A 56,693-nucleotide genomic window follows, 5' to 3' on the forward strand; every position below is an offset into this window, starting at 1 on the left:
ACGGCTGGCTCGTGAAACCGCCGGGCCGGGGACCCCACCCGGTCCTGCTGAACATCCACGGCGGCCCGTTTGCCCAGTTCACGGGGGCACTTTTCGACGAGGCGCAGGTCTACGCCGCGGCAGGGTACGCCGTCCTGATGTGCAACCCCCGTGGGTCCGCCGGCTACGGCCAGCAGCACGGGCGCGCCATCAAGGAGCAGATGGGCACCCTGGACATGCAGGACGTACTGGCCTTCCTCGACGGCGCGCTCGGCAAGTTCGAGGAACTCGACGCCGCTGCGCTCGGCATCATGGGAGGTTCCTACGGCGGCTACCTTACCGCCTGGACCATCAGCCACGACCACCGCTTCAGGGCCGCCATCGTGGAACGCGGATTCCTCGATCCCGTAAGTTTCACCGGTTCCTCCGACATCGGCTGGTTCTTCGGCGGGGAGTACACCGGCCGTTCGGAAGAGCAGATGGCGGCGCAAAGCCCGATGGCCCGGGTGGAGCAGGTCCGCACACCGTCCCTGGTCATCCACAGCGAGGAGGACCTCCGGTGCCCGGTGGAACAGGGCCAGCGGTATTTCACCGCCCTGAAACAGCTCGGCGTGGAGGCCGCGTTCCTGGTCTTCCCCGGGGAGAACCATGAACTCTCACGGGCCGGGACGCCGCACCACCGCAAGCAGCGCTTCGACCAGATCCTCCAGTGGTGGTCCCGCCACCTTCCGACGGCGGCAAACCCCGCCCCCGCGGCGCGGGGCTGAGAAGGAGCGGCCGGAGCGTCACGGGCCCGGGAGGAACCCAAGTTCCTTCCGGGCGAGGCTGATGTCGGGCTGCGCCCAGCGTGCGGAGTACTCGGCGTTGCTGCTGATGGAGCGCAGCTCGGCCCGGTCCAGATACAGGATGCCGTGCACGTGGTCGGTCTCGTGCTGGACGATCCGCGCCTGCCAGCCCGTGAATTCTCGCTGCTGCCTGGTTCCATCCGGCGCCGTGAAATCCAGCCGCACCGACTCGGGCCGGTTCACGGCGGCCTGAAGTCCGTTCACGGAGAGGCACCCCTCATAGAACGCCACGGTGGCTGCATTCGTCGGCTGGTAGGAGGGGTTGAGCATGGCGAAGAACGGCAGCGGCTCCCGTCCGCGGGCAGCGGCGACCTCGGGATCGACGTCGAACTGGTCCTCGAGCACGGCGAGCTGCAGCGGTATGCCGAGCTGGGGCGCCGCCAGGCCCACGCCGGGCGCCTTGTGCATCACGCTGCGCATCAGGTCGATCAGCTGGCCCAGTTCGGCGCCGCTCAACTGCCCGTCGAAGGGCGCGGCGAGCTGGCGCAGCACCGGATGTCCGGCCTGGACTATGGCGGGGAGGACTCCGGCAGTGAGCACCTGCTGGACGGTTTCGTGGATGCGGGCGGCGCTGAAGTCAGTGGGCTTGGCGTCAGGAGACATGGCACCACACTACTGGCGTCCGCAAGCCGTTGTAATGAATTCGTAGATGCGTCCACGCAGCAGCGCTCCGGCGTCGACTTTCAGGACGCCGTCCCGCCCGCCCGCGGATACCCGCACGGGCAGCAGGGTGCCCACTTTGTCGTCCGCGATGGCGTGCGGATCGCAGCGTGCCGGCCGGATCCCCAGCCGGAACTGCTGGCTGGCGCCGCCGGCGTGCACCGAGACGGAGCGCGGCCAGGGGGCGCTTGGGTCCTCTTCGAGCAAGGTGGTCCCGTCGATCCGGTTGATCGTCAGGGTCCCGGTTGAACCGGGATTCACGGCCCCGGGGGTGCTCCGCGGCGTGATGGCAAGTGTCAGCACGGCGCTCTGCGCGTCGGCCGCGACCTCGAGTTCCGGTTCCAGCCGCAGCCCGGCGACCGCAGCGGCCGCCTGGGCCAGACACATTTCCGCGTTGTTCCGCTCCAGCACCCTATGGGGATCAGCAGCGGGCACCGTTGTGGCGGGCACGGTTGTAACGGGGCCGCTGGACGGGGCAAAGCGGAGTTCCACGGCCGCGCCCCCGTTCGCCGGCGCCGTCCGGATTCCGCACGCGGGTGCGCGCAGTTGTGCCGGCAGGATCTTCGTCTGGCCGGGCGGGAGCTCGATGCCGCCCGGCGCCGGCTGCCACTCGATGGGGCCGGCAAAGAGCGGGCTGGCCACGGCGGCGCTGAGCACCGTCAGCGGCCCGGCGGTGTTGTTCGTCAACTGCAGGGCGATGATCTGCTGGCTGTAGTTGTCGCGGAGCTGGTTGATCCCCGCGGTGATCGGGGCCGCCGCCGCGGGTGTCAGCGTCGGCGGCCCGGACGAGCTGCCGGTCCCTGTCGAACCGCCGGTCCCTGTCGCACTGCCGGTGCCGGATCCACCGGCGCTGCAGGAGGCGGTCAGGGCGAGGGCAGCGCCGGCGGCGGCCAGTCTGGCGGCCGGTCCGGGGACCAGGGGCTGACGGTTCGCGCCGGCCGGGCGTCGCAGGAGCGGGGGGAATCGGCCCATGGGGCCAGTGTATTCCGGGCGCAGGCCCGTGCGGGCGCGGCCTTGCCGGTGCGTTCGGCTAGTCTCGTTCCATGACTTCACGGGCCCCTTTGGATTGCGTCCTCGCGCTGCTGCACGCTATCGAGGGCGGCGGCGGTGCGGCGGAGGTCGCCCCGCTCCTGGCCGGGGACTACACCCTGAACGAGGCGCCGCATCTGCTGGCTCCGGCCGGTACAACCAGGAACCGGGACGAGGCCCTGGCCGGGGCGGACGCAGCCCGGGACGTCGTCTCCGGGCAGCGGTTCGTGGTGCGGCGCACGACGTGTGAGGGCAACCGTGTGGTGGTGGAGGCCGACTGGAGCGCCACCCTGCTGATGGACCTGCCGCACTGGGACGCCGGTGACGTCATCCGGGCCAGAGTCGCGTCCGTCTTTGAGGTCCGGGACGGCCGGGTCGTCAGCCAGGACAGCTACGACTGCTACTTCACGCCCCCGCCCGCCTGAGCCGGGCTGCCGTTCGAACGGTGCCGTCGTTAGAACGGTGCCGTCGTTAGAACGGTGCCGTCGTTAGATCGGTGCGCGGCGCTCCTTGGGCATTGCTTACTGCATGGTGAACCGGCGGGCCACGAACCCGTTGACGGCGGGCACGGCGGCGGCCGCGGCGACGGCGCGGTTCCGCACGGCCCACGGCCCAGCGGTCAGGGGTCGGCCCAGTGCCATGTTGATTTCTGACTGGCGTGCCGCCCGGGCGGCCGCGGCCGTGCGGCGGGTCTCGAAGTTCCGTAGCGCCGCCCCCACGTCCGCGCCGTGCAGCGACGCGAGCACCAAAGGAGCCAGCGCGGCGGCGTCCAGCCAGCCCAGGTTCATGCCCTGCCCGCCGATCGGGCTAATCTCGTGGGCGGAGTCGCCGATCAGCACCGTCCGGCCCGTCACCATCCGGCGTACCAGCCGGGTCCGGACGCCAAACCGGCTCAGCATGCTGTTGCTCCCGGGATCGACGTCGATTCCGGTGCGTTCCCTGACCGTTTGAACGAGCCAGCCGGCGTCCCCGCCGTCTCCGGGGTCCGCGAGGCGCACCACCCAGCGCCGCAACGCCCCCGGCAGCGGGAAGGACTCCACGATCCCCGCGGATTCCAGGAACAGGGCCGCGTCCGGACCGAACCGGGTTGTGTCCGCGAAGTCGCCCATCAGGTAGCTGTCCCGGTAATCCCTGGCCCGGACGGCCGTCCCGAGCAGTTGCCGGACCGTGGACCGGACACCGTCGGCGGCAATGGCTAGGGCCGCCGTGTAGCGAACCGCCGAGCCGCCCGCTGTGGCCTCCGCGGTGACCTGGCCGCCGTCGTCGTGCAGCCCCGTGACCCGGACGCCGCGGTGCACGGCGTCCGGGTCGAGCTGCCGGACGCGTTGCTCCAGGACCGCTTCGGTGCGGGACTGGGGCAGGGCGAGGACAAACGGGAAGCCCTCTGAGACCCCGGCGAAGGACATCCGCGCGAGCGTCCGGCCGCCGCCGACGGCGATGCCGCGCCGGATCGGGACCCCTTCGGCCACCATGGCCGGGGCCACGCCGATGCCCTGCAGCGCGTCCAGCGACGGGGGATGGATGCCGATGGCCCGGGAGTGCGGTTCTGCGCCGGTCCGCTGTTCCAGGACGCGCACGCTCACGCCGTGCTGGAGCAACAGCGCGGCCATGAACAACCCCACCGGGCCGCCGCCGATCACCAGGACGTCAGCCATGAGCCCTGTCCCGGTCGAGGACCAGCAGGTTACGGAAGGGGGCGCGGCGGATGACGGTCCAGCCCGGGGGAGCGGTGGCCTGGAGTTCGGCGGCGGTGTAGCTGCGGCGGATCGAGGTGAGGCCATCCTGCCTGATGTAGGAGCCCGTGAAGGGCCAGGATCCGGCGAAGAAGAGGGCATAGGCGGCCGGGCTGCGCCGGAGGTCGTTGTGGATGACCCGGCCGTGGCACAGACCGGCGGACTCGGCCAGAAACGCCGGGAGTTCGTCCTCGGGCAGATGGTGCAGCACGTGGTTGGACACCACCAGGTCGAAGCTGCGGCCTTCGCCGGCGAGCTGGGCAGCCGTGGACTGACGGAACGTCACGCCTGCGCCCCGGTGCCGTTCGGCGGCGAAGCGGCTGGCGCGCGGATCCGGATCGATCGCCGTGATCTCCAGCTGGAGCCCATCCCGGGCGGCCCAGCGGGAGAGCATCACCGGCACGTCGCCGCCGCCGCAGCCAATGTCCAGCAACGTCGCGGGACCCTTCCGCAGGCGTGGCCTGAGCTGGCTCCGGTAGATGCCGCGCCAGCCGGAGACGGCCCGGTTCACGAGCGCGAACTGGGCATAGGTGCGGTCCAGCCGGACCGGATCACAGCCGGGCAGGTCCATCTCCTCAACGGCGTGCGCCGCACGTTCCCGCAGCGGGTGCACCGGGTCTCAGGCCAGGGCCGATTCCGGCTGGGCGGTCCCGGTCTTCGTGGACTCCGCCTCCGCCGCATCCGCGCTCAGCGTTGGCGCGTCCTCACGGCGCGGGCTGCTGAGCTTGGTGAACAGCGCCGTCTCCACCGTCAGCCCCGGCCCGAACGCCATGGAGCAGATCCGTTCCGCGCCGTCGTCCTCACCCTCCGCCGGCGGCAGATCAAGGATGTGCCTGAGCACGAAGAGGACCGTGGCGCTGCTCATGTTCCCGAAGTTGCGCAGGGTCTCACGGGCCGGGACCAGCTGCTCGTCGCTCAGCTCCAGCCTGGACTGGACCTTGTCCAGGATGCTGCGGCCGCCGGGGTGGATGGCCCAGTGCCGGATGTCGCGGTAAGGAAGGCCCCGCAGGGCACCTTCCCGGGAGAGGAGCGGTTCCAGGGCGCCGATGATGTGGTCATCGATGATGTGCGGGACGTAGTTCCCCAGGACCATCTCAAAGCCCTCATCGCCGATATTCCACGCCATGGATTCCTCGCCGACCGGGGTCAGGACGGTCTCGAAGTGGTCCAGCTGCAGGAGCGCCGGTTCGTCCGGGCGCTCCTGGGCGGTGACGATGGCAGCGGCCGCGCCGTCGGCAAACAACGCCGAGCCCATGATGGTGTCCGGGTCGTTCGAGGTCCGGACGTGCAGTGAGCAAAGCTCGGCGCAGACGACCAGGACGACGGCGTCGGGATCGGCCTCGCAGAAGGACTTGGCCGCCCGCAGGGCGGGGAACGCCGCGTAACAGCCCATGAATCCGAGGTGGTAGCGCTGAACGGCGGGATCCAGGCCGAGGGCCCGGACGATTTTGTAGTCCGGGCCGGGGTTGAAGAACCCGGTACAGGACACGGTGACGAGGTGGGTGATGTCCGGGGAAGCGATCCCTGGACAGGCGTCCAGGGCCTTCTGCGCTGCCTCGATGAAGAGTTTGGTGGCCTCGGTGGCGAAAATGTCGTTGCGGACCTTGGTGCTGGGGCTCAGCAGCAGCCCCGTGCCGGCGTTGAAAAACCGCGGGTTCTCCGCCTGGTGGTCCTTGGTCAGTTCCGCGACGGCCGTATGGCGGGTGTCGATGGCGGCGGAATCAAAGCAGGTGCTGACCAGGCGGGTGCCGAGCCTAGTGAGCCCCGGCTGGGCCGCGAAAACGTCCCGGGCCTCCGTCTGGATCAGGACAGTGGGCGGGACAGCAGTTTCCAGGGACCTCAGGTAGACCGTCATGGTTCATTCTCAGTGAGGTCGGCGCAGAAGACAATGGATTCGCCTGCGGCTGCGGGCTCGAAGCTGGTTAGATAGAGCCAGACGACGCCGGCGGAGACCGCGGACGCGGCCCCGCCCAAGAGATGGAGACACCATGAGCATGGCTACGACGTCGGACACGCAGCCGGATGCGCAGCCGGACACGCAGCCGCGTGCGCTGCATGTTGCCGACACCCACGATCTGATCCGTGTGCAGGGCGCCCGCGAGAACAACCTCAAAGACATCAGCATCGAGATCCCGAAACGACGGCTGACGGTGTTCACCGGCGTCTCCGGCTCGGGCAAGAGCTCGCTCGTTTTCGCCACCATCGCCGCTGAATCGCAGCGGATGATCAACGAGACCTACAGCGCCTTTGTACAGGGGTTCATGCCCAACCTGTCGCGGCCGGACGTGGACCACCTGGAGGGGCTGACGACGGCGATCATCGTCGACCAGGAGCGGATGGGCGCGAACCCCCGCTCCACAGTGGGCACCGCCACCGACGCGAACGCCATGCTCCGGATCCTCTTCAGCCGGCTGGGATCGCCGCACATTGGGCCCCCCACGGCGTTTTCCTTCAACGTCCCCACGCGGAAAGCCAGCGGGGTGATGAGCACCGAGAAGGGCGGCAGGGTCGAGAAAAGCGTTGTCCAAAACGCGGTCTACCTCGGCGGGATGTGTCCGCGCTGCGAGGGCATGGGCGCCGTCTCCGACTTCGACCTCACCGCGCTCTACGACGACAGCAAGTCACTCGCCGGAGGCGCCCTGACGGTCCCCGGCTACAGCATGGACGGCTGGTACGGCCGCATCTTCAGCGGCGCCGGCTTCGACATGGACAAGCCGATCGCGAAGTTCACCAAGAAGGAAATGCACGACCTCCTCTACAAGGAGCCGACCAAGATCAAGGTCGAGGGCATCAACCTGACCTACGAGGGCCTGATCCCGAAGATCCAGAAATCGATGCTCTCCAAGGACGTCGACGCGATGCAGCCGCACATCCGGGCGTTCGTGGAGCGCGCCATCACGTTCCAGGCCTGCCCCGAGTGCGACGGCACGCGGCTCAGCGCGGAGGCCAGGTCCTCAAAGATCCAGGGCAAAAACATTGCCGAGCTGTGCGAGATGCAGATCAGCGACCTGGCCGGGTGGGTCCGCGGGCTCACCGAACCCTCGGTCGCGCCGCTCCTCAAGGGCCTGCAGCACCTGCTCGACTCGTTCGCCGAAATCGGACTCGGCTACCTCTCGCTGGACCGGCCGGCGGGCACGCTGTCCGGGGGAGAGGCCCAGCGCACCAAGATGATCCGGCACCTCGGCTCGTCCCTCACGGACGTCACCTACGTCTTCGACGAGCCGACGATCGGCCTGCACCCGCATGACATCGAGCGGATGAACCGGCTCCTGCTGCAGCTGCGCGACAAAGGCAACACGGTGCTCGTCGTCGAGCACAAGCCGGAGACCATCGCCATCGCCGACCACGTCGTTGACCTTGGGCCCGGGGCCGGCACCGAGGGCGGGCGCGTCTGCTTCGAGGGAAGCGTGGAGGGCCTGCGGAGGAGTGACACCATCACCGGGCGCCACCTCGATGACCGGGCGAGGGTCAAGGAATCGGTGCGTAAACCGTCCGGGACGCTCGCGGTGTTCGGCGCCTCGACACACAACCTCAAGGACGTCGACGTCGATATCCCGCTCGGGATGCTGTGCGTGCTCACGGGCGTGGCCGGGTCGGGCAAGAGCTCGCTGATCCAGGGGTCGGTCGCCGGCCGGGACGGCGTGGTGGTGATCGATCAGGGGGCGATCAAGGGGTCCCGGCGCAGCAACCCGGCGACGTACACGGGCCTTCTCGAGCCGATCCGCAAGGCGTTCGCCAAGGCCAACGGCGTCAAGCCGGCCCTGTTCAGCTCCAACTCGGAAGGCGCCTGTCCCACCTGCAACGGCGCGGGCGTCATTTTCACCGAGCTGGGCGTGATGGCCACCGTCGAGTCCACCTGTGAGGACTGCGAGGGCCGGAGGTTCCAGGCGTCAGTTCTGGAATACCAGTTGGGCGGCCGCAACATCGCCGACGTGCTGGCCCTGTCGATGACCGAGGCCGAGGCGTTCTTTGGTGCCGGCGAGGCGAAGACGCCGGCGGCGCACAAGATCCTCCACCGGCTCGTGGACGTCGGGCTGGGCTACCTGACCCTGGGACAGCCGCTCACCACGCTGTCCGGCGGCGAGCGGCAGCGGGTCAAGCTGGCCACCCAGATGGCCGAAAAGGGTGATGTTTACGTCCTCGACGAGCCCACCACCGGCCTGCACCTGGCCGATGTCCAGAACCTGCTGGGCCTCCTCGACCGCCTTGTGGACTCCGGCAAGTCGGTCATCGTCATCGAACACCACCAGGCCGTCATGGCGCACGCCGACTGGATCATCGACCTCGGACCCGGCGCCGGCCACGACGGCGGCCGGATCGTCTTCGAGGGGACACCGGCCGAGCTGATCGCAGCCCGCAGCACCCTCACCGGCGAGCACCTGGCGGCCTACGTCGCCCGGTGACCGCGTCCCTGTGAGGTCAGCCTCGCCGTCTCCTGCCAGAACTCGTCCACGCGCGCATTCCAGTCGTCCGGGACCTCCTGGAAGGGCTGGTGGGATTCCTGCGGCATCACCTCGAAATGTGCACCCGGTATGTGACGGGCCACGGCCTCACCCAGTTCCGGCCTGGTCATGGGATCCACTCCGCCGGCCAAGACAAGCGTGGGAGCGTTGATCTGGCCCAACCGGCTTCCCGTCTCGTGGACCACGAACGCGTCCAGGAACTTCAGGAAATCCTCGGTGGACTGCTGATGCGGGAATGCGAGGGCGTCCTCGATGATCTGGCTAACCATTCCGCTGTTGTGTGCCCGTGGGGTATAGACAAGCAGGAAGAAGAACTCCAGGAAAGCACGAGCGTCTGGTGCCAGGTTGGCCTGCCAGTGGATGGACCGGGCAAGCGTCTTCATGTACTCGTCCATTCCGGGCCACGTGCTCTGCAGCACCAGGCTTCGTACCAGCTTCGGGTGCCGGAGAGTAAGCTCCTGGGCGATGATGCTGCCGCCGGAGAACCCCGCGACATGTGCTGAGGAGATGTTGAGACCCCGCAGCACTGCAGCCGCGTCGTCCGCCATCGCCTCGACCGTCGGTTGCCCCTCCGGCATGGCCGTGCGGCCCGCACCCCGGTTATCGAACGCTGTCATCCGGTAGCGGTCCGCCAGTCCGTCCAGCTGGAACTGCCAAGACTCGACAGTGTCCCCCAGCCCGCCGATCAGCAGTACATCCGGACCGTCGCCGCCCTGCTCCGTCCAGATTTCCAGTTCCCCGGCATTCACATACCGGCCCATTCCGGCCCTCCTGTCTTGCTCAGCCGCCGCTGAACGGTCCAGCCGCTGCCGGCGACGGCCCGCACGCGGCAACCCGCCTCGCAATTAATTCGTAATTTACTCTTCTGTGCGTGGGGTGCCTAGGCACGGCTGCCTGTTGTCCGTTGTCCGGCGCCGCGGGCGAATCTATACTGTGGACACCGCGAGACTGTGAACACCGCGAGCTGTTCCAGTGCCTTGGCGGCCGGAAGTATCGCCCTGCAGCGCCGACCCCGGCGAGATCAATTCCACTACTGGACCTGGGGTACGAACCCCCATGGCACGGAGGCAGCAGACCGATGAACACAGTGCATCAGGAGGAGCAGGCCGGCGACGAGGACCGCGCCCTGGCGGAGTTACGCGGGCAACTGGCGGGGTCGGTGATCGAACCGCAGGATCCGTTGTACGACGAGGCTCGGGCAGTATGGAACGGCATGATCGACGTGCGCCCGCGGGCGGTCATCCGCGCGGGAGCCGTCGGAGACATTGATCCCGTCATTCGCACGGCCCGGCGCACGGGCCTGCCGCTAGCCGTTCGCGGGGGCGGGCACAATATTGCCGGCCACGGCACTGTCGACGGCGGCCTGGTCTTGGATCTTGGCCAGTTGCGCCGCGTGGAGGTCGATGTGGAAAACCGGCTCGTGACCGTCGAACCCGGAGCGACTCTGGCAGACGTGGACCGGGCCACCACCGCGCACGGACTGGCCGTGCCGCTTGGCGTGATCAGCGCCACCGGGGTCGCCGGGCTGACCCTCGGCGGAGGGGTGGGCTGGCTGACCCGGTCCAACGGGCTGAGCCTGGACAACCTGGCCTCCGCTGATGTCATCACCGCCACCGGAGAGCACCTGCACGCCAGCGAACAGGAAAACCCCGAGCTGTTCTGGGGGTTGCGCGGCGGGGGCGGAAACTTCGGGGTGGTCTCCTCCTTCACCTTCCGGGCCCGGCCGCTGCCGGCTGCCGTACTGGGTGGAAACTTTTTCTACCGCCCGACCCGCTGGAAACGAGCGCTGAGCGCTTTCGACCGGTGGACGCAGGATCTCCCCGAGGAGATGAACCCGATCGTCTCCTTCCTGGTGTTCCCGCCCGACTTCGAGATGGGGGAGGAGCCGTGGATGATCATCGGCTTTGCGTGGGCCTCGGAGGACCACCAGCCCGGACTCGAGCTGATCGAGCAACTGCGCACCGCCGCGCCCCCGGACGAGGAGGAAGTCGCGCCGACCGCCTGGCCGGCGTGGCAGTCTGCCATGGACAGCCTCTTTCCCAAGGGCTCCCGGGGGTACTGGAAAAACCTGTCGTTTTCCCGGATGGACGACGACGCCGTCGACGTTCTGGTCGGTTTCGCCTCCGAGGTGACCTGGTTCGGGACCGGGATCGATATCCACCACATGCAAGGGGCCTTCGGGCGTGTGCCGGAGGAGGCCACCGCGTTTCCCAACCGCTCGGCGAAGTACTGGCTGAACATCTACGGCTACTGGACCGACCCGGCGGAAGACGAGCGGCTGAGCGCATTCGCCCGGAAGGCCCACGCTCTCATGCAGCCGTTCGGCGAGCACGGCCAGTACGTCAACTTCCTCGGCGCAGAAGCCGGACAAGACGTCATCGAGGCCGCGCGTGAGGCCTACGGGCCGGACACATATGACCGGCTGGTGGCACTGAAGAACCGCTTCGACCCGGACAACCTCTTCCGGCTTAACCACAACATCGTGCCGACCTCCGCCTGAGACAGCAAAGGCAGGCGCGCGCGCCAACACTCCGCAGCGGTGGAAGAGAGCCCCGGTGGGTTTCGGCACATGCTATCTTGACGCTGAAGCGAGGCCGCTGGCTGCTACACACCGGCACGTCCCGCTGATTCCAGGCAACCGATCAACGGGGGATGGTCATGACGGAGACTTCTATAGAAAGCGTCCCGGCGCTTGAGGACGGCGGGGCAATGGAACTCGTCCGCGCCCCTGCGTGGGAGGCCCAGTACAAGCTCGGCAACGACGACGGCGAGGTGGCGCATATGTTCTGCTGCCGGGACCTGGACTGGAGCAAGTCCATGTGCGGCTACGAGGACCCGGACCCGGTCATCATGCATGAGGCGACGAATGTCTGCACAATGTGTGTGGAAGCCGCTGGTGGCCCTGAAGGTCCGATTGCCTCGGCCCAATGCCCGTTCGATGACCAGCCGTGCCCTGATGACGAGACAATCGACCGGATGATCGCTGAACGAACCTCTCGGCCCTGACCGATTTCGTTCAGCCGCCGGCCGCTGCCGGCCGCCTGAATTCTTTCAAGAGCGACAACTCACTACTTGCTAAAATTGGCGGCATCCCAAAGCAAAGGAGGGCCCCGTGGGCAAGGTCGTCATGTACAGCTCGGTGTCCGTGGACGGCTTCATCGCGGACGAGAACGACCAGCCCGGACCGCTATTCGACTGGTTGTCCAGCGGTGACGTCCCGTTGGACGACAGCGGCGAGGTGAAGGTGTCGCAGACGTCCTACGACTACATCCGGCCGTACTGGGACCAGATCGGGGCGACAATCGTCGGCCGCCACGTCTTCGACATGACGGACGGCTGGGACGGGAAGCCTCCGAGCGGGGTCGACCACGTGGTCGTCGTGACGCACCGGCCGCAGCCCGAGGGCTGGGACCCCGAGGCGCCGTTTCACTTCGTCGACGGCGTCGAGGCAGCCGTGGCCAAGGCGCAGGAGCTTGCGGGTAACCGCATCGTCGAGGTCGCCGCTGGCGACGTCGGTGGCCAGGTGCTTGCCGCGGGCCTGGTCGACGAGGTGCGCATGGACGTCGCACCCGTCGTGTTCGGGTCCGGCAAGCGCTACTTCGGGTCGGTCCACGCACAGCACCTGTTGGAGGATCCCGACGTCGTGAATCAGGGCAACCGGGTGCTTCACCTGCGCTATCGGGTGCGCCGTTGACCGATACGGAACCTGGCCGGGGTGAACCGTCTAACTGACCCTTGAGAACTGAAGTCAAAGTTTTTCGCTTCTACTGCTGCCTCTCTGGTTCAACTGGCATGCACAGTTATTCGTGCACGGAGTAGCTCCGTGGCCCGCCTAACTGATGATGACTCGGCGCGCTCGGACGTGAAGGGCGGTAATCGTGGTTCGATAACGTCATGTTGAGGCTTCCAAGTACAGATAATTCCCTCCTAGTGCGCACGACATTCAGCGACAAAGAGCGTTGGGAAGATGCATTGTCCGTTGTTCTCAAGGAGAACGAGGACGGATTCCGCGCTTACGTGGATGTCGTTGATGAGAGCGCCTGGGATGGCGTCATTTGGGAGCAAATCCGCCAAGCTGCTCTAGAAGCCAACGACCAGGTATCGGTTCTTTTCATAGTCGACCGCGCTGCTCTAGAACCTGGATACCCGGTTATGGTTATTGATCTGGACGAGGATTCACGCCAACCGTTTCGTTGCATTGCTCGGGAACTCTGGGGAGTCGAGAACAACCTGAACATTGCCAATATGGGCTGGGAGGAGTTCGCAGAGAGCACAGACGACGACGGCGTCTTCAGAGGCTTTCCCTAACCGTTCTCACTGCGGCGACATATTGAGCGCAGGCGGCGGCCTGTGAATCTGGAATTGCGATCTGCGGGGCGTTGCCGTCAAACTGCGGGGGAGTGCTGCACATTGCCAATGCCTCCTCCGACCATCATTCGGCGTAGCGTGCTGTCATGACGATCCTTCTTGGCGGCACAGCGAACCATATTGGGTCGGTTGTGCATTTTATAGAGGCACCCGCGGATGCATGTCTTGCAGCATTCAGCAAGACCTTTGCCGAATTTCGCGACGACGGTCAGGCTAAGGCTGGGTCCTATCAGCGGCGCGAAATGCCGCTGGAGCAATCTCGGGAAAATTTCTTCTGACAAGTGAGAGACGAACACCCGCAGCTCCCGCGACCCAACTGGTGTACAGGTGGGCGCGAGTGCTCAGGCTCGTCAAGTTCTTGCAGGAGACCAGTGCCCGAGACGAGGATCAGGATCGCGGCGGCCCGGTAACGTGATGGTGACCTAGGAAATGCCTATTTCTCCCAGCGACGGGGGTTCTCACACCTACTTCTACTGCCCTTGGTTAAACGCCGATAATCAACATTATGTCAACTAGAAGTGATTTGATTGCAGATTTTGCAGATTAGGACCCGCTGATACGCTCTCCCCGGATTCGGCTGCCTGGACGTCGAAGTTCTCGCGTTACAGGGATCCGGGTCGAAGGGCCTTTCCGCGGACGCGGTGTTCGAGGACATGCTCACGGGCTGGAAACAGCAGCAGCTGGCACGGAACTTCACGGCCGGCACGATCCGTGAATCTGGCGTTTACCACCATCCGGGCCTACCAGACCCATCTGAAGGTGTTCTTCGACTTCGTGACCGATCCGGTCTATGAATTGGACCGGGTCTGCCTTCAGGGGTTCGGCCGCTCCCCCACCCAGATCATCACCGAATTCAACCGGGCCCGGCACGCCCAGAACAAGGAACAGGAACCCACCAAACGGCCCTTCACCCGGGCCGAGCTGCAGGGCTTCTTCGACCTGGCCGACCTCGAGGTCGAACGGGTCCTGGCCTCCGGGCGTAAGGGCGCCGTCGCCGCCTGACGGCACCCCACCGTATTCAAGACCGCCTACGCGTGGGTTATGCGGGCCAAGGTGGTCACGTCGGTCAGCGGACTGAAGCCTGAATGGTTAGTAGTCCATATGGGAACCGTATACGGGCCGGTTACTTTCCTCAGGGCAAGCGTGAGCGCCAGCGGTCGATTTCAGCAGTGAATTCGGAGGTTTGTCCCGCTTCCGCCCAAAGTTGGGCCAGTTCATTTCCTGCTGCCTCTTTCATACGGTCAAACACGGCCGCGGCTTTAGTCTTCAAATGCCCCGGCAGGGGATCGCCGGTTCGTGGCCATGGCTCCGGGGCATAGGCGGCATCGCGGCCAAGCATCTCCGGTTCGGTCCATGCGACAACGAGTGCAGCGGCTGCCAGCCCAATCGAGCCGTCTGGTGCCTCGAGGTCTGGCGTGGACTCAAGGACTGCGTCCAGTGCGTTTTCGATGACCGGCGCAATTGTCGCTACGGTATTGGCGTCATCGAATTCGTAGGAGAAGTCCGCTGCGTCGTCGTTGCCAAAAACCGATCCATCCCATGCGCCCATAATGAGTGCCCCCTGAGTCGACTGTGTGGCCGACGATGAGCGGCCTCGCTGAGATTCTTGCACGCATTCCAGTGGAGGCCAACCAATGGTTCTTTCAACTCGGCAGCGTTGCAATTGAACTGCTCGGCGCAGGAACTACAGAAATGGACGAACACTTCTGCGTCACCCGGCGGCCGCTGGTCGCCGATTTACTCCGCCACAGCAGCCAGGCCCAGTCAGGCGCGAATTGTTGGGGCCATGCGAGACTTCCAAGCATGGTGACTGCCGCTTTCTACTTTGCGACCCTTGAGGACCAAACGACGCTACTCGACTACCTGGGAGAACCGGACATGGTCACATTGCATCCGTGGCCGGTTGTTCGAAATTCCCTGCTTGCCCTCGGCCGCGCGGATGCCCTCGCTACCGCGCAGGTGATGGTAGTCAATCGGGACCTCGGCCCACCGGTGCTGATCCGCCCAGGTGACGGTGCGCTGGATCAGCCGACGAAAGCCGGCGTCTTCAACAGGCTCAATTGGGACCGGTTGCACCCTGGCCTCGACGAAGGTCTGGTGGACTCGAATGCCTCCCCGGTGCTTCTCTGGGTCCCCGCCGAAATCGGCAGTGAAGTCATCGGTGTCAGCCAGATCGGATCGCAGGCAGACGCAATGGCAGCGATATCGGCGGATTATGGACACTGGGTCAACCGGACGACCGGCTGGATACGACGCAAGGGGACGAAAGTCTGGGGCCTTGAGCAAGGAACGGTTCGGCCCGATCTCAACATACAGCTCGGCTTTATCAACAGTGTCTACGCATTACCCGGCGCCCTCCGAGCCCTCGAGCAAGGCGCGGTCGGACACTAACGAATCGCAGCGACACCCGACAATGAGCGCCTGTTCAGAGGCGAATACGCCCGAACCTGATACGCAGCGGTGCCAACAGTTCTTTCCAAGCAGGTCCCAAGCGGGTGGTGAGCCCCAGCGGGTGCCCGGAGCCACCTTCCAGTTCTAGATCGCTACGCCGGCCAGGGACCGTCTAGGGAAGCGAGGGTCGTGAGGTGCCCCGCAGCGATTTGTCAGGTGCGGGACGGAGGAGCGGCCTGTGGCGGGCTTGGCCGGTTGGGATTCATCGGGTCGGGGCGATCCTCGGTGCCCGAGGCGCGCCGCATCTCCGCGGGTGGCTCGGGACGCCGAAAGGCGCGCCAAAGAGCCAGCCCGCTCAAGGCAGCCGCCACCACGACGCCGGCAACCCACCAGGCTTTCCGGGGGTGCTTGCTCGGGGACGCCTTTGAATCCAGCGGTGTGCCTTCAGGAATTATCCGCGCAATCCGCTCATGGAGTCTGGGGGTGACTGTCTCAACTCCCCCGGCCAGTTCTTCGGCAATCGCTCTCAAGCTGGCCTGCAGTCGCGGCGATGCCACGTCAATTCCGCTGTCAACGCCGGCCAGTGCGCGGCGGAGGGCGGATTCAACGGAGGGCGTCGCCCATTCCCTGCCTTTCTCGAGACGCTCAAGGAGAGCCTCTTGCAGGTGACGGGCTTGAGCCGTCGTGGCGGTTCGGTCTGACAGATGCACAGGAGCCTCCCGGGGTCGAGGAACGTGGGGCCCAGCTTAGGGTTTGTTCTCCGGGAAATACAGCCTTGATTGCCGGGAGATTAATGGCACGGGCCCTCCACTCCCCTGTTCACGCCCGCAAGAGCCCCGCGATCCCCCGGCGGAAACCTGTCGACTCGCCGCTACTCGGCGGACGGGCGCTGCCGTTGCCGCTTTGTCGCCGACCGCTGTTCCTTTGCGGCAAGACGCCGTCGGTTCGCGCCCCGGGTAGGTTTGGTTGCACGACGGCGGGCAGGCTCGGGAGCCAGCCCCTCAGCCACGACGGCGGCGAGCTTGGCCAGTGCGATCTCACGGTTGCGCAGTTGGGAGCGCCGCTCCGAGGCGGTCACCGTGATCACCCCGGCGACGAGACGACCTCCCAAGCGCCTGACCAGCAGCAGCCGCTGGTCCTCCGACAGCGCCGCAGAGCCGCCGACGTCCCACAAGAGTTCAACGCGGCTGTCCGACGTGTTGACGTGTTGACCGCCGGGCCCGGAGGAACGCGAGAACCGCCAGCCGAGTTCCGACGCGGGAATTGTGAGCGCGGGCGATACCTCCAGATCCATACCTCCAGCGTTGCACACTATGGGCGCGAAGATATCCCCTGAAGCATCCGCTGCGGGCGGCCCTTCCGCCGGGGCTTCGGCCACCCCGGGCCGATGAAAACCTCGCGCTTCCTCTGGCCTGAGCGCCGCCCAGCCGATATGGTAAGCATACTGACGATTAGTTGGTCTCTCGTCAGGTCCCGAACCAGTCAAAGGAGACATCGTGAGCACCAAGGTTGAAAAGCGGATTCTGGTCAACGTTCCGGTGAGCGTGGCCTATAACCAGTGGACCCAGTTCGAGGAGTTTCCCCACTTCATGGGCGGGGTGAAGAGCGTCAAGCAACTCAGCGATGACCGCCTTGAGTGGGTTGCGGAAATCGCCGGGGTGCGCCGGCAGTGGCAGGCGAGAATCCTGGAGCAGGTACCCGACCGGAAGGTCTCGTGGGCCGCGACCGAAGGCGCCACCAACGCGGGGTCGGTGTCCTTCGAGGACCTCGGCGGCGGGCAGACCTCAGTCCAGCTCTCCCTCGAATATGAGCCCGAAGGCATGGTCGAAAAAGTAGGCGACAAGCTCAACGTCGTGGACAAACAGGCCGAGAACGACCTGAACCGGTTCAAGACCTTCATCGAAGATGAGGGCTACGCGACAGGCGCCTGGCGCGGAACCGTGAGCGAGGGGGCCCATGCGGGCACGCCTGGCGTTGATGCGGCAGCCGGTTCCCGGGGCGACAGCGGCAAAGCCGGGGTCTCCGGCAAAGTAGTTGCCGGCGTCGGACTCGCGGCCGCGGCCGCCGCAGGGGTGGCGGCCGCAACACGGCATCAGGAACCCGCCGACGACCCGGCACCCGGCGCCGTCCACACCACGCCGCCGGCAAGTGTGCCTCCCACCGGCACCGCGGGCAGCGTCTTCCCCGGCGAGGGACTTCCTTACGACACGGCCCGTCCTGCGGACGAAACGGTCGGACGCTCCGACGCGAAGCCCTTCGACCAGACGAACGGCCTGGTTGACACCGAAGGCGAATCCGACGGGACAGCCCTGAGCGATACCACCAGCGAGGGCGAACGCGAGCGGGGCCTGGGCGACCGGCCCGGCCCTATCCCTCCGGCCGGAGGAAGCTTGGGCCAGCACTGACCCATTCGGACTTAATGCCCGGCCCGGCTGTTCCTACGAACCGCCGGGCCGGACTCTTGACCGGGCGTCTCGGGCCGGACGTGGGACCGGCACTCAGGTCAGTCCCCGCTGTTGGGTTCGCCGTTGCCGTTGCGGATCCGCTCCACAACCGCAGTCGTGGACTGATCCGCGACGTAATCGAGAATGGCGACCCGGCCCCCGTAGTCCTCCACGGCGGCCGTTTCCGCCAGCATCCCGGGAGTGTAGTCGCCCCCCTTGGCGTAGATCTCCGGCCGGATCTTCTGGATCAGCGGAATGGGCGTGGGCGTGTCGAAGACGGTGACGTAGTCCACACAACTGAGCGCGGCGATCACGGCAGCGCGGTCCGTGATGTTGTTGATGGGGCGTCCAGGGCCTTTGAGCCGACGGACGGATTCGTCGCTGTTGAGCGCCACCACCAGAACGTCGCCCAGTTGCTTTGCCTGGTTGAGATATCGGGTGTGGCCTCGGTGCAGGACATCGAAACAGCCGTTAGTCAGGACGATCCGGTGTCCCTCCTCCCGGTGCCGTCGGATGTGTGTCGCGAGCTCATCGGCGTCGACGGCGGTGTCAACGAAGCCCTCCAGATGCCGGCAGAGGTCGTCCGTGCTGCACACGGAGGTCCCCGGACGGTGAACTGCGATATCCGCCGCAGCCTGGGCCAAGTCCACGCTGGTGGTCAGGGGCAACGACGTCGCCAGAGCAAGCGTCAGTGCCGCGACGAAGGTGTCACCGGCCCCGGAGGCCTGCTTTTCCTGGACCGGCCGCGCCCAGGTTCGGTGGACGTCCCCGGACCTGGGCAGCAGGACGGCACCTTCCCGGTCCAGGGTCACAACCACAGCATCAGCACCTGCCGCGTCAAGCAGTTCCTGCCGGCGATCCACTACCACTGCCGTCCGGTTTGTTTCGGCATCGAACTTCAGGCCGAGCATGTCGGCCGCCTCCATGGCGTTCGGAGTAGCCAGGTCGGGATTCACCCCGGCCCAGGCGTGCGGCCGGTGTGCGTCCACGACCACCAGCACATCCGAGCGCCCCGGTAGAAGATCCACCAGTCTGCTCCGGACCGGTCCGTTGAGTGTTCCGGCGCCGTAGTCGCAGACCACCACAGCCTGCTGGTCCAGCAGTACCTCCGGGATGGACAGCGCCAGCAGGTCCAGGGCCTCCGCCGGGCTGCCGTGCTGGACATCGTCCATCCGGACCAGTACTTGGCCGTTGCTGCAGATGCGGATTTTGGTGGTTGTGACCGCGGCGGGAATCTGCTGCACATAGGTAGTGTCCACGCCGGCATCCCTCAGCTGGCCCAGCAGCTCCGACGCGGCGTCGTCACACCCGGTGATCCCCGCGAGCCGCACGTCCGCCCCAAGGGCGGCGAGATTCATGGCTGTATTGGCGGCTCCGCCCGGGGCGAAGCGCCGCTGGCCGATTTCCACCACCGGGGCCGGCGCTTCCCGGCAAAGCCGCTCGATCGATCCGGACCACCACCCGTCGAGCATGAGATCACCGACGACGGCGATGGACGGCTTGATCTCCGCTATACGGCGAGGCAGCCATCCGGTCAGACCCCGCTGCTGCCGCAGACTGGCCCGGAGGGCGTCGTAGTCCTGCCGTTGTGACCCGCTCATGGTTTGCCCCAGCCGGGCTGGTGATCGAAGCTATGGCGCATTTCCGCCGGGGCACCGCGGCCATTCTGGACTATCGCTGACATGTGAGTTTCCTCCCGGTCTGGCCGCGATCAAGCGGTGGGCACGGCGGGCCTCCGCCGGGACTGCGATCCTGCAGCAGGGCCCCATATGCAGACCCTTACCCCCACACGGCGGCTTCTACACCCCGCGCCGGGTGCTGATCGACGTTGCAGGAGGGTCCGCCCACAAAGCGGATCCCCGAGGGGCACGGTCGCGCCGTCGTGTGCTAGCCAAACCAAGGCGAGGAGACTTAGGGTGGGCCGACCAGATGGGCATCGGACGGACGGGACTGCTGGGTGGAGGATCTCAGGGCGGAATTCGGCGGGGCAGGCATCCGGGGCTGGGGAGTCGGCCCTGTTCTCGAGAAGTTCCCGGGCGTCTCTAAGATCGCCGTGCTGCGGGGCGGGGGGCTGGGGGATCTGCTCTTTGCGCTGCCCGCCGTCGCTGCGCTCGCGGCGGCCTACCCGGGGGCTCATGTCACACTGCTCGGATCCCCCGGACACGCCGAACTTCTCGCTCACGCCGAGGGTCCAGTCGGCGATGTGCGGGTACTGCCCGTAACAGAGGGCATCCGGCCGGGACTGGAAGACCCGTCCGCGGTCGAGGCGTTTGTCGCTTCCGTACAGCGTGAAAACTTCGATCTGGCCGTGCAGCTCCACGGCGGGGGGCGGTTTTCGAATCCGTTCCTGCTGCGGCTGGGAGCCCGCCACACCGTCGGGTCGAGGACGGCAGATGCTGCGCCACTGGAACGGAGCGTGCCGTATCTTTACTTCCATCACGAACCGCTTCGGGGCCTGGAAGTAGCGGGGCTGGCCGGCGCTCCCCCGGTAGTGCTCGAAGCCCGGCTTCGGCCGTTGGATAGGGCCGCCGGCCCGTTTGAGGGGCTACTGCATCGCCAGGATGACGGTCCGGGAACCCCCGTTGTGGCAATCCATCCCGGCGCCACGGACCCCCGCCGCCGCTGGCCGGCAGAACGCTTTGGCGAAGTCGCCGCGGCCTGCGCCGCCGACGGGTGCCGTGTGGTGGTCGTCGGCACCGCAGAAGAGCGGCAGCTGGCGGGCGAGGTCGTGGCGGCCGCCGGGTCGGAACGGGTCGTTTCCTTGGCCGGCAGGTTCGGCCTCGGGACGCTGGCGGCGCTGCTGGACAGCTGCGACGTGCTTGTGGGCAATGACAGCGGCCCCCGGCACCTGGCCCAGGCCCTTGGCGTTCCGACCGTTGGCCTGTACTGGGTGGGAAACCTCATCAATGCCGGCCCGCTGGGCCGCAGCCTGCACCGCATCCACCTCTCCTGGGCGACCCGGTGCCCTGAATGCGGGGCCGACATCACCCAGGTGGGATGGACGGCTGCCCGCTGCGAGCACGACACATCCCTGCTGGCGGGGATCAGCGCGGCCGACGTCTACCGTGACGTGCGGGCGTTCACGGCCACGAATCCTCCTGCGCGTGGCAGATGAGCAGTTCACGGATCTCGCAGCCGGGAGGCTGTGACAGCGCGAACATCACGGCCTGGGCAACCCTGACAGGATCGTTCAGCCGCGAATCGTCCTGGGGTTTGTACTGCTCGGCCCGGTCATCGAAAAACCGCGTCTTCATGCCGCCCGGAATCAGCGTGGTCACGCCGATCTCCGTACCGGTCTCCGCCGCAAGCGCCTGGCTGAACCCGATCACGCCAAACTTGGACGCACAATACGCAGAAGCCTCGGGCAACGCCCGTTTACCAAGGGTGGAGGCCACTGTGACCACGCGGCCCCCGGAGGCCTTCAGGTAGGGCAGGGCCGCCCGAACAACGGAGACCGTTCCGAGAAGATTGACGAAAATCACCTGTTCCCAGTCGTCGGCGGGGACGTCCTCCAGCTTTCCGCACCGGTCAATCCCTGCCGCCGTCACCACGGCGTCCAGCCCGCCCAGGGCCTCCGCCGCCTGCGTGACCGCTGCCACGACCGCCGCGCGGTCCGCGACATCCACCTCGATGGTCTTCGCCGCGGACACGTTCCGGACATCGCGGTCGAGGACGAACGGCGTGCCGCCGGCTTCAAGGACGGCGTCCACGACGGCGGCGCCGAGTCCGGATCCCCCTCCGCTCACCACCACCCGGCCGGCACCGGGCAGGGCGGGTGACGTATATTTTTTCATGATGTTCCTTTCATTTTTCCCGGGCTGCGTCGTGCCGGACGGCACGGCAAACCGGGTTCGTTTCAGTTGGTTTCCTTTTCAACCGACCCGGGCCAGCGCAGCCGCGAGGCGGGTCGTGGAGCGCCCGGGGTGGTAGGGAACTACCAGGCAGCGGCCTCCCCAGCTCTCCACCAGCGCAGCTTCGGGCAGTTCGGCGCTGTCATAGTCCCCGCCTTTCACCCAGATGTCCGGGCGCAGCCGGTCCAGGACCTTTTCCGGGGTGTCCTCATCAAAAACGAGGACCGCGTCGACGCTCTCGAGCGACAGCAGCAGTTCCGTCCGGTCCTGTTGGCCGATGATGGGACGGGAGGCGCCCTTGATCCGGCGGGCGGACGCGTCTGAGTTCAGGCAGACGATTAGGCAGTCACCCAGGCTCCTGGCGGCCGCGAGGGTGCGGGCATGCCCGGCATGCAGGAGATCGAAGCACCCTCCCGTCGCCACCACGGTCCCGCCGTTTGCCCGTACGCGGCGGACCACAGCCAGCGCGTCGGTTGCGTTCCCCGGAACCGGCAGCGCCGGCGGTGCAGGAGGCAGGGCGGCGACCCCGCCTGCCGCCAGGAACAAGGCGGCGTCCCGGACGGCCCGGCGGCAGGACTCCTCGAGGCCCTCACCGGCCACGAGATGGGCTGCGAGGCTGCCAGCCAGCCTGTCGCCCGCCCCGCAGGAATCCGCGACGGCGGCGCGCGGTGCGGGGAGGTGCAGGGCCGGCGGGGACGAAGCGCACACGAGCGTCGCTCCGTCCGCACCCTGCGTGACCAGGACCGCTTTGCTTTGCCAATGCCGAAGCAGCCTCCCGGCGACGTCTGCTACCCCGGGAGGCGGGCCCGGCTCCCCCGCCGTGATGACTGCCGCGGCGGCGCGGGCCTCGGCAAGGTTCGGCGTCACAACAGCGACGCCGGGAACGGGACCGGCCCCCGCCGGGTGCGGGTCCCAGATAACGGGAATGCTGTGTGCGAGCCGGGCGATGGTCGCGCGAAGGGACGGGTTCGAGGTCAGGCCCCGCCCGTAGTCGGCGACAACAAGGACATCGGCCTCCTCCACGGCTGCCAGCATGTCCGGTGTCACTTCGGGCTCGGACCGGTCCAGGCAACCTTCGTCGAACCGGGCCACCGGGTGGCCGTCCGCCCGCAGCCGGGTCTTGACCGGGGTCGGGGCACCCGAGCGCCCTGCGACCACGGTGATTCCGGCTAGTTCCTGAAGGAGCCGGCGCCCCGGGTCGTCTCCGCCGATAGCTGTCACGAGGCATACCCGGTGTCCCTCGCCCGCAAGCATCCGGGCCACCAGGCCGGCGCCTCCGGCTCTCCCCCTCACGGTCGACACGTCGACGACGGGGACCGGCGCGTCCGGGCAGAGCCGGGTGGCCGCGCCGTCCAGGTCAACGTCGAGCAGCACATCGCCGGCAACGACGATCCTCATGGCCGTACCCCCTGCCGCGTTCCCTGCACCTCGGCGTCGAAGGCCCGGCAAATGGCATGCACGGCGATGAGATGGCACTCCTGGGCGTTGGCCGCGGGCCCATCAATGGCGATCGATTCGTCGCAGCTGAGTGACAGCGGGTTCGGTCCCCGACCGGTCAAGGCCCAGGTGCTGACTCCCATGCGGCTTGCAGTTTTCGCGGCCCTGAGCAGATTTGGGCTGTTGCCGCTGGTGGAGAGGAGCATCAGGACGTCCCGGGGGCGGCCGTGCGCCCGAACCTGCCGTGCGTAGAGTTCTTCGAAGCCGTAATCATTGGCGATGGCCGTTACAGCCGAGGTGTCGGCGTGCAGCGATATGGCGGAAAACGGCGCCCTTTCGCCGTCGAAGCGCCCCACGAGCTCGGCCGTGAGATGCTGGGCCTCGGCGGCGGACCCTCCGTTCCCGGCAGCCAGCAAGCGGTTTCCGGCCAGCAGCCGGCGGGCGAGTTCCTGGCCCCAGCTGACCAGTTTTGGCGAGTGGCGGCGCAGGGATTCCAGGGCCGGCAACACATTGCGCAGGTGGGCCTCGACGGCCGCGGCGGGGTCCGGAACAGCCCGTCCATCCAACAGCCGGGCAGGGGCTGCCGGCGCCCTTCCGGCCCGGGCCGCGAACTCGTCCCGGAGTTGCGGCTCCGTCAGAGGCCATTCGGCGGTCACAGCGCTGCTCCTTCCACGGTATGCAGCCGGCCCGGTACACCGCGTGGCGTGCCGGCGCTGACCTCGGTGAGCGTCTGCAAATAAGCCGCCTCCGTTTCGGCGGCGACCCGGTCCCAGCTGTACAGTGCCCGGGCCCGCTGCTGGCCGGCGCGGCCCAGGTCCTGCCGCAGGTCCGGTCCGGAAAGCAACCGGATGAGCGCCTCAGCGGTTGCGTGCGGATCCCGGGGCGGCACGTGCAGCCCGGTGACCTGGTCCACCACCGAGTCCTTGAGCCCGCCCACGGCAGCGGCTACCACCGGGACACCACAGGCCATCGCTTCGAGGGGGACAATGCCGAAAGGCTCGTACCAGGGGGTGCAAACGACCGCATCCGCGCTGCGGACGATGCCTGGCATGGCCTGGCGGGGCACCTGTCCCCGAAAGGTGACCTGCTGGCGCACGCCCTCCTCCGCGGCAATGGCCAGCAGGCGGCGGACTTCAGAATCGGTCTCCGTCGCCGTGGCGTCACCGTCGCCGCCGACGACGAGGAGTTCGACGTCGCGAAGGCCCGCCGCGCGGATGAGCGACAAGGCCCGGATGACGACGTCGACGCCCTTGCGCGGCACCAGACGCCCCACCGAGAGAATCCGGTGGGTTCGTTCACACACGTCGGCCGGGCCGGAGCCCGGAAACAGGTCCAGGTCCACCCCGCACGGGGCTATTGAGATTCTCTCCGCCGGGATCCCCATCGCCTTCAGCTCGACCACTTCATCGGAGCAGGTGGCGATGATCCGGTCTGCCCTGCGCCCCACGGTGGGCTCCAGCCACCGTCTCTCGAACGGACTGGTGTCTGCGGTACCCTGATGGCGCCGTTTGACCGTGCCCAGCGCGTGGAAGGTCTGGACCACCGGGATGGGAACCGCGGCCGGCCCCGGGCGGGCCGCGGCGAGGGCCGCGAGGCCCGACATCCAGAAATGCCCGTGGACCAGGTCGGGCGGCCGGTGCTCCCAGTCGCGTTGGAGGCCCTCGGCCAGCTCCCCCATGAAGGGAAGGAGTTCGTCCTTGGGTACGGGGGCAGCCGGGCCGGCCGGGAGATTAACCACCTCGAGGCGGGGGTTGATTCGTACCCTGCCCGGCAGGTCGTCCGCGTCCCGCCTCGTGTACACCGTCACGAGGTGGCCCCGCCTCGCCAGCGCCTCGGACAGGGCCGCCACATGGACGTTCTGGCCACCGGCGTCAACACCGCCGAGGGCCGCCAGCGGGCTGGCATGCTCGGAAACCATGGAAATCCTCACTGGCTTGTCCTTTCATGGGGTGGCTCATGGGTTGGTTCGAGAACACGTCCGGTCCGGAACCGCGGGTTGGACAACTCCCCCAGCAAGGCATCCCAGGCGGCCAGGAAAGCGGGCAGGCCGTAGCGGTTCAATGCCACCTCGCGGGCTACCCCGCCGCGCCGGCGCGCTTCCTGGGGGTTGTCGATGAGCAGACGCGCGGCGCGGACAAGATCGTTCACACTGGTTGAAATCGCTCCCGCTTCAGGCGGCACCGCGCGCACCGCCTCCGTGGTCGCCAAAGCCACCACGGGCATTCCGAGCTGCATGGCCTCGAGCAGCGCCAGGCCCAGGGATGTCCAGCGAAAGGGATGGAGATAGACCCGGCAGCGTGACATTTCACGGTGTAGCTCATCCATTGGCAGGTCCCCGCGGACCGTGAGCTGTGGTGCCGGAAGACCCACGACGTCGGATAGCCCGTCGCTGCCCATGCCGAAGATCCGCAATGGCGCGGCCTCGGCAAAGCGGCCCAGAAGGTCCGTTCCGGCCACCCTCCCCCGCCGGACCGGCTCGTTGACAACGGCGGCGAGTTCCGGGATCTCGCCGGTGTAGCGGGGGCCCGGGTCGGGGATGCCGTGTTCGATCACGATCGTCGGCGCGGAGCCGTTGTCCCAAAAAAGTTCATTGAAGTGGGTCACGTGGACCACCGGGATGGACTGCTGGTCGGCCAGAGGGTGGACGGTGTTCGGCACGTCCCCTCTGGGGCTGTTGTGTTCGACGTAGGCGGCCGGCAGGTCCTTGCCGGGCCTCCGGCCCAGGACCCGGAATACCTCCGCCAGTTCCTCCGGACGCTGCAGGACGACGGCGTCGACACTGTCCGCATCGAGCGCATCGAGGCGGACCTCACGGACAGTCGACGGCCAAGGACGGCCTGCCCGGCCCAAACCCCAGGGCCCGCGCCCGGGGAGCACGGGGAGGAGGTACTCATGGCCGCCGCGGACGAACGCATCAGTCCACGAGCCGTGGACGTGCCAGAGAAGTATTTTCATGGGTGGCGCACCTTTCGGCGGGTAGACAGCGAGGGCACTCCGCTGATGAGTCGTTCCACCGCATCAACAAGTTGCTCGGGAGCCACGGAGGACAGGCACGGGTGCCCGGCCACCGGGCACTCCGTTGCGCGGCTGAGCCTGCAGGGCGCGCTCTGGTCTCCAAGGATTTCCAGCGGGACACCGTAGGGTGCCCAGCGGACCGCGGGCACGACCGGGGAGAACAAGCATGCCACCGGTGTCCCCACCGCGGCCGCGAGGTGCGCCGGTCCGGTGTTCCCCGTCACCAGCGCCTCGGCTCCGGCGAGCACACCCGCCAGTGTCCTTAAGTCCGTTCGTCCCCCGAGGTCCAGCGCGGATGGTCCGGCCACCGTGGCTGTCAGTCCGGTTTCGCCCCTGCCGCCGGTCACCACGACGCGGTGCCCTGCTCCTTCGAGCAGCTCCACAGCCGCTGCGTGGTGCAGCGGGGGCCAGGCCCGTGACGGGGCAGCGGCCCCGGGGTGGACCACGACGTAGGGTTCCTCCCCGACCAAGCGGCGCACGTCGGGATATTCCTTGACGCGGAGCCTGCCGTCGTCTCCCGGGGGCAACCGGAAGCCGGCTGCGGCCGCGATGCCGAGGGCCCGCTCCGCTTCGGGCTGGTCTTCGGGGAAATCCTCGCCCGGCCGCAGCCGGACGTCCAGGAGGCTGCCGGCATAGTCCGTCGAGGCGGCCGTGATGCGGTCCACTCCGGCCAGCCGCAGGAGCAGGGCAAGCGGCAACGGCGATTGATGAAACGATGTCAGGATGACAGCCTCATCGATCCTGGAATCCCGGACGAACGCGGCAAGGGACTCAAGGTGCCGCCGGTCGACCCCGGGGGCAGGCTTCACAATCCACGGGCAGCTCCAGCTGTAGACCTCCGATGTGCCGGGCAGCAGCAACGCGGCAGCCTCCCCGTCCGGACCGCACAAGACGACGACATCGTTCGGAGCCCCGCCGTCCGGCCGCCGGCCGAAGGCCACGGCGCGGACTGCCGGTCCTGCCAGCAGGACATCGCCGGCGCCGTCAAGCCTGGCGACCAGCACGCGGCTCACGGGACGCTCCGACCGGTTGCCGGCAACAGCAGGACAAGCGCGGACCGCAGGTCGGCGGCCACCTCCGGTGCGGCGTCGACTTCAGCAGGCAGGGTCAAGGCGGTGGGGACCATCACGCCTCGCACCCCCGCCGCCCGGGCGGCCTGAATGTCTGATCCAATGTCTCCGATGTAAGCTGCCTCCCCGGGTGCGATTCCCAGCCGCCGGCAGGCCCGGCGGATGAGGCCCGGCGCCGGTTTGCGGCACGAACAGCCGTCTTCGGGCCGGTGCGGGCAGATATCCCAGACATCGAAGGGGCCCAGCAGCTGTTCAATCCGAACGTTCACAGCGGCAACCTGGCCGACGGTCAGTAGGCCGCGGCCGATCCCGGACTGGTTGCTGAGCACACCGGTGGCGATGCCCCGGGACCTGAGGCAGTCCAGCACCACCCTCGCCTGCGGCATCGGGCGCACCCGGTCCGGGTCTCCGTTGTAGGGCACGTCGCGGACAAGGGTGCCGTCCCGGTCGAACAGGACAGCTTTCAGCTGTAGTCCGGAAGAAGGTTCCATAACTGCCCCGTTCCCCCATGATGCGCCGGCTAAACAACCCGCAGCCGCGGCGCCGGGCTAGACTCCGAAATTAACGAATCAGGAAGGGCGGCTGCGATGGGCGGTTTCCGCGGCAATGGCCGACCGGTGCTGTTGGTCCTGCGGGCGCTCAAGCTCGGGGACCTGCTGGTGGCCGTCCCGGCGCTGCATGCCCTGCGCCGGGCGTACCCGCAGCACCAGCTGCTGTATGCGGCGCAGAACTGGCTCGGGGACGCTGTCGCGTTGGTGGGCGGATTTGAGCTGCTGGCGACCCACGGGCTGGACGAGCCTCTCTCCCTCAGGCCCGGGACGGTGGACATTGCTGTCAACCTGCACGGCCGCGGCCCCGAGAGCCAGCTCCGCGTTGAGGAACTCCGGCCAAACACGACGATCTCCCACGGGTCGGAGCGGACCGTAGGGCCACCGTGGCGCGATGGCATCCATGAGCGGGAGCGCTGGACGCGGCTGTTGCAGTGGCATGGAATCGACGCCGACCCGCAGGACCTGTTCATCGCCAACCCGGACGTCCCCGCGCAACCGCCCGGGGCCACGATCGTCCATGTGGGTGCTGCTTACGGCAGCCGGCTATGGCCTGCCGGCCGCTTCGCCGACGTCTCCCGGCGGTTGCAAGCCGCCGGCCACACCGTGGTCTTCACCGGCGGCGCTGCCGAGAGAGACCGGGCCCTGGACGTTGCGGGCCGGGCCGGGATAGCATCGCCGGCCGTTCTGGCTGGAACCCAGTCGCTGAGGGAATTCGCAGCCCTCGTGGCCGGCGCGCGCCTGGTGGTTTCCGCCGACACCGGAGCCGCCCACCTTGCCTCCGCCTACGGACGGCCCTCCGTAGTGCTGTTCGGGCCCGCCACGCCCGAGGAATGGGGTCCACCGCCCGGGCCGCACATCGCTTTGACCAAGGCTGAGCTTCGCCGAGGCGACATTTTCGCCTCCGATCCGGACCCGGCACTGTTGGGCGTCTCAGCTCAGGAAGTGCTCGACGCGGTCCGGGATCTGCGGCTCCTTTGAGACTCCCCCTCGGAGAGCCGCTGCTGCAGGCGGACGAGCACTCGTGAGAGGCGGCGGGAGATTTGCATCTGCGACACTCCGAACCGTTTGCCCAGGTCGGTCTGGTTCTCCTCACAGAAGTACCGGCGGTACAGCAGCTCCCGCTCGTCAACGGGCAGTTCCCGAATGGCCTGAGTCAGGCAGATGAGCTCGTCCAGCCGCTCGAACGCCGGATCCTGTTCCGCGAGAGCCTCCGCCAGCTGCGGACCCTCGCCAGCGCCGGCGGTGGCCTCAAGGGAATCCGGCCGCATGCTGGACGCGGCCGCCGTCGCCTCCCGGATGTCCTGGACAGGAACGCCCATCTCCTGCGCCAGTTCCGCCGCAGTCGGAGTCCGGCCCAGGGCTTGGGCCAGTTCGGGCCCCTCGCGCAGAAGCTGGGTACGGAGGTTCTGGACACGCCGCGGGGGCCGGACAACCCAGCACCGATCGCGCAGATAGCGCTTGAGCTCGCCCGTAATGGTCGGGGCGGCAAATCCCGGGAAGCTGGTGCCTTTGGATTCGTCGAAGGCGCGCGCCGCCTTTACGAGCGCGAGATAGGCCACCTGGATCAGGTCTTCGCGATCGCGGCCCCTGCCGGCGAAGCGAGCCGCCAGGGACTCCGCCAGATCGAGGTAGTCCACGACGAGCTGGTTCTCGAAGGCCTGCCGGATTTGCCCGTTTGGTGCCGAAAATTCCGTGAAATCAACCATGTCAGCGTTCCTTTGACCATGGATTCGGAGTAAGCCCGTGGCAAGACTTAGAAGCAGGAAACCATAAGCTTGCTTATAATTCAATGCTTCTTCGTTCCCGTCCGGTGTGCTTGACAGCGTGACGCGGTGTTTACATACTCCGAAGACGCCAATGTTTGGCCGGCAACATTGGCTAGGCACAGTTGGCCGGGGACTCAGGGACCAGGGGGCGAGCAATGGCCGGCCACGTCCGATCTTTAGCGGTATTGCTCACCGCGGCTGCGCTGAGCACCCCCGCCTTGGTCGGTTGTGAACCCGGGCCGGTCCCGCCCCCGCCCGGCTCGTCGTCGGCCACCGGCGTTACCCCGGCCCCCACCCAGTCCGCCACCGCCGTGCCGGCGGAGCCAAGTGCGCTGGCGGTGCTCGAATCCGAGGGTTTTTCGGGTTCGGGTGACATTTCAGATGACTCCGCCATCTGGGCCGATCCTGCCGACCCGGCTAACAGCGTGGTCATCGCTGACAATAAGTCCACGTCCGGCGGGGGGATCGGCGTCTTCGACATGAACGGTAAGTTGATCCACTTCCGGCCGGACGGAATGATCGGCAACGTTGACCTGAGGGCCGGATTCCCGTCGTCGGGGTCTTCACTTGTCCTGGTCGGGGGCAACAACCGGTCGAACGACACGCTGTCTCTCTGGTCCCTGGACACCGCAGCCAGGACCCTGTCACCGGTCGCAGCCCGGAGCATCGGGACCGAGGCACCCAATTACGGCTTCTGCATGTACCGCAGCAGTACCAGCGGAAAGTTCTATGCCTTCGTGACTCCCAACGGGCCCGGATCGGTCCAGCAATTCGAGCTGGTCGATGACGGGGCAGGCAAGGTCGACGCCGTCCCCGTCAGGACGCTGCCGGTCAGCAGCATCACCGAGAGCTGCGTCGCTGACGACGAGCTCGGCCACCTGTACGTCGGCCAGGAGGGCACCGGCGTCTGGAAATACGGCGCGGAACCTGACGCCGGAACCAGCCGCAGTTCCGTGGACGAGGTGGGGGCGGGCCGCCTTGAGGCGGACATTGAAGGGATGAGCATCGCCTACGGCGCAGACGGCGCGGGCTACCTTTTCGTATCCAGCCAGGGCAACTCCACCATCGCCATCTACGGCCGGTCCGGAGACAACCCGTTCCTCAAATCATTTGAGGTCTCAGGCAACGGGTCGGTCGACGCCGTCACCGGGACCGACGGCCTGGACGTGACCACCGAAAACGTCGGCCCGCAGTTCGAGCAGGGGCTGCTGGTGGTCCACGACGAATCCAACAAGGGCGGCGACACGTCGAACCTGAAATACGTCCCCCTCAGTTCTGTCCTGAAATAGCCCACCCGTCGGGGGGTGCCGGCGTGCGTCCCGGACGGGTCCTCAGTCCTTGGTGGTGGCGGCGCGGGCTGCGGCAGCGGGCACCGGCTCGTGCCGCAGGTAGCTTCGGTCGAAACGGCCGCTTCCCGACGTCAGGGCGCGCAGCTCGATCGTGTATCGCAGGAGCTCCTGGTCCGGCACTTCGGCCGTGACCTCAGTCAGGCCTCCCCCGGCCGACGTCGTTCCGGTCAGCCGGGCCCGGCGCGATGACAGGTCGCTCATCACCGCCCCCACATGCTCATCCGACACGCTGATGGTGACCGCCGAGACGGGTTCCAGCAGTTGGATGCTCCCGGCGGCCGCGGCCTCCCGCAACGCCAACGCCCCCGCCGCCTGAAAGGCGGCGTCCGAAGAATCCACGCTGTGGGCCTTGCCGCCGAGCAGGGTCACCCGAATATCCACCACCGGGAAGCCGGCCAAGACGCCCTTCTGCATCTGCGCCCGCACGCCCTTCTCCACCGAGGCGATGAAGGGTCCCGGAATGACCCCTCCCACGGTTTTGTCGATGAATTCAAAGCCGGCGCCGCGTTCCAAGGGTTCCACCTCGATGTCGCAGACGGCGTACTGGCCGTGGCCGCCGGACTGCTTGACGTGCCGGCCGTGGCCCGCCGCGCGCCCGGCGAACGTCTCCCGCAGCGGGGTGACGACGTCGACGGTCTGCAGGTTCACGCCCTGCTCGCGCAGCCTGCCCAGGACGACGTCCGCGTGCGCCTCGCCCATGCACCAGAGGATGAGCTGGTGCGTCTCGGCGTTCCGTTCCACACGGAGCGCCGGGTCCCCGGCGGCGACCTTTCCCAGGCTCCGGGAGAGAGCGTCCTCGTCGCCGTGGGAGGCCGCCTCGACGGCAACAGGCAGCAGCGGATCCGGCATCTCCCACGGCTGGATCAGCAGCGGCATGTCCTTGGCCGATACCGTGTCTCCGGTCTCGGCCGGCCCCAGTTTCGTGAGGGCACAGATGTCCCCCGCCACGCTGTACGGCACCGGCCGCAGGCTGGATCCCAGCGGCGAATACACGTGGGAGACGCGCTCGTCACTGTCGTGGTCGGCGTGGCCCCGTTCCTCCAGACCGTGCCCGGCCACATGGACGGCCGTGTCCTCGCGCAGTGTGCCGGAAAAGAGACGGACCAGGCAGACACGGCCCAGGAACGGGTCGATGCTGGTTCGCACCACTTCGCCGAGCAGCGGCCCCGCGGCGTCGCACTCCGGTGTGGCGGCCGGTGTGCCGTCAAGGTGGGACACCACCGGACCCCCGTGTTCGGTTGGCGGGGGGAAGGCCCGTGCCACGACGTCCAGCAGTTCCGCCAGTCCGACGCCGGTCTCTGCGGACGTGGCGATGACCGGGTGGAAGGAACCCCGGGCGACGGCCGTCTCCAGGTCGCCGATGAGGACCTCGGCAGGGATGTCCTCGCCCCCGAGGTACCGGTCCATCAACGATTCATCCTCGCTTTCAGCGATAATCCCTTCGATGAGCCCGCCCCGCGCCGCCGCAGAGGCGCCGCGTTCGACGTCGTCGGCCCTCCGGGTCACGGGCAGCGCCCCGTCCGCCGGCCCTTCCGAGACCGTGCCCGAGAGCAGGCCAAGCAGTCCGGTGACCTCCGCCCCGTTGCGCATCGGCAGGTAGAGCGGCAGCACCGTGTCGCCGAACGCCCGCTGGCATTTCTCGAGCGCCGCGTCGAAGTCCGCCCTGGGGTGGTCCAGCCGGCTGATCACCACCGCCCGCGGTACCCCAACGCGCTGGCATTCTCCCCATAGGGCCGTGGTGGCGGCATCGATGTCGTCAACCGCCGAGACGACAAACAGCGCCGCGTCCGCCGCCCGAAGCCCGGCCCGCAGTTCACCGATGAAGTCCGGGTAGCCCGGCGTATCGAGCAGGTTCACCTTGACATCGCCAACCAGTACGGGCACCACGGAGAGGGCGACGGAGCGCTGCTGGTGGACCGCGGCAGGCTCCGAGTCGCTCACGGTGGTGCCTTCGGTAATAGAGCCCTTCCGCGATATCACACCTGTTGCGGCCAGCAGCGCCTCGGCCAGCATCGTCTTGCCGGCGCCCGAATGGCCCACCAGCGCCACGTTCCGGATCAACTCCGGCTGTTCGGGCGGCCGGACATCGGAGGCGTCCGCCCGCCGGAGTTCGGATGTGCCCCGGCCGGCGGCCTTCGCCGGAACCTTGGCGTCTTTCGTGGCCATGGGAACCTCCTGGATTGCATCCCTCGGGAGCCGAGCCGCCGGCCTCCGTGAAGCGTGCCGCTGTCTATATGGATTGGACACCCTGGGAGGAACCGACGGCAAGACGCAACGGCCAACTCCGCACCGCACCAGTGCTGTGCGGGTCCGCTGTCCGTCCCTACTTACCGTCGTAGGCCTGCTGCAGCGCCGCAATATCGAGCTTCCGCATTCCCAGCATGGCCTGCATGGCGCGTTGGGACCCCTCCGGGTCCGGGCCCCCGATCAGCCCGCCCAGCACGGAGGGGACCACCTGCCATGAGACGCCGTACCGGTCCTTGAGCCAGCCGCACTGGCTTTCGGTGCCGCCCGCGAGCAGGGCGTCCCAGTAGCGGTCGACTTCCTCCTGGTTGGCGCAATCGATGACGAAGGAGACCGACTCGTTGAAGGTGAAGGCCGGTCCGCCGTTCAAGGCTGTGAAGGTCCGCCCCTCGATTTCGAACCGCACGGTGATCGCCTGGCCTGCCGGGCCGGGACCGCCCTCGCCGTAGCGGGAGACATCCAGCACCTTCCCCCCGTCGAAGACGGAGGTGTAGAACCCGGCGGCTTCTTCCGCCTGGTTGTCGAACCACAGGCAGGTGGTGATTTTCTCGGCCACGGTCTGTCCTCTTTCCGTCCGGCCCGTGCCGCAAGGCGGAATCCGGCGGCAGTGCGGGGTTGTAGCCCGAGCCTAGTCCCGCGGGATAACCGGCACAACGAAAGGCCCTGCCTGAGCGGCCTCCCCCGCGTGACCGTAACGACGAACGCCGGATCTGCTTCCCTCCATCCCGCCGGGCTACGCTTGGAGCATGCCTTCCGCAACGCCCCCGCTTCCCCGTCCTGCCGTCTCCCCCTCCGCGCCGGGAACGGCGGCACGCCGGACCGCAGTGCTGGCAGCCTGCGCTGATGCCGCCCTGATTCTCGTGTTCGCAGCCATCGGCCGGGACGCCCATCAGCGCGGCGACATCGTCCTCGGCGTATTCTCCACGGCCTGGCCCTTTCTCGCCGGCGCGGCGCTCGCCTGGCTGGCGTTGCGTGTGTGGCGCGCGCCCCTGGCCCTCTGGCCGGCCGGCGTCGGCGTCTGGCTCGGCGCGGTTACCATCGGGATGCTCCTGCGGGCCGTCACCGGACAGACCGTGGTCCTGCCGTTCGTCATCGTGGCGCTGCTCAGCCTGGGCATTCTGTTGCTCGGCTACCGCCTCCTGGCAGCCGTCGTCCGGCGGTTCAACACACGCCGCCGCGGGGCGTGATGGACTAGGCTTGCAGGGACATGGCCGAGGCCGGTGGAGTACCGCCCGGCGCCTTTACTCGGCCGGCAACGGCGCAACAGATCCGGAAAGGCTCACACGTGGTCACCGCTTTCGTCCTGATTAAGACAGACGCTTCCCGCATCCCGGAGACCGCGGAAGAGATCTCCGCCATCCAGGGCATCAGCGAGGTCTACTCCGTCACCGGAGAATGGGATCTCATCGCAATAGCCCGGGTACCGAAGCACGACGATCTCGCCGACGTCATCGCGGACAAACTCTCCAAGGTTGCCGGCGTTGTCCACACCACCACCCAGATCGCGTTCCGGGCCTATTCCCAGCACGACCTCGACGCGGCCTTCGCCCTCGGGTTCGAATAGTAGGATTCGCCGGGCCCGGGCCCGGCCGCTGAGCCGCCCCGCCGGCCGGCGTTCCCCCGAACTGTTCAGCTGCGCGAGAGTGCGACCCACCGGTCCAGCACGGCAGCCGCGGCACCCGACTCGATGGACTCTTCCGCTCGCTTCAACGCGGCGGCCATCCGCTCACTGAACGGTCCGACAGCATCCAGGTCAAAGGCCACGAGTCCGGCAGCGGCGTTCAGCAGGGCGGCGTCGCGCGCCGAACCGGGGCCGCCGGCAAGCACGGACCGCACGACGGCGGCATTGGCCGCGGCGTCCCCGCCGCGCAGTTCCTCCAGGGTTGCCTGGCGGATGCCGAGGTCGCGCGGATCGAACATTTCCTCGCGCACGGCCCCGTCCCGGATTTCCCAGACCCGGGACGGCCCCGTGGTGGTGAGCTCGTCGAGTCCGTCATTCCCGCGGAACACCAGCCCTCGGCTGCCTCTTTTGGCCAGGACTCCGGCCACCAGCGGGGCCATCCGTTCGTTGGCCACACCCACGGCCGAGGCCTGAACGTGGGCCGGGTTGATCATGGGGCCCAGGAAGTTAAAGGCCGTCGGCACGCCGAGTTCCCGGCGGGCGACGGCGGCATGGCGCATCGAGGGGTGGAACACCTGGGCGAAGCAGAACGTGATGCCCGCCTCTTCCGCGTTGAGAGCCACCCGCGGGATCGGCAGGTCCAGCCGGACCCCCAGGGCCTCGAGGACATCCGCGGACCCGGAAGTCGACGACGCTGCACGGTTGCCGTGCTTAACCACCTTGGCGCCGGCGCCGGCCGCGATCAGCGCAGCCATGGTGGAAATATTCACCGTGTTCTGCTGGTCTCCCCCGGTTCCGACGATGTCCAGCTTCTGCCCTGCTATCTCAATGGGGCTCGCGTTCGCGATCATCGCCTCGACCAGGCCGACCAGTTCATCCACGGTCTCGCCCTTGGACCGCAGGGCCACGAGGAAACCTGCGACCTGGGCCGGGGTGGCCTCCCCCGACATGATCGAGTTCATCGCCCACTCCGTGTTGCCGGTGGTGAGATCCGTCCCGTCAATGAGAGCGTTGATGAGCCGCGGCCACGTGTTCACTGCCGCCTGTGCAGATGCCTGAGAAGTCACGTTCTGATGCTATCGAGGTGCGCACTGCAAAGACCAATGTGAACGGGTCCGGGAACTTTTCCGCGCGAATTCGCGTCTTTGTAGAAAAAGTCCCCCCAAAACGCGGTTTGCGTTGGGCAGGAGGGAGTTTTATAGACATAATGTCTATGTGACATCTGCGACCCATGCCCCCAGTACCCCGGCGCACCCGACGCTGAATCGCCCGAACATGGTTTCTGTTGGAACCGTAGTCTGGCTTTCCAGTGAGTTGATGTTCTTCGCCGGTCTCTTCGCCATGTACTTCACACTCCGTTCGACTTCCGGACAGATGTGGGCCGACGAGACAGCCAAGCTCAACTTCCCCTTTGCGCTCATCAACACGATCGTCCTCGTGGCAAGTTCCTTTACTTGCCAGATGGGCGTCTTCGCCGCTGAGCGGCTTCAGCCGCGACGAAGCGGCGGCCCCCTCAGCTTCACCCGCTGGGGAATGAACGAATGGTTCACCCTGACATTCGTCATGGGTGCCTTCTTCGTGGCCGGCCAGGCGACTGAGTACGCCATGCTCGTTTCCGAGCATGTCTCACTCTCATCCAACGCCTACGGTTCGGCGTTCTACATCACCACAGGCTTCCACGGCCTGCACGTCATCGGCGGCCTGGTTGCTTTCCTCCTCATCATGGGCCGCTCCTTCGCAGCGAAGAAGTTCGGCCACTTCGAAGCAACCTCCGCGATTGTCACCTCGTACTACTGGCACTTCGTCGACGTCGTCTGGATCGGCCTCTTCCTGGTCATCTACGTCCTCAAGTAGCAAGACTTGACTCTTTTTCTACAAGAGGCAGAATTTCAAGAAGTGGCTCCCGGAGCCAACGCAGGATCGAAAAAAGGAACCACCACGTGAAGGCACTCTCGCAGAAGCGACGTCACCCGCTAGCAGCAATTGCACTGCTGCTGATGGGCCTCCTGGTCACTGGTGGGCTGTACGCCGTAGCCACCACCGTCAACCAGGCCAAGGCCACCACCAGCTTCAGCGCAAATGACGCAGAGGAAGGCGGCAAACTCTTTGCCGCCAACTGCGCCACCTGCCACGGCATGGGCGCCAGCGGATCCAAAGACGGCCCCTCCCTGGTTGGCGTCGGCGCTGCCGCCGTTGACTTCCAGGTCGGCACCGGCCGCATGCCCATGCAGATGAACGGCCCGCAGGCCTACAAGAAGCCCGCCCAGTTCAACGAGGAGCAGACGCACCAGCTCTCCGCTTACGTTGCCTCGCTCGGCCCCGGCCCGTCCATCCCGGAGGCACATGTCCTTGATGGCCAGGGCGACGCCGCCAACGGCGGCGAGCTGTTCCGCGTGAACTGCGCCATGTGCCACAACGCTGCTGCTGCCGGCGGCGCGCTGACCCGGGGCAAGTTCGCTCCGGCCCTGAGCGGTGTCTCCGAAAAGCACATCTACGAAGCCATGGTCACCGGCCCGCAGAACATGCCGGTCTTCAGCGACGCCAACGTCGGCCCGGGGGGCAAGCGCGACATCATCACGTTCCTGAAGCAGATCGAAGCCAACGGCTCTCCCGGCGGCGCGGACCTCGGTGCTTTGGGTCCGGTGTCCGAGGGTCTGTTTGTCTGGATCGCCGGCCTGGGCGTAATCATTGCGTTCACCATCTGGCTAACGTCCCGGACGTCCTAAGCCCACCTGTTGCACCTGTAAGAATTTTCTGCTGACCCGTCAGCAGTTTGAATTGAAAGCTAACTCGGCACTTGCCGAGACGAGAGAGGGATGAGGCGAATTATGGGCAACCATAGTGACGGCAGTCCGAACCACTCGGGCACCGTAGCTAGGGCTGGTCAGAATGAGGTGGAGAAGTTCCAGGATCCTGGACTTCCTCCGCATCGTTTGCGCCTGGCCGACACGGACCCGAAGGCCGCCAAACGAGCAGAACGGCAGGTAGCCCTTCTGTTCGGGACCTCGGTCGTTGGCACCCTGATATTCCTGGTGGCGTACTTTGCCATCGATCTGGGGGACGGTACCGGGATCGCGACGGTCCGGCTGCAGAACATGCTGCTGGGCCTCGGCACCGCCTTTGCCATGCTTGGCATCGGCACCGGCATCGTGCACTGGGCCAAAGCCCTCATGCCGGACCATGAAGTCTCGGAAGAGCGCCATGCCATCCGCACCGAGGAAGACCGCCAGGCCGCTGTCCGGATCGTCGACGACATCGCCGAGGAAACCGGCATCAAGCGCCGTCCGCTGATCCGCAACACCCTCCTGGGCGCCGTGGCGCTGGCTCCCTCCGGCCCTTGCCATCTTCGGTGATCTGGGTCCGCGTCCTGACGACGCCCTGAAGCACACGATGTGGGCACCCCAGGATGGCAAGCTCAAGCGGCTTGCCCGCGATCCTGACGGCACCCCCATCAAGGCAGCCGATGTGACCATCGGTTCAGCTTTCCATGTCATTCCGGAAGGCCTGAACGAACTGCACGAACACAAGCTGGAAGAAAAGGCCAAGGCCGTTGTTCTGCTGATGCGCCTTAACCCGGAATCGCTCAATCCTTCCCCGGGACGCGAGGACTGGGCCTATAACGGGATAGTCGCCTACTCCAAGATCTGCACCCACGTTGGTTGCCCTGTTGCCCTGTACGAGCAGCAGACACACCACCTGCTCTGCCCGTGCCACCAGTCAACCTTCGACCTGACCCAGGAATGCAAGGTTATCTTTGGCCCGGCCAGCCGGCCCCTCCCCCAGCTGCCAATCGCGGTTGATTCCGAGGGCTACCTGGTCGCTACCAGCGACTTCAAAGAACCTGTAGGACCTAGCTATTGGGAGCGTGATGAGCATGAGCGCAGTATCAACGCCTAGTGCCCCCGCCTTCGTCGCCAAGACCAAGGGCGGCCGCATCACCAATTTCGTTGACGAGCGCGTCGGCGGTTCCGGGATGCTCCGTGAATTCGGCCGCAAGGTCTTCCCCGACCACTGGTCCTTCATGTTCGGTGAAGTGGCGCTGTACTCCTTCGTCATTCTGCTCCTCTCGGGCACCTTCCTGACGTTTTTCTTCGATCCCTCGATGGCGGAGACGCGTTACCAGGGCTCCTACCTGCCGCTGAAAAACGTGGAAATGTCGGTGGCCTACAGCTCCTCACTGGATATCTCCTTCGATGTCCGCGGCGGTCTGTTCATGCGCCAGGTCCACCACTGGTCCGCGCTGCTGTTTGTCGCCTCAGTCTCCGTGCACATGCTCCGCGTCTTCTTCACCGGCGCGTTCAGGAAGCCCCGTGAAATGAACTGGGTGGTGGGCAGCGTTCTGCTCATCCTCTCGATGGCTGCCGGCTTCACCGGCTACTCCCTCCCCGATGACCTGCTCTCCGGCAACGGCCTGCGCATCATCGACGGCGTGATCAAGTCCATCCCGGTGATCGGAACGTACATCTCGTTCTTCCTCTTCGGCGGAGAATTCCCGGGCACCATGGTTATCGGCCGCCTGTACATGCTTCACATCCTGCTGGTTCCCGCGCTCATCCTCCTGATGATCGTGATGCACCTCTTTATGGTGGTCGTGCACAAGCACACCCAGTACCCCGGCCCGGGACGCAACGACGGTAACGTCGTCGGCTACCCGCTTGGCCCGGTTTACGCGGCCAAGGCCGGCGGCTTCTTCTTCATCGTGTTCGGTGTCGTCGCCCTCATGGCAGGGTTCTTCACCATCAACCCGATCTGGAACTACGGCCCCTACGACCCCTCCCCCGTCTCGGCCGGTACCCAGCCTGACTGGTACATCGGGTTCGTTGACGGTGCCCTCCGACTGATGCCGGGCACCATCGGCAACTGGAGCGTCGAACAGGTCTGGTTCGGCCAGGTCTTCAGCTTCAACGTCCTGCTCCCGGCCCTGGTGCCGGCGGGCATCCTCTTCACCGTGATGTTCATGTACCCGTGGATCGAACGGTGGATCACCAAGGACGACCGCGAGCACCACGTCCTGGACCGCCCGCGCAACGCCCCGACACGCACCGCCATCGGCATGGCCGGCTTCGTCTGGTACTGCGTCATGTGGGCAGCAGCAGGCTCGGACCTCATCGCCACGCACTTCCATGTGTCGCTGAACGACGTGACCTACTGGCTGCGGGCGCTGTTCTTCATCGGCCCGGTCATCGCCTTCATTGTCACGAAGCGCATCGCCCTGGCCCTGCAGCGCAAGGACCGCGAGATTGCCCTGCACGGCCGTGAGACGGGTCGCATCGTGCGCCTGCCGCACGGCGAGTTCATCGAGGTCCACGCCCCGCTGGACGAGTACAAGCGCTACAAGCTCGTCGGCTTCGAGTCGCCGTCGCCGATTCCGGCGGAGCCGAACGCCAACGGCGTCGTCGACAAGAAAGAGAAGCGCCGCGCGAAGCTCTCGCAGTGGTTCTTCGAGGACCGGGTTGCCCCGGCCACGCCCGCTGAGCTCGAGGCGGCCCATGGCCACCACGGCGCCCACGAGGCGATCGAGGCAGGCGACACCCAGAAGACGCTCAGCCGCTAACCGGCTGCAGTGAACACCAGAAAGGCCCGGTCCACCAGGACCGGGCCTTTCTGCGTACCTCTGCAGCTCCAGGACTCCGGCAAACAACGCGGGGCCACCGGAAGCCCGTCTCCCCAAGGATTCAATGGGCGCGTGACCCCGCGTCGCTGCTCAGGGGCGGTAGCCGGAGGCGTAGTTGCGCGTCGGGCGGACGCCGGGGCGCTGCAGCGGCACCCAGAGCTTGTAGCGGTCGGCCCGGTAGTAGGACACCGAGTAGTCCACCATGGCGCGGGCCACGAAGGCGTGGCGCTGGATCTTCAGCAGCGGCGAACCGACCTCGACGTTGAGCAGGCGGGCCGTGGACGGCGAGGCGGCCGTTGCCTCGATCATGTCCTCGCCCCACTCCATCACCAGCCCGTAGCGTTCACTGAGGACGTTGTAGAGCGAAGTGGGCGGTTCGCCGTCGAGCAGTCCGGGCACGCGGTGCGCCGGGATGAAGTTCTCGTCCACGCTCATGGGCTCGTTGTCCGCCAGCAGCAGGCGGCGGAACCGCACCAGCGGCGTCCCCTCCTCGAGCTGGAGTTCCCGGGCCAGGAAGGCACTGGCGCCGATCTGCTCGAAGCTGAGGACCTTGGCTGCCGGGACCATGCCGCGCCGCTGCATTTCCTCGCTATAGGACGTCAGCTTGACCTGCAGATCCAGCTTGGGTTTCCGGACAAAAGTGCCCAGGCCCACCACCCGCTCGATGACTTCCTCCCCGACGAGCGCATCGATGGCCTGGCGCACCGTCATCCGGGCCAGGCCAAAGCGCTCGGCGAGGTCCCGTTCGGAGGGCAGCGCCGACCCGGGCGGGCAGGAACTGACAATGTGGGTCCTGAGGATTTCCCGCAGTTGGACGTAGATGGGCGTACCGTTGTTCCGGTCGATCTCGCCGGTCATGCGTGCCGCGTCAGAGGCCGCCACTGCGCAGCCTTCCGGAATGAGTCATACCTCAAGGTTAAGCCACACCCCCGCAGGTCTAGACCACCGCGTTGTCTTGGTTCGCCCGGGAACGCGGCCCCGGCTACGCTTAAATGTGCCGGTTCTCCGCCGGCACCAAGACCGCCACCATTTGAGACAAGGGAGCCCCGTTGCCAGTACGGACCGCAGTCGTCCAGGCCGACGTCGGATTGCATGCAAGGCCTGCGGCGCTTTTCGTCCGCGCTGTCCTGGAAACCGGGCTGCCCGTCACCATCAGCAGGGACGGCAGGCCGGCGGTGGATGCCCGCTCGCTGCTGGAAGTCATGACCGAGGACTTCCAGTACGGCTGTGAGGTGCAACTGGCCGTGGCCCCCGGCGCTATTCCGGAGCGCTGCAGCGCCAGGGACGTCGAGGCGGCCCTGGAGGGCCTCCGGGCACTGTTGGAGTCCGCCCGGTCCCGCTGAGCGCCACAGCGGCCCTGCACGGGCCGCCCAGCATCAACGACGGCGGGCCCCACCATTTGGTGGGGCCCGCCGTCGTTATTGATCAGTATGTGTCCTTACGGACGTTAGTGCGCGTGGTCTCCGCGGCTGTATTCGTAAACCCAGCCGACCAGGCCGACCAGTGCAAGACCGGCCGCGATGTAGACGATCCAGAACCCGATGGCCAGGCCGAGGAATCCTGCGGCCGAGGCCGCGCCGAGGACCAGCGGCCACCAGCTCCAGGGGCTGAAGTGACCCTGTTCACCGGCGCCCTCGTGGATCTCCGCATCGCTGCGGTCCTCGGGACGCATCCCGACGCGCTTGGCGGTGAAGGCGAGGTAGGCGCCGATCATGATGGAGAGGCCGCCGAGCAGCAGGACACCGAGGATGCCGACCCACTCGGTCCATTCGGTCAGGAATCCGTAGACGATCGAGACCGGGATGAAGAAGAAGGCTCCGAATCCGAAGAGCCTTGATTCGATTTTCACTGGGCTTGATCCTTCTGGTCGGCGTTACCGAGAGTTGCTGCTGCCGGGGCAGGAGATTCGACGGTGTATGACTGGGAGAGTTCGGGGTGGTGAAGGTCCAGAGCGGGACGCTCCGAACGGATCCGCGGCAGCGAGGTGAAATTGTGGCGCGGCGGCGGGCAGGAGGTCGCCCACTCGAGCGAGGCGCCGAAGCCCCACGGGTCATCCACTTCGACCCGCTCGTTGCTGCGCCAGGTGATGTAGACGTTCCAGAAGAACGGGATCAGCGAGGCGCCCAGCAGGAACGAGGCGTAGGTGGAGAACTGGTTCATCCAGGTGAAGTTGTCCTGCGGCATGTAGTCCGCGTAGCGGCGGGGCATGCCCTCGACGCCCAGCCAGTGCTGGATGAGGAAGGTGCCGTGGAAACCGAGGAACAGCATCCAGAAGTGGATCTTGCCCAGGCGCTCGTTGAGCATCTTGCCGGTCCATTTCGGCCACCAGAAGTAGAAGCCGGCAAACATGGCGAAGACAACGGTGCCGAAGACGACGTAGTGGAAGTGGGCCACCACAAAGTAGGAGTCGGAGACGTGGAAGTCCAGCGGCGGGGAGGCCAGGATGATGCCGGTCAGACCGCCGAAGAGGAACGTCGCCAGGAAGCCGATGCTCCACAGCATGGGGGTTTCGAAGGTAATCGATCCCCGCCACATGGTGCCGATCCAGTTGAAGAACTTCACACCGGTGGGGACGGCGATGAGCATCGTCATGAAGGAGAAGAACGGCAGCAGGACCGAGCCGGTGACGTACATGTGGTGGGCCCACACGGTCACGGACAGCGCGGCGATGGAGATGGTCGCGTAGACCAGGCCCTTGTAGCCGAAGATCGGCTTCCGGCTGAAGACCGGGAAGATCTCCGAGACAATGCCGAAGAACGGCAGGGCGATGATGTAGACCTCCGGGTGTCCGAAGAACCAGAACAGGTGCTGCCAGAGGACAGCGCCGCCGTTCTCCGGGTCGAAGATGTGGGCTCCGAAGCGGCGGTCCGCGCCGAGGGCGAAGAGTGCTGCGGCCAGCGGCGGGAAGGCCATCAGGACCAGGATGGACGTGACGAGGATGTTCCAGGTGAAGATCGGCATCCGCCACATCGTCATGCCCGGGGCGCGCATGCAGATGATCGTGGTGATGAAGTTGACCGCGCCGAGGATGGTACCGAAACCGGTCAGCGCCAGGCCAAAGACCCAGAGGTCACCGCCCACGCCCGGGCTGAACGTCGTGTTGGACAGCGGCGCATACGCGAACCAGCCAAACGACGCCGCACCCTGCGGGGTGATGAAGCCGGACACGGCGATGGTCGAACCGAAGAGGAAGAACCAGAAGGCCAGTGCGTTCAGCCGCGGGAAGGCGACGTCGGGGGCACCGATCTGCAGCGGCATCATGACGTTGGCGAAGCCGGCGAACAGCGGTGTCGCGAACATCAGCAGCATCACGGTGCCGTGCATGGTGAACAGCTGGTTGTACTGCTCTTTGGTCTGCAGGATCTGCATGCCGGGCTCAAAGAGTTCGGCGCGGATCAGCAGCGCCATGACTCCGCCGAAGCAGAAGAACACGAACGACGCGATCAGGTACATGTACCCGATGGTCTTGTGGTCGGTCGTGGTGATCCAGTTGACGACGATGCGTCCCTTGGACTTCGGTACTACGGGAGCCTCAAGGATCCCGGTGGGCTGTGAATAGGTAGTTGCCACGTCGCTCCCCTTACTTGGTTTCGGTCGGGGCCGGGTTGCGGTCGTACTCTTCGCCGAGGAGGCCCGTGTTGCCGTCCTGGCGCAGCTTCTCCAGGTGCGCCTGGAATTCGGCGTCGGAAACGACCTTCACGCGGAACAGCATTTCGGAGTGGTATTCGCCACAGAGTTCGGCGCACTTGCCGTCGTAGGTCCCCTCCTTGGTGGGGGTGAACCTGATGTAGTTGGTCTTTCCGGGGATCATGTCGCGCTTCTGCAGGAAGGCGGGGACCCAGAAGGAGTGGATGACGTCGCGGGCGTTCAGCTCGAGGTCAACCGACTTGTCGACCGGGAGGTACAGGGTGGGCAGCTTTTCCTTGTCCACTTCCTCGCCGGTGAGGTGCGCCTGGACGCCGGCTTCGTGGACATCCTCGCGGATGACGTCGCCCTTTTTGTAGTTGAAGTCCCACGCCCACTGCTTGCCGCGGACGTCAACGACGACGTCGGCCGGCTCGGCGCGGTTGTCGATCGCCTGCTGGTCGCGGTCGGTGAAGTAGAAGAACACCAGGACCATGAACAGCGGGATCGTGAGGTAGAAGACCTCAAGGGGCAGGTTGAAGCTGTTCTGCCGCGGGAACCCGACGGTGCCCTTGCGGCGCCGGTAGGCGACGATGCACCAGATCATCAGGCCCCAGGTAATGACGCCCACGATCAGGGCGGCAATCCATGAGTTGACCCAGAGGTCCATGATGCGGTCAGTGTGGTTGGTGGTGCCACGCTCGGTGGGCAGCCACCCTTTCTGTACCTCTGGTGAACATCCAGTCAAAGCCAACGCGCCGGCGAGTGCCAAGCCAGTGATCGTAGTGATCTGTTTGCGTCGGCTGCCGGTTCGGTTCTGCGAACTCACAGACGGCCCTTCCTACTTGTTGCTGTTGCCCGGGCCGCAAAATGGCGGTCAGGGCACACGAAAAGTTTTACTACTCGGTGTAGAGCTTACCGCTCCCCGCGAGTTTTCGCCCACATGTCCGCGCCGTGCGTCGGGACCTTTTTACCGGGTCCGCTCGTTGTGAATCCTGCGGCACTAAGGCCGGGCAGATCGCCCGGCCTTAGTGGAAGGAATCACCGCAGGCGCAGGAGCCGCCGGCGTTGGGATTATCGATGGTGAAGCCCTGCTTGGAGATGGTGTCCTCGAAGTCGATGCTGGCGCCGCTGAGGTACGGGACGCTCATCTTGTCGACCACAACTTCGACGCCGTCGTAGTCGCGGACGGCGTCGCCGTCGAGGAGCCGCTCGTCGAAGTAGAGCTGGTAAATCAGGCCAGAGCAACCGCCGGGCTGCACGGCCACGCGGAGGCGCAGATCGGTGCGGCCTTCCTGCTCGAGCAGGCTGCGGACCTTGCCGGCGGCGACGTCGGTCAGTTTGACCTCGTGCGTTGCCAGTTCCTCGCCCGCCGTGGCGGTGCTGTCGGCGCTGTTTTCATTGGTTGTAGTGCTCATGGCCTACCTTCTAACGACGGTGGTGGCGGCGCCGCTCCCGCGGCACCCGCCCCTACTTGAACGGTACGGGCTATAGCTACATGCTACGTCGATCAGCCCTGTAGCTCTAACTCCTGGCGTAACCGTCCCGGCCGGCCGGATGTTCCCCGGGGAACACCGCCGGCCGGTCCGCTCAGGCCAGTCCTTCCTCATTCAGGCGGGCCAGCATCAGGGCTTCGGCCACAATGGCGTTCCGGAAGTCCGCCAGGTGGAGGGATTCGTTCGCGCTGTGGGCCCGGGAATCGGGATCCTCGACGCCGGTGACCAGGATCTGCACGTCCGGGTACAGCTCGGTCAGGTCGGCGATGAACGGAATCGAGCCGCCGATGCCGGTCTCCACGGCCGGAACGCCCCACGCCTCGCCGAGCGCCCACATCGCCACACTGGCCGCCTTGGAGGAGGTGTCCGTGAGGAAGGCGTTGCCGCTCTCCCCCGGGGTGAAGACGACGTGGGCGCCGAACGGCGCGTTGGCTTCCACATGCCGGCGGACGGCGTCCATCGCCTCGGCCGGATCCTGTCCGGGCGCGAGCCGCAGGCTGAACTTGGCCCGTGCCCGGGGCAGGAGGGTGTTGGAGGCGACGTCCACGGCGGGGGCGTCGAAGCCGATGATCGACAGTGCCGGTTTGGTCCACATCCGCGACGCGATCGTCCCGGTGCCGGCGAGCCGGACGCCGTCGAGCACCGAGGCGTCGGCGCGGTACTGCTCCTCGGAGATGTCAACGGTGACGTCGTCCCGGCTGACCAGGCCGGCGATCGCCACGTTGCCCGCATCATCGTGCAGGGTGGCGATCAGCCGGGAGAGCAGGGTCGGGGCGTCCAGCACGGGGCCGCCGAACATGCCGGAGTGGACGGCATGGTCCAGGACCTTGACCTCGATGGTGCCGTCGACCAGGCCGCGGAGGCTGGTTGTCAGGGCGGGAATGCCGACCTTCCAGTTGCTGGAGTCGGCCACGACGATCACATCGGCGCGCAGCAGTTCCCGGTGGGTTTCGAGGAAGGTCCGGAAGGTCGGCGAGCCGGCCTCCTCTTCCCCCTCGAAGAAGAAGGTCACACCGAGGCCCAGGTCGTCGCCCAGCACCCGGGTCACGGCCGAGTAGGCCGCGATGTGCGCGAGGATCCCGGCCTTGTCGTCGGCCGCGCCGCGCCCGTACAGCCGCCCGTCGCGCTCGACGGCGGTGAAGGGCTCGGTCTCCCACAGCGCCAGGTCACCGGTGGGCTGCACGTCGTGGTGCGCATACAGCAGGATGGTCGGCTTGCCCGCGGCGGCCGGACGGCGGGCGACGACGGCGGGGCCGCCCGGGGTCCCGTCTTCCTTGTCGCAGCGCAGGATCAGGACCTCGTCGAAGCCGCTGGCACGGACCAGTTCGGCGACGGCGTCGGCACTGGCGTTCAGCGGGGCGGGGTCGAAGCTGGGCCAGGCGATGCCCGGGATGGCGACGAGCTCCGTCAGCTGGGCGATCGTGGTGTCGAACGATTCGGTAACGGCCTGGCGGAGGGCCTCGGTGTCGACATTTCCGACCCGGGCAGTGGCGGTTTGCGGGTTCCCCGCGGGTAATGGAGTCATGGCCAGAACACTACCGGTGCCGCGGATCACTTCAAACAGGGCAACAGCGCGTCATCTGACGTGTGGGCCGGGTCTCGCGCGCGCCGCACCGGGGTATTCTGAAGGGGTGTTTGGACGTAAAAAAGAAGCGCCATCGGCGCAGGACATAGTTGACCAGCAGGCGGCCGGGGCAGCAGCCCGGGACACCGCCCTCGGCAAGGGCGCGCCCACGCCCAAGCGCAACGCGCAGGTGGCGGCCCGCAAGCGGCCGCTCGTGCCCGAGGACCGCAAGGCTTCGAAGGCCGCCGAACGGGCAGCGGTCCAGGAGCAGCGGCTCAAGATGCGGCAGGCCATGGACACCGGCGACGAGAGGTTCCTGCCGCTGCGCGACAAGGGCCCGCAGAAGCGCTTCGCCCGTGACTACGTGGATGCCCGCTTCAGCCTCGGCGAATATTTGATGTTCGGCGCACTCATCTTCGTGATCGTCTCACTCCTCGTCCCGTCCACCAGCGAACAAATGGTCTACGTCCTGGGCGGGTTCTGGGTGATGTTCCTGGCGGTCTTCGTCGACGTCTTTATCCTGTCCCGGAAGCTCAAGAAGCGCCTGGAGGAGAAGTTCGGGGACGTGGAGCGCGGCACCGTCTGGTACGGCTCCATGCGTTCGCTGCAGTTCCGCCGCCTGCGCCTTCCCAAGCCCCTCGTCAAGCGCGGCGAATACCCCGCCTGATTCACGCCACCAACACAGGGCCCCCGGCAGTCTGACTGCCGGGGGCTTTGTCGTCCCCCGGCGGCCGGGGATGGTCGGTGCGGTGCCGGGGATGGTCGGTGCGGGGCGGCTCAGCGCCGGGACGGGTGCTTCGCGAGGAGCCGGTTGATGCGGGCGGCCCAGAACGGTCCTTCATAGAGGAACGCCGTGTATCCCTGCACGAGGGTGGCGCCGGCGTCGAGCCGCTGCTGGACGTCCTGCGCGGTTTCAACGCCGCCCACGGAAACCAGGGTCAGTTTGCCGCCGGTGGCCGCCTTCAGCCGGGCGAGAACCTCCAGCGACCGTTGCTTCAGCGGTGCCCCGGACAGCCCTCCGGCGCCGCACGCCGCCACCTTCTCGGCGCTGGAGGAGAGCCCGGCGCGGGCGATGGTGGTATTGGTCGCGATGATGCCGTCCAGGTTCAGGTCCAGTGCCAGGCGGGCGACGTCGTCGATGTCTTCATCGCTGAGGTCCGGGGCAATTTTGACCAGCAGCGGGACGTGGCGTCCGGACGCCTGGTCCGCAGCCTCCCCCACGGCCGCCAGCAACGGGCGCAGGGTTTCGACATCCTGGAGCAGCCGCAGGCCCGGGGTGTTCGGGGAGCTGACGTTGACCACGAGGTAGTCGGCGGCCGGTGCCAGGCTGCGGGTGCTGACCAGGTAGTCGGCCACGGCGTCCTCGAGTTCCACGACCTTGCTCTTGCCGATGTTGACACCGATTACCGGGCGGACACCGGGGTGGCGGCGCTGCAGGGCGGCGCGGGCGGACTTCAGGCGGGGCGCCACGGCGGCGGCGCCGTCATTGTTGAAACCCATCCGGTTGATCACGGCACGGTCCTCGACCAGGCGGAAGAGCCGCGGCGCTGGGTTCCCCGGCTGGGCCTGCCCCGTGATGGTGCCGACCTCGACATGGCCGAACCCCAGTTCGGTGAGGGCCTCAATCCCGTGGCCCTCCTTGTCGAATCCGGCCGCCAGGCCGAACGGGGAGGGGAACGTCAGGCCGAACGCCTGGGTCTGGAGGGACGCCGCCGGGGCGGTGAACCTCTGCAGCACCCGTCCGGCGCCGCAGGAGTGGACGAGCCGGATGGCCTTGAAGCCGATCTTGTGGGCGCGTTCGGCGTCCATCCAAGAGAAGGCCAGCCGGAAGAAAGTCGGATATACGCGCATGGCTCTAGTTTTGCGGTTCCGGCTCCCCAGACCAAACCCGCAGGCCACCGGGCGCTAGCATGAAGCCATGGACTGGGTACCCGATATCCTCGGCGACGACTTCGAGGCCTGCACCGTCGCGGCGGCCGGGCCCGACGGCGTCGAGCGGACCGCCACGCTGGTGCGGCACGTCCCCGGTGCAGGGACTGCCTCCGGCGGGGCTCCGGCCGGCAGGGGTGAAGCCGGCGGGGCCGGCCCCGCGCCGTGCTGTTCCTGCACGGCTGGAGTGACTATTTCTTCAACGAGGAACTCGCCGAATTCTGGACCGGCCAGGGCTTCGCGTTCTTCGCCCTGGACATGCACAACCACGGGCGGAGCCTCCACGCCGGCGCCCCCGGCGGCTATGTGGCCGACCTGGACGACTACGACGCCGAGATCACCGCGGCGATTGGCATCATCGCCTCCCTGCACCCCGACGCTGAAGCGGCGCCGACGGTGGCGCTGATGGGGCACTCCACGGGCGGGCTGATCGCCGCGCTGTGGGCCAGCCGGGCATCCGGGGATGGTCTCGCAGCTGATCCTCGACAGCCCGTGGCTGGAGATGCACGGCAGTCCGGCCGTGCGCCGTGCGGCGCGGACCATGGTGGAGCCGCTCGCGCGGTTCCGGCCCGAGGCCGTCATCCGGCTCCCCGAACGCGGTTTTTACTGGCGCAGCATCAGCAGCGCCGCGGAAGGCGAATGGACCCTGGATGACAACTACCGCCCGCCCCGGGCGTTCCCGGTCCGGGCCGGGTGGCTGAGCGCGGTCCTCAGCGGGCAGTCGCGGGTGGCGCGGGGACTGAACATCGACGTCCCGATCCTGGTGCTGATCTCCGGAGCCAGCGCCACGGGGATGTTCTGGAAGGAGTCCATGCGGCGCACCGACGCGGTCCTGGACGTCAACACCATTGCCCTGCGGGCTCTCAGCCTGGGCAGGACCATCACGCTCGAACGGATCGACGGCGCCCTGCACGATGTGTTCCTGTCCGCCCCGCGGGTCCGCGCCGACGCCTACGCCCGCCTGGCCCGCTGGCTCCGCGCGTACGTGCTGGACGACGGCGGTTCCGCGTGACGCTCGCCGGGCTGCGGCCGCTGTGGCGGGAAGATGTGCTGGGCAGCCGTTTCGCACGCCTGGAACTGCCCCTGGCGCCGGACGACGAGGGCCCCGTTGTCGCGACCCTGGTCCGGCACGCCGCGCCGGACGGGGCTGCGGCCGGGGTGACGGCGCCGGACCCGGCTGGTCAGGCACCGGGCCCGGCCGCTCCTAACCCAGCCCCGGCCGTTCCCGGGACCCAGGCACCGGCGAAGGTGGTCCTCTACCTGCACGGCTGGGCGGACTATTTCCTGCAGGCCGAACTCGCCGATCACCTCGTTGCCAGCGGCTTCCACTTCTATGCCCTGGACCTGCGGAAGTTCGGGCGCAGCCTCCGGGACTGGCAGACCCCCGGCTACACCACCGACCTGGCCGTCTATGACGAGGACATCGCGGCCGCGCTGGCAGCGATCGGCTCCGACGTCGCCGGCCGCACCGGCAGCTCCGCGGCGCCGACGGTGCACCTGCTCGCGCATTCCCTCGGCGGTCTCGTGGCTGCGCTGTGGGCGGACCGGAACCCGGGGAGGCTGGGCACGCTGGTCCTCAACTCGCCCTGGCTGGAGCTCCAGGGCAGCAGCCTGATCCGGAACATCGCGGTGCATCTGGTGGAACCGCTGGCGCGCGCGGATCCGCGCCGGGTTCTCCTGATGCCCAGCATGCCCGGCTATTGGGACAGTGTGGGCGCCACAGCGAACGGCGAATGGGTCCTGGATCCCGCGTGGCGTCCGCGGGAATCCTTCCCCGTCCGGCCGGGCTGGATGAAGGCAGTCCTGGCCGGCCACGCGGCCGTGGCGCAGCGGCTCGACATCCGCTCGCCGGTGCTGGTCATGCTCTCCGGACGCACCCGGATCCAGGCCGAATGGTCCGAGGAACTCATGGGACTCGACGCCGTGATCGATGTCGAGGAAACGGCACGCAGCGCGCTCAGGCTGGGCCGCCGGACCGCGGTCTTCCGGTACCCGGGGGCAATCCACGACATCTTCCTGTCCCGCCGCGCGGTGCGGCAGGAAGCCTACGACGACCTCGTCCTCTGGCTCAGCCTCTACCCGGGCTGACGGGGGCTGACCACCAGGCCGGTTCCCTGGGGGTCAGGCCGGGCCGGCGGGGGCCGCGTCCACCGCACCGCCGTACCGGCGGTCCCGCTGGGCGTAGACCTCGACGGCGTCCCACAGGGTGCGCCGGTCCACGTCGGGCCAGAGCGTGTCCATAAAAACGAACTCCGCATACGCCGACTGCCACAGCATGAAGTTGGAGAGCCGCTGCTCGCCGGAGCTGCGCAGGAACAGGTCGACGTCGGGAAGGTCGGGCTCGTCCAGGTATTTCTGGATCGTCTTTTCGGTGATGGCACCGGGCTTCAGCCGCCCGGCGGCGACTTCCTCCGCGATCGCGGACACCGCATCCGCGATTTCGGCGCGCCCGCCGTAGTTAACACACATGTTCAACGTGCACGTGCTGTTGCCGCGGGTGAAGTCCTCGGCCTCCTCCAGCTCGCGGATCACCGAGCCCCAGAGCCGGGGGCGCCCGGCCGGACCAGCGGATCCGGACGCCCCACTCATCGAGCTGGTTGCGCTGCCGACGTAGCACATCCTTGTTAAATCCCATCAGGAAGCGCACTTCCTCGGGCGAGCGGCGCCAGTTCTCGGTGGAGAAGGCGTAGACACTCACGTACTCGATGCCGAGCTCGATCGCCCCGGCCACGACGTCCAGCAGGGCCGGCTCCCCCGCCTTGTGGCCTTCGATCCGGGGCAGGCCGCGCTGGTTGGCCCAGCGTCCGTTGCCGTCCATCACGATCGCGACGTGGCGGGGAATGAACTCCGCCGGGATCGCCGGGGGCACGGCTCCGGAAGCGTGCGGGTACGGGTGCACCACGGGGGCGCTCCGCTGCCGGACCGGATTCTTCTTTTTACCCAACGCCACAGTTACGTTCGCTCCACATGTTTGAGGGATTTGAGGACACGTTCCAGATGCCACTGCAGGTAGCTGGCCACGAGGCCCGCGGCCTCCCGGCGGTGCACGCGGACGGACGCGTCCGCCGTCGTCCAGTCCCCGGTCAGCAGCGCGCCGAGCAGCAGAACGGTTTCCGCGGCCGGCGCGGGCGATCCCGGCGGCCGGCAGTCGGCGCACACCATGCCGCCGAGCGGAGCCGAGAACGCGGTGTGCGGACCGCGGGCCCCGCAGCGGGCACAGTCGGTGAAGCTCGGCGCCCAGCCGCCGGTGGCGAGGGCGCGCAGCAGGTAAGAATCGAGGATGAGTTCCGGGCTGTGGTCCCCGCGGCTCAGCGATGCCAGGGCCCCGACGAGGAGGTTGTACTGGGCGGTGCCCGCTTCGCCGTCGACGTCGGTGAGCTTCTCGGCCGTCTCCGTCATGGCCGCAGCAACGGTGTAGCGGCCGTAGTCCGCGGCGATGTTGCCGCCGTAGGCCCCTTTGGCGACTGCCTGCGTGACGATGTCCAGGGTGCGGCCGGAGATCAGTTGGAGGTCCGCGACCATAAAGGGTTCCAGCCGGGCGCCGAAGCGGCTGCTGGTGCGCCGGACGCCCTTGGCCACCGCACGGACCTGGCCGTGGTGCTTGGTGAGGATGGTGATGATGCGGTCCGCTTCACCCAGCTTGTGGGTGCGCAGGATGACGCCGTCATCACGGTAGGCGCGGGAGGCAAAGGAGGAGGGATGGGCCACGGTTAATCTTCGCACTGTCTTTGAAGGAAACGCTGCCTATCGGGAAACACCGCAGTTCAGGCAGACTGCGCCGCCGGAGGGCCCGGCGGCGCAGTAGTGAGGGCCGGCTTAGGCGCGGGCGTCCCGGATGGCGCGGTTCACGGCCGAGATGACGGCCTTGAGCGAGGACGTGGACGTGTTGGCGTCGATCCCGACGCCCCACAGCACACGCTCCCCCACGGCGCATTCGACATAGGCCGCGGCGAGGGCGCTGCCGCCTTCGGACAGGGCATGTTCGCTGTAATCCAGCACCCGGACGTCGACGCCGTCTTCGCGCAGGATGCTCAGCAGCGCAGCGATCGGACCGTTGCCGGTGCCGGTGCGGTGGACGGGGGTGCCGTCGATCTTGAGCGCGGCGTGCAGCGTCATGGAACCGTCCTCGTCCGTCTCGGTGCTGAACGGGCCGAGGGCGTAGCGGCCCCACTGCTCGTCCGCGGAGCCGGAGGGCAGGTACTCATCCTGGAAGACCTGCCAGAGCTGGGCGCCGCTGACTTCGCCGCCCACGGTGTCGGTCTGCTTCTGGATGACACCGGAGAACTCGATCTGCGCACGCCGCGGCAGGTCCAGGTTGTGCTCGTTCTTCAGCAGGTAGGCGACGCCGCCCTTGCCCGACTGGGAGTTGACGCGGATGACGGCCTCGTAGCTGCGGCCGAGGTCCTTCGGGTCGACCGGCAGGTACGGGACCTGCCAGGCGTAGTCGGCGACGTCCTTGCCGGCTGCGGCCGCGTCCTTCTCGAGGGCTTCCAGGCCCTTCTTGATGGCGTCCTGGTGCGACCCGGAGAACGCCGTGAAGACGAGGTCCCCGCCGTACGGGGTGCGCTCGGCCACGGGCAGCTGGTTGCAGTACTCGACGGTGCGGCGGACTTCGTCGATGTCGGAGAAGTCGATCATCGGGTCGATGCCCTGGACGAACATGTTCAGGCCCAGCGTCACCAGGTCCACGTTGCCGGTCCGCTCGCCGTTGCCGAACAGGCAGCCTTCGATCCGGTCCGCGCCGGCCAGGTAGCCCAGCTCGGCGGCCGCGACGCCGGTGCCGCGGTCATTGTGCGGGTGCAGGGACAGGATGATGCCCTCCCGCGGGTGCAGGTTCCGGCTCATCCACTCAATGGAGTCGGCGTAGACGTTGGGGGTGGCCATTTCCACCGTGGCCGGCAGGTTGATGATGACCTGGCTGTCGGCGGAGGCCTCGAACACGTCGGCGATGGCGTTGCAGACCCGCACGGCGTACTCCAGCTCGGTCCCGGTGAAGGATTCGGGCGAGTACTCGTACGTGATGTGGGTGTCCTGCAGCGTCTCTTCGTACTTCTTGCACAGCCGCGCGCCCTGCAGGGCGATGTCCAGGATGCCGTCCTCGTCCTGGTTGAAGACGACCCGGCGCTGCAGGACCGATGTCGAGTTGTACAGGTGCACGATCGCCTGCTTGGCGCCGACGAGGGACTCGTAGGTCCGCTCGATGAGGTGCTCGCGGGCCTGGGTCAGGACCTGGATCGTGACGTCGTCCGGGATGTGGTTGCCCTCGATCAGCTGGCGGACGAAGTCGAAGTCCGTCTGCGAGGCGGAGGGGAACCCGACTTCGATTTCCTTGTAGCCCATCTGGACCAGCAGCTGGAACATCTTCAGCTTGCGGGCCGGGCTCATCGGGTCGATCAGGGCCTGGTTGCCGTCGCGCAGGTCCACGGCGCACCAGCGCGGGGCCTTGGTGATGACCTTGTCCGGCCACGTCCGGTCCGGCAGTTCAACCGTGATCAGGTCCTGGAACGGGACGTAGCGGTGGACGGGCATTCCTGAGGGCTTCTGTGCGTTTCGCATTACAATCGGGGCCTTTTCTGTGATTCCTGATGAAAGGGTGGCCGGGCAACACAAACTCCGCAGCGAGGGTGGGCCTTGCGCTAGATCGCGTCTGAGGCCTCGCCGCGGCAGCTAAGAAGAAGCAGTTCTGCGCGCACCTTTTCACAGTAACACGGGTGCGTAAGATGAAGGAGCCACACCTCCGTAACGTCCACCATGCAGACCCGGCGACCCGTAACACGGCGGTCCCGGGCTGCCTCTCAAAGGAGCATCCGTGCCACTTTCGGGGATCGACCTGTCCAATATCGACGCCAGTGTCCGGCCGCAGGATGACCTGTACCAGCATGTCAACGGCACCTGGCTCAAGAGCACCGAGATCCCGGACGACCGGCCCCTGGAGGGCACGTTCACGGCGCTGCGGGACGGCTCGGAGCTTGCGGTGAAGGAGATCATCGAGGACGCGGCAGCCCGCGGCGCGGAGTCCACCGGGATCGAGCAGAAGATCGGGGACCTCTACAACAGCTTCATGGATGAGGCTGCGGTGGAGGCCAAGGGACTGGACCCGATCCGGCAGCGGCTCGCCGAGGTGTTCGCCACGCAGACGGTCGCCGACCTCGTGGCTCTCTCCGGGCGCCTGTTCCGTGCGGACGTGGGCGGCCTCTTCTACATCTATCCCGCCCCCGACGCCGGCAACCCGGACCGGATCCTGCTCTACACCGGCCAGGGCGGACTCGGCCTGCCGGATGAATCGTATTACCGCGAGGAGAAGTTCGCCGCGGTGGTCCAGGCCTACCAGGACCATGTGGCGGCCGTTTTCACCCTTGCCGGCGTCGCCGACCCGAAGGCAGCGGCCGGCCGGGTCGTGGCGCTGGAAACGGCGCTGGCCGGCCACCACTGGGACAAGGTCACCCTGCGGGATCCGCAGAAGACGTACAACCTGAAATCCGCCGATGAGGCCACCGGGCTCTTCCCGCTCCTCACGGCCTGGTTCGATGCCGCCGCCATCACGCCGGAGAAGCGCACGGAACTGGTCGTGAGCACGCCGGACTTCTTCGCCGGGGCGGCGGCCCTGCTGGACTCCGAGCCGCTGTCCGCCTGGCAGGAATGGCTGGCCCTGCGCGTCGTCAGCGCCGCCGCACCGTACCTCTCCTCCGCGTTCGTGGACGCCAACTTCGCCTTTTACGGCACCACCCTCAGCGGCACCCCGCGGAACAAGGACCGCTGGAAGCGCGGGGTCGCCGTCGTCGAGGCCGCGCTGGGCGAGGCCGTGGGCCAGATCTACGTGGCCCGGCACTTCCCGGAGACGCACAAGGCCCGGATGGTGTCGCTGGTCGCGAACCTGATCGAGGCATACCGCGAATCCATCACCGGCCTGGCCTGGATGGGCGAGGACACGAAACATGAGGCGCTGAAGAAGCTGGACTCCTTCCGGGCCAAGATCGGCTACCCGGACAAGTGGATCGACTACTCCGCGGTGGAAATCGACCCGACGGATCTGCTCGGCAATGTGGAGCGCGCGCACAACGCCGACGTCGACCGGCACCTTGATGAGGTGGGCAAGCCCGTGGACCGGGAAAAGTGGCTGATGACGCCGCAGACGGTAAATGCGTACTACCACCCGCTGCTCAACGAGATCGTTTTCCCCGCGGCGATCCTGCAGCCGCCTTTCTTCACCGCCGACGCCGACGACGCCGTCAACTACGGTGGCATCGGCGCCATCATCGGGCACGAAATCGGCCACGGTTTTGACGACCAGGGCTCCCAGTACGATGGCAGCGGGCTGCTCCGCAACTGGTGGACGGAAGACGACCGCACCGCCTTCGAATCGCTGGCCGCCCGGCTGGTGGCCCAGTTCGATGCGCTCTCCCCCGCCGCGGCGTCCGGGCACACCGTCAACGGCAAACTGACCCTGGGCGAGAACATCGGCGACCTCGGCGGCCTGACGATTGCCTATAAGGCCTACCTGATCAGCCTCGACGGGCAGGAGCCTCCGGTGCTGGACGGCCTGACCGGCGCGCAGCGCTTCTTTGCGTCCTGGGCTGCCGGCTGGCGGCAGGTCATGCGGACCGAGGAAGCGATCCGCAGGCTCGCCACGGATCCGCACTCCCCCAATGA

Annotated in this window: 53 protein-coding genes and 2 pseudogenes (2 of these 55 cut by a window edge); 25 read left to right on the forward strand and 30 right to left on the reverse strand. The window is 67.1% G+C overall.

Annotated features, from left to right (window positions below; translation table 11 throughout):
* Window positions 1-746, forward strand: partial view of a S9 family peptidase gene (locus AC06G6_RS10075; protein ID WP_479821634.1) — the 3' end only. It extends 1,342 nt beyond the left edge of the window; the window shows 746 of its 2,088 coding nt (coding positions 1,343-2,088); its start codon lies off the left edge, out of view; the stop codon is at window positions 744-746.
* Window positions 747-764: 18 nt separating this feature from the next.
* Here AC06G6_RS10075 and AC06G6_RS10080 read toward each other — a convergent pair whose 3' ends face one another.
* Window positions 765-1,427, reverse strand: coding sequence for a peptide deformylase (locus AC06G6_RS10080; RefSeq protein ID WP_479821636.1), 663 nt, complete (start codon window positions 1,425-1,427; stop codon window positions 765-767).
* A gap of 9 nt (window positions 1,428-1,436) precedes the next feature.
* The gene (locus AC06G6_RS10085) at window positions 1,437-2,456 is read right to left on the reverse strand and encodes a hypothetical protein (RefSeq protein ID WP_479821638.1); all 1,020 of its coding nucleotides are present in this window, start codon (window positions 2,454-2,456) and stop codon (window positions 1,437-1,439) included.
* A 71-nt stretch (window positions 2,457-2,527) separates the two neighbouring features.
* Here AC06G6_RS10085 and AC06G6_RS10090 point away from each other — a divergent pair, with 71 nt between their 5' ends.
* Entirely contained in the window at window positions 2,528-2,938 is a 411-nt protein-coding gene (locus tag AC06G6_RS10090) for a nuclear transport factor 2 family protein (RefSeq protein WP_479821640.1), read from the forward strand.
* A gap of 96 nt (window positions 2,939-3,034) precedes the next feature.
* Here AC06G6_RS10090 and AC06G6_RS10095 read toward each other — a convergent pair whose 3' ends face one another.
* Genes AC06G6_RS10095 through AC06G6_RS10105 form a run of 3 tightly spaced genes read right to left on the reverse strand, consistent with a single transcriptional unit; the run spans window position 3,035 to window position 6,101 of the window.
* Entirely contained in the window at window positions 3,035-4,168 is a 1,134-nt protein-coding gene (locus AC06G6_RS10095) for an FAD-dependent oxidoreductase (protein ID WP_479821642.1), read from the reverse strand.
* Entirely contained in the window at window positions 4,161-4,817 is a 657-nt protein-coding gene (locus AC06G6_RS10100; protein WP_479828623.1) for a class I SAM-dependent methyltransferase, read from the reverse strand. The genes AC06G6_RS10095 and AC06G6_RS10100 overlap by 8 nt, the downstream gene beginning before the upstream one ends.
* Window positions 4,818-4,865: 48 nt before the next feature.
* Entirely contained in the window at window positions 4,866-6,101 is a 1,236-nt protein-coding gene (locus AC06G6_RS10105; protein WP_479821644.1) for a type III polyketide synthase, read from the reverse strand.
* Window positions 6,102-6,234: 133 nt separating this feature from the next.
* Here AC06G6_RS10105 and AC06G6_RS10110 point away from each other — a divergent pair, with 133 nt between their 5' ends.
* A complete protein-coding gene (locus AC06G6_RS10110; RefSeq protein ID WP_479821646.1) occupies window positions 6,235-8,649 on the forward strand; it encodes an ATP-binding cassette domain-containing protein in 2,415 nt (804 codons plus the stop codon).
* Here the strand turns inward: AC06G6_RS10110 and AC06G6_RS10115 are convergent.
* Window positions 8,634-9,470, reverse strand: a complete 837-nt coding sequence (locus AC06G6_RS10115; RefSeq protein WP_479821648.1) for an alpha/beta fold hydrolase — start codon at window positions 9,468-9,470, stop codon at window positions 8,634-8,636. The two genes, AC06G6_RS10110 and AC06G6_RS10115, sit on opposite strands and share 16 nt — an antisense overlap.
* Window positions 9,471-9,787: 317 nt before the next feature.
* Here AC06G6_RS10115 and AC06G6_RS10120 point away from each other — a divergent pair, with 317 nt between their 5' ends.
* The 6 genes from AC06G6_RS10120 to AC06G6_RS10145 all read left to right on the forward strand — a co-directional run bounded on the left by AC06G6_RS10120 (window position 9,788) and on the right by AC06G6_RS10145 (window position 14,079).
* Complete coding sequence (locus AC06G6_RS10120; RefSeq protein ID WP_479821650.1) at window positions 9,788-11,209, forward strand: FAD-binding oxidoreductase; 1,422 nt, start codon at window positions 9,788-9,790, stop codon at window positions 11,207-11,209.
* Between the two features lie 158 nt (window positions 11,210-11,367).
* Complete coding sequence (locus AC06G6_RS10125; RefSeq protein WP_479821652.1) at window positions 11,368-11,715, forward strand: hypothetical protein; 348 nt, start codon at window positions 11,368-11,370, stop codon at window positions 11,713-11,715.
* Window positions 11,716-11,821: 106 nt separating this feature from the next.
* Window positions 11,822-12,403, forward strand: a complete 582-nt coding sequence (locus AC06G6_RS10130) for a dihydrofolate reductase family protein (protein ID WP_479821654.1) — start codon at window positions 11,822-11,824, stop codon at window positions 12,401-12,403.
* 236 nt (window positions 12,404-12,639) lie between these two features.
* Entirely contained in the window at window positions 12,640-13,017 is a 378-nt protein-coding gene (locus AC06G6_RS10135) for a DUF6924 domain-containing protein (protein ID WP_479821656.1), read from the forward strand.
* A 146-nt stretch (window positions 13,018-13,163) separates the two neighbouring features.
* Complete coding sequence (locus AC06G6_RS10140; protein ID WP_479821658.1) at window positions 13,164-13,355, forward strand: hypothetical protein; 192 nt, start codon at window positions 13,164-13,166, stop codon at window positions 13,353-13,355.
* Window positions 13,356-13,788: 433 nt separating this feature from the next.
* Entirely contained in the window at window positions 13,789-14,079 is a 291-nt protein-coding gene (locus AC06G6_RS10145) for a hypothetical protein (protein ID WP_479821660.1), read from the forward strand.
* 130 nt (window positions 14,080-14,209) lie between these two features.
* On the opposite strand, the gene AC06G6_RS10150 is transcribed toward AC06G6_RS10145, so the two are convergent.
* Window positions 14,210-14,626 carry a DUF4259 domain-containing protein gene (locus AC06G6_RS10150; RefSeq protein WP_479821662.1) on the reverse strand — a complete coding sequence of 139 codons (417 nt, stop codon included), beginning with the start codon at window positions 14,624-14,626 and terminating at the stop codon, window positions 14,210-14,212.
* A gap of 35 nt (window positions 14,627-14,661) precedes the next feature.
* On the opposite strand from AC06G6_RS10150, the gene AC06G6_RS10155 reads away from it, so the two are divergent.
* Window positions 14,662-15,468, forward strand: coding sequence for a hypothetical protein (locus tag AC06G6_RS10155; protein ID WP_479821664.1), 807 nt, complete (start codon window positions 14,662-14,664; stop codon window positions 15,466-15,468).
* Window positions 15,469-16,339: 871 nt separating this feature from the next.
* On the opposite strand, the gene arfB is transcribed toward AC06G6_RS10155, so the two are convergent.
* Window positions 16,340-16,762, reverse strand: a complete 423-nt coding sequence (gene arfB / locus AC06G6_RS10160; protein WP_479821666.1) for an alternative ribosome rescue aminoacyl-tRNA hydrolase ArfB — start codon at window positions 16,760-16,762, stop codon at window positions 16,340-16,342.
* Window positions 16,763-16,964: 202 nt separating this feature from the next.
* Between arfB and AC06G6_RS10165 the strand changes: the two genes are divergently transcribed.
* Complete coding sequence (locus AC06G6_RS10165) at window positions 16,965-17,873, forward strand: SRPBCC family protein (protein ID WP_479821668.1); 909 nt, start codon at window positions 16,965-16,967, stop codon at window positions 17,871-17,873.
* Window positions 17,874-17,971: 98 nt separating this feature from the next.
* Here AC06G6_RS10165 and rfaE2 read toward each other — a convergent pair whose 3' ends face one another.
* Window positions 17,972-19,513 (reverse strand): D-glycero-beta-D-manno-heptose 1-phosphate adenylyltransferase, encoded by a 1,542-nt coding sequence (gene rfaE2, locus AC06G6_RS10170; protein WP_479821670.1) that lies wholly within the window; start codon window positions 19,511-19,513, stop codon window positions 17,972-17,974.
* Between the two features lie 356 nt (window positions 19,514-19,869).
* Between rfaE2 and AC06G6_RS10175 the strand changes: the two genes are divergently transcribed.
* Window positions 19,870-21,027, forward strand: coding sequence for a glycosyltransferase family 9 protein (locus AC06G6_RS10175; protein ID WP_479821672.1), 1,158 nt, complete (start codon window positions 19,870-19,872; stop codon window positions 21,025-21,027).
* Here the strand turns inward: AC06G6_RS10175 and AC06G6_RS10180 are convergent.
* The 7 genes from AC06G6_RS10180 to AC06G6_RS10210 all read right to left on the reverse strand — a co-directional run bounded on the left by AC06G6_RS10180 (window position 20,993) and on the right by AC06G6_RS10210 (window position 27,776).
* Window positions 20,993-21,706 carry an SDR family oxidoreductase gene (locus tag AC06G6_RS10180; protein WP_479821674.1) on the reverse strand — a complete coding sequence of 238 codons (714 nt, stop codon included), beginning with the start codon at window positions 21,704-21,706 and terminating at the stop codon, window positions 20,993-20,995. The two genes, AC06G6_RS10175 and AC06G6_RS10180, sit on opposite strands and share 35 nt — an antisense overlap.
* Window positions 21,707-21,784: 78 nt before the next feature.
* A complete protein-coding gene (locus AC06G6_RS10185) occupies window positions 21,785-23,161 on the reverse strand; it encodes a PfkB family carbohydrate kinase (protein WP_479821676.1) in 1,377 nt (458 codons plus the stop codon).
* Complete coding sequence (locus tag AC06G6_RS10190; RefSeq protein ID WP_479821678.1) at window positions 23,158-23,856, reverse strand: D-sedoheptulose-7-phosphate isomerase; 699 nt, start codon at window positions 23,854-23,856, stop codon at window positions 23,158-23,160. The genes AC06G6_RS10185 and AC06G6_RS10190 overlap by 4 nt, the downstream gene beginning before the upstream one ends.
* A complete protein-coding gene (locus tag AC06G6_RS10195) occupies window positions 23,853-25,130 on the reverse strand; it encodes a glycosyltransferase (protein WP_479821680.1) in 1,278 nt (425 codons plus the stop codon). The genes AC06G6_RS10190 and AC06G6_RS10195 overlap by 4 nt, the downstream gene beginning before the upstream one ends.
* Window positions 25,127-26,155: a glycosyltransferase gene (locus AC06G6_RS10200; RefSeq protein WP_479821682.1), complete on the reverse strand. Its 1,029-nt coding sequence runs from the start codon at window positions 26,153-26,155 to the stop codon at window positions 25,127-25,129. Before AC06G6_RS10200 ends, AC06G6_RS10195 begins: the two co-directional genes overlap by 4 nt.
* A complete protein-coding gene (locus AC06G6_RS10205; protein ID WP_479821684.1) occupies window positions 26,152-27,228 on the reverse strand; it encodes a glycosyltransferase family 9 protein in 1,077 nt (358 codons plus the stop codon). The genes AC06G6_RS10200 and AC06G6_RS10205 overlap by 4 nt, the downstream gene beginning before the upstream one ends.
* Window positions 27,225-27,776, reverse strand: coding sequence for a D-glycero-alpha-D-manno-heptose-1,7-bisphosphate 7-phosphatase (locus tag AC06G6_RS10210; protein WP_479821686.1), 552 nt, complete (start codon window positions 27,774-27,776; stop codon window positions 27,225-27,227). The genes AC06G6_RS10205 and AC06G6_RS10210 overlap by 4 nt, the downstream gene beginning before the upstream one ends.
* Window positions 27,777-27,872: 96 nt before the next feature.
* Between AC06G6_RS10210 and AC06G6_RS10215 the strand changes: the two genes are divergently transcribed.
* Window positions 27,873-28,814 (forward strand): glycosyltransferase family 9 protein, encoded by a 942-nt coding sequence (locus AC06G6_RS10215; protein ID WP_479821688.1) that lies wholly within the window; start codon window positions 27,873-27,875, stop codon window positions 28,812-28,814.
* On the opposite strand, the gene AC06G6_RS10220 is transcribed toward AC06G6_RS10215, so the two are convergent.
* Window positions 28,772-29,542: a sigma-70 family RNA polymerase sigma factor gene (locus tag AC06G6_RS10220; protein WP_479821690.1), complete on the reverse strand. Its 771-nt coding sequence runs from the start codon at window positions 29,540-29,542 to the stop codon at window positions 28,772-28,774. The two genes, AC06G6_RS10215 and AC06G6_RS10220, sit on opposite strands and share 43 nt — an antisense overlap.
* A gap of 215 nt (window positions 29,543-29,757) precedes the next feature.
* On the opposite strand from AC06G6_RS10220, the gene AC06G6_RS10225 reads away from it, so the two are divergent.
* Complete coding sequence (locus AC06G6_RS10225; RefSeq protein ID WP_479821692.1) at window positions 29,758-30,891, forward strand: phytase; 1,134 nt, start codon at window positions 29,758-29,760, stop codon at window positions 30,889-30,891.
* Between the two features lie 42 nt (window positions 30,892-30,933).
* Here AC06G6_RS10225 and AC06G6_RS10230 read toward each other — a convergent pair whose 3' ends face one another.
* Both AC06G6_RS10230 and AC06G6_RS10235 read right to left on the reverse strand, forming a co-directional pair.
* Complete coding sequence (locus tag AC06G6_RS10230; protein WP_479821694.1) at window positions 30,934-33,117, reverse strand: elongation factor G-like protein EF-G2; 2,184 nt, start codon at window positions 33,115-33,117, stop codon at window positions 30,934-30,936.
* 157 nt (window positions 33,118-33,274) lie between these two features.
* Entirely contained in the window at window positions 33,275-33,751 is a 477-nt protein-coding gene (locus AC06G6_RS10235; RefSeq protein WP_479821696.1) for a VOC family protein, read from the reverse strand.
* Between the two features lie 190 nt (window positions 33,752-33,941).
* On the opposite strand from AC06G6_RS10235, the gene AC06G6_RS10240 reads away from it, so the two are divergent.
* Together AC06G6_RS10240 and AC06G6_RS10245 are read left to right on the forward strand one after the other, a co-directional pair.
* Complete coding sequence (locus tag AC06G6_RS10240) at window positions 33,942-34,382, forward strand: DUF3054 domain-containing protein (RefSeq protein ID WP_479821698.1); 441 nt, start codon at window positions 33,942-33,944, stop codon at window positions 34,380-34,382.
* 98 nt (window positions 34,383-34,480) lie between these two features.
* On the forward strand, window positions 34,481-34,759 hold the full coding sequence (locus AC06G6_RS10245; protein WP_479821700.1) for an Lrp/AsnC family transcriptional regulator: 279 nt from the start codon (window positions 34,481-34,483) through the stop codon (window positions 34,757-34,759).
* Window positions 34,760-34,824: 65 nt separating this feature from the next.
* Here AC06G6_RS10245 and trpD read toward each other — a convergent pair whose 3' ends face one another.
* A complete protein-coding gene (gene trpD / locus AC06G6_RS10250; protein WP_479821702.1) occupies window positions 34,825-35,883 on the reverse strand; it encodes an anthranilate phosphoribosyltransferase in 1,059 nt (352 codons plus the stop codon).
* Window positions 35,884-35,995: 112 nt separating this feature from the next.
* Between trpD and ctaE the strand changes: the two genes are divergently transcribed.
* The 4 genes and pseudogenes from ctaE to qcrB all read left to right on the forward strand — a co-directional run bounded on the left by ctaE (window position 35,996) and on the right by qcrB (window position 40,370).
* Window positions 35,996-36,670, forward strand: coding sequence for an aa3-type cytochrome oxidase subunit III (gene ctaE / locus AC06G6_RS10255; protein WP_442512637.1), 675 nt, complete (start codon window positions 35,996-35,998; stop codon window positions 36,668-36,670).
* A gap of 86 nt (window positions 36,671-36,756) precedes the next feature.
* Window positions 36,757-37,542, forward strand: coding sequence for a cytochrome bc1 complex diheme cytochrome c subunit (gene qcrC / locus AC06G6_RS10260; protein ID WP_479821705.1), 786 nt, complete (start codon window positions 36,757-36,759; stop codon window positions 37,540-37,542).
* A gap of 102 nt (window positions 37,543-37,644) precedes the next feature.
* Window positions 37,645-38,713, forward strand: a pseudogene (gene qcrA, locus AC06G6_RS10265) (cytochrome bc1 complex Rieske iron-sulfur subunit).
* Window positions 38,691-40,370 carry a cytochrome bc1 complex cytochrome b subunit gene (gene qcrB / locus AC06G6_RS10270; RefSeq protein WP_479821707.1) on the forward strand — a complete coding sequence of 560 codons (1,680 nt, stop codon included), beginning with the start codon at window positions 38,691-38,693 and terminating at the stop codon, window positions 40,368-40,370. The pseudogene qcrA and the gene qcrB overlap by 23 nt, the downstream one beginning before the upstream one ends.
* 150 nt (window positions 40,371-40,520) lie before the next feature.
* Here the strand turns inward: qcrB and AC06G6_RS10275 are convergent, their stop codons facing one another.
* Window positions 40,521-41,288: a GntR family transcriptional regulator gene (locus tag AC06G6_RS10275; protein ID WP_479828625.1), complete on the reverse strand. Its 768-nt coding sequence runs from the start codon at window positions 41,286-41,288 to the stop codon at window positions 40,521-40,523.
* Between the two features lie 191 nt (window positions 41,289-41,479).
* Between AC06G6_RS10275 and AC06G6_RS10280 the strand changes: the two genes are divergently transcribed.
* A complete protein-coding gene (locus AC06G6_RS10280) occupies window positions 41,480-41,773 on the forward strand; it encodes an HPr family phosphocarrier protein (RefSeq protein ID WP_479821709.1) in 294 nt (97 codons plus the stop codon).
* A 104-nt stretch (window positions 41,774-41,877) separates the two neighbouring features.
* Here the strand turns inward: AC06G6_RS10280 and AC06G6_RS10285 are convergent, their stop codons facing one another.
* The 5 genes from AC06G6_RS10285 to AC06G6_RS10305 all read right to left on the reverse strand — a co-directional run bounded on the left by AC06G6_RS10285 (window position 41,878) and on the right by AC06G6_RS10305 (window position 47,075).
* Window positions 41,878-42,279: a cytochrome c oxidase subunit 4 gene (locus tag AC06G6_RS10285; protein ID WP_479821711.1), complete on the reverse strand. Its 402-nt coding sequence runs from the start codon at window positions 42,277-42,279 to the stop codon at window positions 41,878-41,880.
* On the reverse strand, window positions 42,276-44,000 hold the full coding sequence (gene ctaD / locus AC06G6_RS10290) for an aa3-type cytochrome oxidase subunit I (RefSeq protein WP_479821713.1): 1,725 nt from the start codon (window positions 43,998-44,000) through the stop codon (window positions 42,276-42,278). The genes AC06G6_RS10285 and ctaD overlap by 4 nt, the downstream gene beginning before the upstream one ends.
* A 10-nt stretch (window positions 44,001-44,010) precedes the next feature.
* The gene (ctaC, locus tag AC06G6_RS10295) at window positions 44,011-44,883 is read right to left on the reverse strand and encodes an aa3-type cytochrome oxidase subunit II (protein WP_307464788.1); all 873 of its coding nucleotides are present in this window, start codon (window positions 44,881-44,883) and stop codon (window positions 44,011-44,013) included.
* 199 nt (window positions 44,884-45,082) lie between these two features.
* Window positions 45,083-45,472: a HesB/IscA family protein gene (locus AC06G6_RS10300; RefSeq protein ID WP_307464786.1), complete on the reverse strand. Its 390-nt coding sequence runs from the start codon at window positions 45,470-45,472 to the stop codon at window positions 45,083-45,085.
* A 172-nt stretch (window positions 45,473-45,644) separates the two neighbouring features.
* On the reverse strand, window positions 45,645-47,075 hold the full coding sequence (locus tag AC06G6_RS10305; RefSeq protein ID WP_479821716.1) for a M20/M25/M40 family metallo-hydrolase: 1,431 nt from the start codon (window positions 47,073-47,075) through the stop codon (window positions 45,645-45,647).
* A gap of 106 nt (window positions 47,076-47,181) precedes the next feature.
* Between AC06G6_RS10305 and AC06G6_RS10310 the strand changes: the two genes are divergently transcribed.
* Window positions 47,182-47,781, forward strand: coding sequence for a DUF3043 domain-containing protein (locus AC06G6_RS10310; RefSeq protein WP_479821718.1), 600 nt, complete (start codon window positions 47,182-47,184; stop codon window positions 47,779-47,781).
* A gap of 110 nt (window positions 47,782-47,891) precedes the next feature.
* Here AC06G6_RS10310 and AC06G6_RS10315 read toward each other — a convergent pair whose 3' ends face one another.
* Window positions 47,892-48,965: a quinone-dependent dihydroorotate dehydrogenase gene (locus AC06G6_RS10315; RefSeq protein ID WP_479821720.1), complete on the reverse strand. Its 1,074-nt coding sequence runs from the start codon at window positions 48,963-48,965 to the stop codon at window positions 47,892-47,894.
* Between the two features lie 243 nt (window positions 48,966-49,208).
* On the opposite strand from AC06G6_RS10315, the gene AC06G6_RS10320 reads away from it, so the two are divergent.
* Both AC06G6_RS10320 and AC06G6_RS10325 read left to right on the forward strand, forming a co-directional pair.
* Window positions 49,209-49,697, forward strand: a complete 489-nt coding sequence (locus AC06G6_RS10320) for an alpha/beta hydrolase (RefSeq protein WP_479821722.1) — start codon at window positions 49,209-49,211, stop codon at window positions 49,695-49,697.
* A gap of 354 nt (window positions 49,698-50,051) precedes the next feature.
* Window positions 50,052-51,131 (forward strand): alpha/beta hydrolase, encoded by a 1,080-nt coding sequence (locus tag AC06G6_RS10325; RefSeq protein ID WP_479821724.1) that lies wholly within the window; start codon window positions 50,052-50,054, stop codon window positions 51,129-51,131.
* Window positions 51,132-51,164: 33 nt separating this feature from the next.
* Here AC06G6_RS10325 and AC06G6_RS10330 read toward each other — a convergent pair.
* The 3 genes and pseudogenes from AC06G6_RS10330 to leuA form a co-directional block, all read right to left on the reverse strand.
* Window positions 51,165-51,993, reverse strand: a pseudogene (locus AC06G6_RS10330) (isoprenyl transferase).
* A 2-nt stretch (window positions 51,994-51,995) separates the two neighbouring features.
* Window positions 51,996-52,751 (reverse strand): DNA repair protein RecO, encoded by a 756-nt coding sequence (gene recO, locus AC06G6_RS10335; RefSeq protein WP_479821726.1) that lies wholly within the window; start codon window positions 52,749-52,751, stop codon window positions 51,996-51,998.
* Window positions 52,752-52,859: 108 nt separating this feature from the next.
* A complete protein-coding gene (gene leuA / locus AC06G6_RS10340; RefSeq protein ID WP_479821728.1) occupies window positions 52,860-54,599 on the reverse strand; it encodes a 2-isopropylmalate synthase in 1,740 nt (579 codons plus the stop codon).
* Between the two features lie 253 nt (window positions 54,600-54,852).
* Here leuA and AC06G6_RS10345 point away from each other — a divergent pair, with 253 nt between their 5' ends.
* Window positions 54,853-56,693, forward strand: partial view of a M13 family metallopeptidase gene (locus AC06G6_RS10345; RefSeq protein ID WP_479821730.1) — the 5' portion only. It continues 112 nt past the right edge of the window; the window shows 1,841 of its 1,953 coding nt (coding positions 1-1,841); its start codon is at window positions 54,853-54,855; its stop codon lies beyond the right edge, outside the window.

The organism is Arthrobacter sp. CJL-S3, from assembly GCF_056711635.1.

Bases quoted from the DNA above. Each gene is read 5' to 3' on its own strand.
- AC06G6_RS10080 (WP_479821636.1), bottom strand. From the start codon at position 1,427: ATGTCTCCTGACGCCAAGCCCACTGACTTCAGCGCCGCCCGCATCCAC.
- AC06G6_RS10085 (WP_479821638.1), bottom strand. From the start codon at position 2,456: ATGGGCCGATTCCCCCCGCTCCTGCGACGCCCGGCCGGCGCGAACCGT.
- AC06G6_RS10090 (WP_479821640.1), top strand. From the start codon at position 2,528: ATGACTTCACGGGCCCCTTTGGATTGCGTCCTCGCGCTGCTGCACGCT.
- AC06G6_RS10095 (WP_479821642.1), bottom strand. From the start codon at position 4,168: ATGGCTGACGTCCTGGTGATCGGCGGCGGCCCGGTGGGGTTGTTCATG.
- AC06G6_RS10100 (WP_479828623.1), bottom strand. From the start codon at position 4,817: ATGGACCTGCCCGGCTGTGATCCGGTCCGGCTGGACCGCACCTATGCC.
- AC06G6_RS10105 (WP_479821644.1), bottom strand. From the start codon at position 6,101: ATGACGGTCTACCTGAGGTCCCTGGAAACTGCTGTCCCGCCCACTGTC.
- AC06G6_RS10110 (WP_479821646.1), top strand. From the start codon at position 6,235: ATGAGCATGGCTACGACGTCGGACACGCAGCCGGATGCGCAGCCGGAC.
- AC06G6_RS10115 (WP_479821648.1), bottom strand. From the start codon at position 9,470: ATGGGCCGGTATGTGAATGCCGGGGAACTGGAAATCTGGACGGAGCAG.
- AC06G6_RS10120 (WP_479821650.1), top strand. From the start codon at position 9,788: ATGAACACAGTGCATCAGGAGGAGCAGGCCGGCGACGAGGACCGCGCC.
- AC06G6_RS10125 (WP_479821652.1), top strand. From the start codon at position 11,368: ATGACGGAGACTTCTATAGAAAGCGTCCCGGCGCTTGAGGACGGCGGG.
- AC06G6_RS10140 (WP_479821658.1), top strand. From the start codon at position 13,164: ATGACGATCCTTCTTGGCGGCACAGCGAACCATATTGGGTCGGTTGTG.
- AC06G6_RS10150 (WP_479821662.1), bottom strand. From the start codon at position 14,626: ATGGGCGCATGGGATGGATCGGTTTTTGGCAACGACGACGCAGCGGAC.
- AC06G6_RS10155 (WP_479821664.1), top strand. From the start codon at position 14,662: ATGAGCGGCCTCGCTGAGATTCTTGCACGCATTCCAGTGGAGGCCAAC.
- arfB (WP_479821666.1), bottom strand. From the start codon at position 16,762: ATGGATCTGGAGGTATCGCCCGCGCTCACAATTCCCGCGTCGGAACTC.
- rfaE2 (WP_479821670.1), bottom strand. From the start codon at position 19,513: ATGAGCGGGTCACAACGGCAGGACTACGACGCCCTCCGGGCCAGTCTG.
- AC06G6_RS10180 (WP_479821674.1), bottom strand. From the start codon at position 21,706: ATGAAAAAATATACGTCACCCGCCCTGCCCGGTGCCGGCCGGGTGGTG.
- AC06G6_RS10185 (WP_479821676.1), bottom strand. From the start codon at position 23,161: ATGAGGATCGTCGTTGCCGGCGATGTGCTGCTCGACGTTGACCTGGAC.
- AC06G6_RS10200 (WP_479821682.1), bottom strand. From the start codon at position 26,155: ATGAAAATACTTCTCTGGCACGTCCACGGCTCGTGGACTGATGCGTTC.
- AC06G6_RS10210 (WP_479821686.1), bottom strand. From the start codon at position 27,776: ATGGAACCTTCTTCCGGACTACAGCTGAAAGCTGTCCTGTTCGACCGG.
- AC06G6_RS10215 (WP_479821688.1), top strand. From the start codon at position 27,873: ATGGGCGGTTTCCGCGGCAATGGCCGACCGGTGCTGTTGGTCCTGCGG.
- AC06G6_RS10220 (WP_479821690.1), bottom strand. From the start codon at position 29,542: ATGGTTGATTTCACGGAATTTTCGGCACCAAACGGGCAAATCCGGCAG.
- AC06G6_RS10225 (WP_479821692.1), top strand. From the start codon at position 29,758: ATGGCCGGCCACGTCCGATCTTTAGCGGTATTGCTCACCGCGGCTGCG.
- AC06G6_RS10230 (WP_479821694.1), bottom strand. From the start codon at position 33,117: ATGGCCACGAAAGACGCCAAGGTTCCGGCGAAGGCCGCCGGCCGGGGC.
- AC06G6_RS10240 (WP_479821698.1), top strand. From the start codon at position 33,942: ATGCCTTCCGCAACGCCCCCGCTTCCCCGTCCTGCCGTCTCCCCCTCC.
- qcrB (WP_479821707.1), top strand. From the start codon at position 38,691: ATGAGCGCAGTATCAACGCCTAGTGCCCCCGCCTTCGTCGCCAAGACC.
- AC06G6_RS10275 (WP_479828625.1), bottom strand. From the start codon at position 41,288: ATGACCGGCGAGATCGACCGGAACAACGGTACGCCCATCTACGTCCAA.
- AC06G6_RS10300 (WP_307464786.1), bottom strand. From the start codon at position 45,472: ATGAGCACTACAACCAATGAAAACAGCGCCGACAGCACCGCCACGGCG.
- AC06G6_RS10305 (WP_479821716.1), bottom strand. From the start codon at position 47,075: ATGACTCCATTACCCGCGGGGAACCCGCAAACCGCCACTGCCCGGGTC.
- AC06G6_RS10315 (WP_479821720.1), bottom strand. From the start codon at position 48,965: ATGCGCGTATATCCGACTTTCTTCCGGCTGGCCTTCTCTTGGATGGAC.
- leuA (WP_479821728.1), bottom strand. From the start codon at position 54,599: ATGCGAAACGCACAGAAGCCCTCAGGAATGCCCGTCCACCGCTACGTC.